This is a genomic window from Psychroflexus aestuariivivens (assembly GCF_004010055.1).
Taxonomy (GTDB): domain Bacteria; phylum Bacteroidota; class Bacteroidia; order Flavobacteriales; family Flavobacteriaceae; genus Psychroflexus; species Psychroflexus aestuariivivens.
Map to the genome: position 1 here is coordinate 1 of NZ_RQVT01000044.1, position 57671 is coordinate 57671.

General features: G+C 34.4%; 48 protein-coding genes (1 of these 48 running past the window's edge). 13 read left to right on the forward strand and 35 right to left on the reverse strand.

Annotated features, from left to right (window positions below; all coding sequences use genetic code 11):
• From EIG86_RS07495 to rplM, 9 genes are all read right to left on the reverse strand, one after another.
• Window positions 1–1188, reverse strand: a 1188-nt coding sequence (locus tag EIG86_RS07495; protein ID WP_157983122.1) for a hypothetical protein, incomplete at its 3' end; no start/stop codon positions are given.
• A gap of 155 nt (window positions 1189–1343) precedes the next feature.
• The gene (locus EIG86_RS07500) at window positions 1344–3755 is read right to left on the reverse strand and encodes an efflux RND transporter permease subunit (RefSeq protein WP_127845552.1); all 2412 of its coding nucleotides are present in this window, start codon (window positions 3753–3755) and stop codon (window positions 1344–1346) included.
• Between the two features lie 56 nt (window positions 3756–3811).
• Window positions 3812–6139, reverse strand: a complete 2328-nt coding sequence (locus tag EIG86_RS07505; RefSeq protein ID WP_127845553.1) for a hypothetical protein — start codon at window positions 6137–6139, stop codon at window positions 3812–3814.
• Between the two features lie 40 nt (window positions 6140–6179).
• A complete protein-coding gene (frr, locus tag EIG86_RS07510; RefSeq protein ID WP_127845554.1) occupies window positions 6180–6734 on the reverse strand; it encodes a ribosome recycling factor in 555 nt (184 codons plus the stop codon).
• A 19-nt stretch (window positions 6735–6753) separates the two neighbouring features.
• Window positions 6754–7461 (reverse strand): UMP kinase, encoded by a 708-nt coding sequence (pyrH, locus tag EIG86_RS07515; protein ID WP_127845555.1) that lies wholly within the window; start codon window positions 7459–7461, stop codon window positions 6754–6756.
• Window positions 7462–7599: 138 nt separating this feature from the next.
• Window positions 7600–8427, reverse strand: a complete 828-nt coding sequence (gene tsf / locus EIG86_RS07520; RefSeq protein ID WP_127845556.1) for a translation elongation factor Ts — start codon at window positions 8425–8427, stop codon at window positions 7600–7602.
• Window positions 8428–8507: 80 nt separating this feature from the next.
• The gene (rpsB, locus tag EIG86_RS07525) at window positions 8508–9344 is read right to left on the reverse strand and encodes a 30S ribosomal protein S2 (RefSeq protein WP_127845557.1); all 837 of its coding nucleotides are present in this window, start codon (window positions 9342–9344) and stop codon (window positions 8508–8510) included.
• Window positions 9345–9512: 168 nt separating this feature from the next.
• On the reverse strand, window positions 9513–9899 hold the full coding sequence (rpsI, locus tag EIG86_RS07530; protein ID WP_127845558.1) for a 30S ribosomal protein S9: 387 nt from the start codon (window positions 9897–9899) through the stop codon (window positions 9513–9515).
• On the reverse strand, window positions 9900–10355 hold the full coding sequence (rplM, locus tag EIG86_RS07535; protein WP_127845559.1) for a 50S ribosomal protein L13: 456 nt from the start codon (window positions 10353–10355) through the stop codon (window positions 9900–9902).
• A 172-nt stretch (window positions 10356–10527) separates the two neighbouring features.
• Here rplM and EIG86_RS07540 point away from each other — a divergent pair, with 172 nt between their 5' ends.
• Window positions 10528–11061 (forward strand): DUF5004 domain-containing protein, encoded by a 534-nt coding sequence (locus EIG86_RS07540; protein ID WP_127845560.1) that lies wholly within the window; start codon window positions 10528–10530, stop codon window positions 11059–11061.
• Between the two features lie 53 nt (window positions 11062–11114).
• Here EIG86_RS07540 and guaD read toward each other — a convergent pair whose 3' ends face one another.
• From guaD to EIG86_RS07565, 5 genes are all read right to left on the reverse strand, one after another.
• Window positions 11115–12479: a guanine deaminase gene (gene guaD / locus EIG86_RS07545; protein ID WP_205030468.1), complete on the reverse strand. Its 1365-nt coding sequence runs from the start codon at window positions 12477–12479 to the stop codon at window positions 11115–11117.
• A gap of 6 nt (window positions 12480–12485) precedes the next feature.
• On the reverse strand, window positions 12486–13115 hold the full coding sequence (locus EIG86_RS07550; RefSeq protein ID WP_127845561.1) for a hypothetical protein: 630 nt from the start codon (window positions 13113–13115) through the stop codon (window positions 12486–12488).
• Window positions 13116–13133: 18 nt separating this feature from the next.
• Entirely contained in the window at window positions 13134–15965 is a 2832-nt protein-coding gene (gene polA, locus EIG86_RS07555; protein ID WP_127845562.1) for a DNA polymerase I, read from the reverse strand.
• A 144-nt stretch (window positions 15966–16109) separates the two neighbouring features.
• The gene (locus tag EIG86_RS07560; RefSeq protein ID WP_127845563.1) at window positions 16110–17123 is read right to left on the reverse strand and encodes a pirin family protein; all 1014 of its coding nucleotides are present in this window, start codon (window positions 17121–17123) and stop codon (window positions 16110–16112) included.
• Window positions 17124–17129: 6 nt separating this feature from the next.
• Window positions 17130–17927: a DUF6252 family protein gene (locus EIG86_RS07565; protein WP_127845564.1), complete on the reverse strand. Its 798-nt coding sequence runs from the start codon at window positions 17925–17927 to the stop codon at window positions 17130–17132.
• A gap of 232 nt (window positions 17928–18159) precedes the next feature.
• Between EIG86_RS07565 and EIG86_RS07570 the strand changes: the two genes are divergently transcribed.
• Together EIG86_RS07570 and rimM are read left to right on the forward strand one after the other, a co-directional pair.
• Window positions 18160–18711 (forward strand): 30S ribosomal protein S16, encoded by a 552-nt coding sequence (locus tag EIG86_RS07570; protein WP_127845565.1) that lies wholly within the window; start codon window positions 18160–18162, stop codon window positions 18709–18711.
• Window positions 18712–18722: 11 nt separating this feature from the next.
• Window positions 18723–19262 carry a ribosome maturation factor RimM gene (rimM, locus tag EIG86_RS07575; RefSeq protein ID WP_127845566.1) on the forward strand — a complete coding sequence of 180 codons (540 nt, stop codon included), beginning with the start codon at window positions 18723–18725 and terminating at the stop codon, window positions 19260–19262.
• Between the two features lie 13 nt (window positions 19263–19275).
• Here the strand turns inward: rimM and rodA are convergent, their stop codons facing one another.
• From rodA to cysQ, 10 genes are all read right to left on the reverse strand, one after another.
• Window positions 19276–20526, reverse strand: coding sequence for a rod shape-determining protein RodA (gene rodA / locus EIG86_RS07580; protein ID WP_127845567.1), 1251 nt, complete (start codon window positions 20524–20526; stop codon window positions 19276–19278).
• Between the two features lie 3 nt (window positions 20527–20529).
• Window positions 20530–22398 (reverse strand): penicillin-binding protein 2, encoded by a 1869-nt coding sequence (gene mrdA, locus EIG86_RS07585; protein ID WP_127845568.1) that lies wholly within the window; start codon window positions 22396–22398, stop codon window positions 20530–20532.
• A gap of 500 nt (window positions 22399–22898) precedes the next feature.
• Window positions 22899–23723, reverse strand: a complete 825-nt coding sequence (mreC, locus tag EIG86_RS07595; RefSeq protein WP_127845570.1) for a rod shape-determining protein MreC — start codon at window positions 23721–23723, stop codon at window positions 22899–22901.
• Between the two features lie 9 nt (window positions 23724–23732).
• A complete protein-coding gene (locus EIG86_RS07600; protein WP_127845571.1) occupies window positions 23733–24761 on the reverse strand; it encodes a rod shape-determining protein in 1029 nt (342 codons plus the stop codon).
• A gap of 36 nt (window positions 24762–24797) precedes the next feature.
• The gene (gene purH / locus EIG86_RS07605; protein ID WP_127845572.1) at window positions 24798–26330 is read right to left on the reverse strand and encodes a bifunctional phosphoribosylaminoimidazolecarboxamide formyltransferase/IMP cyclohydrolase; all 1533 of its coding nucleotides are present in this window, start codon (window positions 26328–26330) and stop codon (window positions 24798–24800) included.
• A gap of 161 nt (window positions 26331–26491) precedes the next feature.
• A complete protein-coding gene (locus EIG86_RS07610; protein WP_127845573.1) occupies window positions 26492–26854 on the reverse strand; it encodes a hypothetical protein in 363 nt (120 codons plus the stop codon).
• Window positions 26855–26923: 69 nt separating this feature from the next.
• Window positions 26924–28180, reverse strand: a complete 1257-nt coding sequence (locus tag EIG86_RS07615; protein ID WP_127845574.1) for a sulfate adenylyltransferase subunit 1 — start codon at window positions 28178–28180, stop codon at window positions 26924–26926.
• 66 nt (window positions 28181–28246) lie between these two features.
• Window positions 28247–29152, reverse strand: coding sequence for a sulfate adenylyltransferase subunit CysD (gene cysD, locus EIG86_RS07620; RefSeq protein ID WP_127845575.1), 906 nt, complete (start codon window positions 29150–29152; stop codon window positions 28247–28249).
• Window positions 29153–29154: 2 nt separating this feature from the next.
• Window positions 29155–29751, reverse strand: a complete 597-nt coding sequence (gene cysC / locus EIG86_RS07625; RefSeq protein WP_127845576.1) for an adenylyl-sulfate kinase — start codon at window positions 29749–29751, stop codon at window positions 29155–29157.
• Between the two features lie 5 nt (window positions 29752–29756).
• A complete protein-coding gene (gene cysQ / locus EIG86_RS07630; protein ID WP_127845577.1) occupies window positions 29757–30554 on the reverse strand; it encodes a 3'(2'),5'-bisphosphate nucleotidase CysQ in 798 nt (265 codons plus the stop codon).
• 182 nt (window positions 30555–30736) lie between these two features.
• Here cysQ and EIG86_RS07635 point away from each other — a divergent pair, with 182 nt between their 5' ends.
• From EIG86_RS07635 to EIG86_RS07675, 9 genes are all read left to right on the forward strand, one after another.
• Complete coding sequence (locus EIG86_RS07635) at window positions 30737–31459, forward strand: DUF547 domain-containing protein (RefSeq protein ID WP_127845578.1); 723 nt, start codon at window positions 30737–30739, stop codon at window positions 31457–31459.
• A gap of 6 nt (window positions 31460–31465) precedes the next feature.
• Window positions 31466–32173 (forward strand): TIGR04283 family arsenosugar biosynthesis glycosyltransferase, encoded by a 708-nt coding sequence (locus EIG86_RS07640; protein ID WP_127845579.1) that lies wholly within the window; start codon window positions 31466–31468, stop codon window positions 32171–32173.
• Window positions 32174–32246: 73 nt separating this feature from the next.
• Window positions 32247–33545 carry an NAD(P)/FAD-dependent oxidoreductase gene (locus tag EIG86_RS07645; RefSeq protein WP_127845580.1) on the forward strand — a complete coding sequence of 433 codons (1299 nt, stop codon included), beginning with the start codon at window positions 32247–32249 and terminating at the stop codon, window positions 33543–33545.
• A gap of 6 nt (window positions 33546–33551) precedes the next feature.
• A complete protein-coding gene (locus EIG86_RS07650; RefSeq protein WP_127845581.1) occupies window positions 33552–35135 on the forward strand; it encodes a 4Fe-4S binding protein in 1584 nt (527 codons plus the stop codon).
• 237 nt (window positions 35136–35372) lie between these two features.
• On the forward strand, window positions 35373–37625 hold the full coding sequence (gene katG / locus EIG86_RS07655; protein ID WP_127845582.1) for a catalase/peroxidase HPI: 2253 nt from the start codon (window positions 35373–35375) through the stop codon (window positions 37623–37625).
• A gap of 183 nt (window positions 37626–37808) precedes the next feature.
• A complete protein-coding gene (locus tag EIG86_RS07660) occupies window positions 37809–38435 on the forward strand; it encodes a porin family protein (RefSeq protein ID WP_127845583.1) in 627 nt (208 codons plus the stop codon).
• Between the two features lie 329 nt (window positions 38436–38764).
• Entirely contained in the window at window positions 38765–39670 is a 906-nt protein-coding gene (locus tag EIG86_RS07665; RefSeq protein ID WP_127845584.1) for an SMP-30/gluconolactonase/LRE family protein, read from the forward strand.
• A 736-nt stretch (window positions 39671–40406) separates the two neighbouring features.
• Window positions 40407–40952 (forward strand): hypothetical protein, encoded by a 546-nt coding sequence (locus EIG86_RS07670; RefSeq protein WP_127845585.1) that lies wholly within the window; start codon window positions 40407–40409, stop codon window positions 40950–40952.
• A complete protein-coding gene (locus EIG86_RS07675) occupies window positions 40952–42316 on the forward strand; it encodes a DUF5723 family protein (protein ID WP_127845586.1) in 1365 nt (454 codons plus the stop codon). The genes EIG86_RS07670 and EIG86_RS07675 overlap by 1 nt, the downstream gene beginning before the upstream one ends.
• Here the strand turns inward: EIG86_RS07675 and queG are convergent, their stop codons facing one another.
• From queG to EIG86_RS07730, 11 genes are all read right to left on the reverse strand, one after another.
• Complete coding sequence (gene queG / locus EIG86_RS07680) at window positions 42317–43252, reverse strand: tRNA epoxyqueuosine(34) reductase QueG (protein ID WP_127845631.1); 936 nt, start codon at window positions 43250–43252, stop codon at window positions 42317–42319.
• Window positions 43253–43257: 5 nt separating this feature from the next.
• On the reverse strand, window positions 43258–44586 hold the full coding sequence (locus tag EIG86_RS07685) for a cytochrome P450 (protein WP_127845587.1): 1329 nt from the start codon (window positions 44584–44586) through the stop codon (window positions 43258–43260).
• A gap of 14 nt (window positions 44587–44600) precedes the next feature.
• Entirely contained in the window at window positions 44601–45623 is a 1023-nt protein-coding gene (gene ruvB / locus EIG86_RS07690) for a Holliday junction branch migration DNA helicase RuvB (RefSeq protein ID WP_127845588.1), read from the reverse strand.
• Between the two features lie 177 nt (window positions 45624–45800).
• A complete protein-coding gene (locus tag EIG86_RS07695) occupies window positions 45801–47624 on the reverse strand; it encodes a cytochrome c oxidase subunit I (RefSeq protein ID WP_127845589.1) in 1824 nt (607 codons plus the stop codon).
• A 21-nt stretch (window positions 47625–47645) separates the two neighbouring features.
• Window positions 47646–48695, reverse strand: a complete 1050-nt coding sequence (locus tag EIG86_RS07700) for a cytochrome c oxidase subunit II (protein WP_127845590.1) — start codon at window positions 48693–48695, stop codon at window positions 47646–47648.
• 22 nt (window positions 48696–48717) lie between these two features.
• A complete protein-coding gene (locus EIG86_RS07705; RefSeq protein WP_127845591.1) occupies window positions 48718–50025 on the reverse strand; it encodes a quinol:cytochrome C oxidoreductase in 1308 nt (435 codons plus the stop codon).
• A gap of 27 nt (window positions 50026–50052) precedes the next feature.
• Window positions 50053–50646: a c-type cytochrome gene (locus EIG86_RS07710; protein WP_127845592.1), complete on the reverse strand. Its 594-nt coding sequence runs from the start codon at window positions 50644–50646 to the stop codon at window positions 50053–50055.
• A 4-nt stretch (window positions 50647–50650) separates the two neighbouring features.
• Complete coding sequence (locus EIG86_RS07715) at window positions 50651–51178, reverse strand: DUF3341 domain-containing protein (protein ID WP_127845593.1); 528 nt, start codon at window positions 51176–51178, stop codon at window positions 50651–50653.
• 1 nt (window position 51179) lies between these two features.
• On the reverse strand, window positions 51180–52643 hold the full coding sequence (gene nrfD, locus EIG86_RS07720; protein WP_127845594.1) for an NrfD/PsrC family molybdoenzyme membrane anchor subunit: 1464 nt from the start codon (window positions 52641–52643) through the stop codon (window positions 51180–51182).
• A gap of 32 nt (window positions 52644–52675) precedes the next feature.
• Window positions 52676–55750: a TAT-variant-translocated molybdopterin oxidoreductase gene (locus EIG86_RS07725; RefSeq protein WP_127845595.1), complete on the reverse strand. Its 3075-nt coding sequence runs from the start codon at window positions 55748–55750 to the stop codon at window positions 52676–52678.
• A 27-nt stretch (window positions 55751–55777) separates the two neighbouring features.
• Window positions 55778–57127: a c-type cytochrome gene (locus EIG86_RS07730; RefSeq protein ID WP_127845632.1), complete on the reverse strand. Its 1350-nt coding sequence runs from the start codon at window positions 57125–57127 to the stop codon at window positions 55778–55780.
• A gap of 196 nt (window positions 57128–57323) precedes the next feature.
• On the opposite strand from EIG86_RS07730, the gene EIG86_RS07735 reads away from it, so the two are divergent.
• Window positions 57324–57671, forward strand: partial view of an SPOR domain-containing protein gene (locus EIG86_RS07735; protein ID WP_127845596.1) — the 5' portion only. It continues 30 nt past the right edge of the window; the window shows 348 of its 378 coding nt (coding positions 1–348); the start codon lies at window positions 57324–57326; its stop codon lies beyond the right edge, outside the window.

Sequence of the window (57671 nt, forward strand, 5' to 3'; positions counted from 1 at the left end):
TGTACAGGAAGCTGGAAAAGTAATTGGTGTGGTAGTCGCAGTTCCTAAACTAGAGTAAGAAAATTCTATGGTATGAGTACCGCCTACACTGAATTCTAAATTATTAAATGTTGCTACACCATTTCCATTGGTAGTTTGAACAAGCGTTCCTAACAAATCTCCAGGACCAGTTGACAAAGTCGCTGTGATTTCAATATTAGACTGCGGTACAGCAAAGCCATCAGAATCTTCTATTTGAACTTCTATTGGATTTGGCAAAGTCCCATCACAGTTTTGCTCACTTGGCTGAGAATTCACGGAAATTTGACTGGCAACACCAAGTGATGGCTCATTAAATGCGATGAATGCAGGATCTGAAGTTCCTCTTGGTTCGTAAACAAGTGCTACAGCGTCGCCTGCGTTGGCAGTTGTAATCCCAAAACTACTTAAATCTACCGCAAAAAAACGTAAATCTCTTGTTCCATTAATAAAATTAGAATTCCCAGAATTTTGTGTACTGTTAAAATTATAGAAATCAGGATTCCATGTACCAACTGCAGGGAAAAGTGTATTATTACTTAAATCAATTGTCACTGCGTTTCCTACAATAGTACCACTAGAATTTACAAATCTTAACCGATCCGTTCCTCCCGAGCTAGGATCAGCAATCTGACTCACTAAAATATCAGGGATACCATCATTAAGCTGCGAAGTTTTAATTCCACCACTACTTAAGTTAAATCTTGATGTTGTTCCTGACGGAATGTTTGCCAAACATGAACCTAAATCTAAACCTTGAGGACCTCTGGTTAGAAAACTAGCTGCTTCAGAACCTTGTGTAATGGCAGGAAATGGACTTGTAGCACTATTATCAACACCATTATCTATTCCATCAAATAATTGACCTAAACCGACAAAATAACTAGTCCCCCCTCCTGATATTGGCAATGAGGCAATTGGCAATGCTCTTACTGTCAGCGAGGTGTAAGTCACATTATTATTATCCAGCTTTGCGTTATCAACACCAGTAGAGTAATTTGTACCATTGAATCTAAAAGCGAGCAATGCATGTGTGTTATCAGGTTGAACTGGGTTCATATTCGTTGAAGACGAATTCCAATAACCACCGTAATCTGTCCAAATTTCTGTAACCTGTGCTTCGGAGGTCATAGAAACAATTAAAACTAAAAGTAAAATAATTTTTTTCATAATATAAATATCTTTCTTAATATTCTCAAAATCTTTTATTTAACTTAAAAAAAGTTAATGGACAAAGATAGAAAAAATGGAACAAAATTTTTGTTTATTTTATTGCAAATTGCTTATAAATTAAAGTGAAAATACTAAAGTCAAAATTCAGTAAACTAATTACTGTTTTTACTCATAATATCTTCACTATCATCATTATCAATGATTTGAATTTGAGGCTCTTTCATCGTTTTTTTATTGGCAATGCTACGTTCCAATGACAATAAAAGTGAAGGCAAAAGCAATAAGTTAGCTAGCATTGCAAACAATAGCGTCGCAGAAACTAAACCACCTAAAGCTACTGTGCCACCGAAGCTAGATATCATAAATACTGAAAAACCAAAAAACAACACAATTGAGGTATAAAACATACTCACTGTAGTTTCCCGAAGTGCTGGGTAGACTGATCGTCTAATTTTCCAGTGATTGGCTTTCAATTCTTGCCGATATTTCGCTAGAAAATGGATTGTATCATCCACGCTGATTCCAAATGCAATACTAAATACGAGTATTGTAGATGGTTTGATTGGAATTCCAATAAAGCCCATCATGCCAGCTGTCATCAACAGCGGCAACAAATTTGGTATCAATGAAATTAAAATCATTCGTACCGACCTGAACATCCAAGCCATAAAAATTGCAATCAATAAAATAGCCAATGATAATGATAACAGCAAATTATCTACTAAATAATGCGTGCCTTTTTGGTAGACCAAAGCTTTTCCTGTCATCGTGACATTAAAACGATCTTCAGGAAATAATTTTTCAATCTCAGGTAATAATCTATCTTCAATTTTCTTTATTTCATCTGTCCCAATATCTTTCATAAACATAGTCATTCTGGCAAATTGACCTGTTGAATCAACATAAGATGAAATTCCGTTTTGCATACTTTCCATGCTTTTCAAGTAAGGCATCATAAAAGTTTGCTCCTGCGAAGTCGGCATTTGGTAATACTTTGGGTTGTTATTATAAAAAGCTTGTTTGGAATATTTAGCCAGGTTCACCAAAGAAAGCGGCGCTGAAAGCTCATCAATTTCTTCAATTTCAGCCCTTAATTGGTCCATTTTTTTCAAAGTGGAAAGCTTTGTTACGTTATTTTTACGTTTGGTATCGATCATTATTTCCAAAGGCAAAACACCTTCAAACTTATCTTCAAAAAATTTGATATCTTCAAAAAAATCTGCCGATTGTGGCATGTCTTCCAACAAACTTCCAGAAATTTTAATATTGTAAATCCCTATGATGCTTAGTGCTAAAACTGCAACTGCAGAGAAGTAAATCGTAATTCTTTTATATTTCACCATTCTAACAATCCACTCCACAAAACCTTCTATCCATTGCTTACCTAAATGCCGTAAATGCTTGTCTTTCGGCAATGGCATGTAACTGTAAATAATAGGAATAATCAACAAACTCAAAATGAAAATCGCAATAATATTGATAGAAGCCAAAACTCCAAATTCTTTCAAAAGTTCACTTTGTGTAAAAATAAATGTTGCAAAACCAGAAGCTGTGGTTACGTTTGTCATCAAGGTTGCATTTCCGATTTTAGTAATCACACGTTGCAGTGATTTAGCCTGATTACCATGCTTCTTTATTTCATGCTGATATTTATTAATCAAGAAAATACAATTCGGAATACCAATAATAATAATCAATGGAGGAATTACAGCAGTCAAAACTGTGATTTCGAAGCCAAGTAAACCCATAAAACCGAAAGCCCACATCACGCCAACAATGACTGTTAACATTGAAATTAATGTGGCTCGAAACGACCTAAAAAAGAAGAAAAATATAAATGAAGTTACCAGTAATGCTGCTAAGACAAACCATTGAATTTCGTCAACGATATTTTGAGAATTCAATGTGCGGATATAAGGCATTCCTGAAACATGAATTTCCAAATCATTTTTAGATTTAAAATCTTCAATTAACGGAATAAATTTTTCCATGATAAAGATTTTTCGCCCCTCTGCATCAACTATACTATCTTGCATGTAAGCAACCGTCTGTACTGTTTTATTTTTTGAATTGAAAATTAAACCGTCATAAAAAGGATATTTTTCAAATAACTCTTTGCCGTATTTTTCAATTTCCTCCTCGGATAGTTTTTCATTTTGAGACAAAATGCTTTGCATTTCAAAACGCTTTGGATCTTCAAATTTTTCTAAAGATTTTAGATTATGAATACCAACCACAGATTTTATAGCTTGAAAGCTATTTAGTGTATCTGACAGAGATCGCCAAGCTTCAAACTTTTCAGAAGTAAATAATTCTGGATCGTCGGTGGCAATCATAATCATGTTGCCATCGCTACCGAATTTTTCTTCAAAAGCTTCATATTGCTTATTAATTTCAGCATCATCTGGCAATAAATTGGCTTCTGAATATGAAAATTTCATATGTTTCCACTGCATGGAAAGAAAAATGGTAATTAGCACCAAAGCCGTAATAATCAGAATTCTATTTCTAAGAATTCTGCCCGCGATGATGTTCCAAAACCCAAAACTAAAAAGTTTCTGCATAATCTGTATTTAAGGTTTGCAAATGTAAAAAACCGAAAGATATTTCAGTCTAAATATCAAAGCTTTAAATAGAAGGTGAATTTAAAAGATATATTATCTTCTAGATTAGGCAAATGATAAGCGCCATAACGATAAGCAAAACTCAACCCAAACCCGGCAAATATTTTGTTAAATTCGAAACCGAGTTCATTGTAACCTTCGGATAAGGTGTTGAAATTGATGTTTTGATGCCGACCTTGATTTTCGAAATCGCCAATAGCATGCCTAGAAATCATTACAAATTCTGGTTGAATTGTATTTGAAAATTTAAACGGCGGCAAACTATGTTTCATATGCAATGAAGCCAATTTTGTACTGAAAAATTCATTGAAATACATGGTTTCGAAACTCTTCACACCAGCCACAGAAAATCGGTCAAAAATCCCAAATTTATTCGGACTGTTGGGAAATGCGTGAAAAGAATGTGTAAGCGGTACTTGTCCAAATGCCAAATCACCTTGTAAATTGAATTCAGTTGAACTTCCGTTGAAATGCTTCCATTTATAATCAATTTTTGCACTTACTTTTGTAAAATCGAAATCACCTTCTAAAATATTAGCAAATGCTTGGGTCATTTGTGCACTAATGACCGGCGAATCTTTATCATCGATATAAGTTCTAGGCCCTATTTTTGAAAAGGTATAATTTGGCATCCATCGCAAACCAAAAGTCCCAGAAGTAATACGGTAACCTCGAAAACTGTCTTCACCTATCACAAAATTATAAGCTCGAGTTTGCGAAATTCGACTGGTGTTTACCCTGAATTCGGACATGACCTGGGGTGTGAAACTGTGCTGTAATCCAAGGCCGTATTTTTCGTATTTGTAGAAGAAAGTAATATTGACCAAACGTGGTTCAAAAATAGAATACACTCTTGCATCGGTTAGAAAATTATTCATGCCGACTTCTTGAATATCGTTGTCATAGTAGGCATTCAGCCAAGTATTGGTGTCTGAAGTTAATAAAACACCAGAATTAAATCCATATTTGAAATTTGTATCTTTTGTACCATAAGCGCCATAACCACCTAGACGAAAACGTTCTGAAAATTTGTGATTAGTTTGCAAGCCCAGACCAGCACGTAAACCTTCGTAATTATTGATTTTGATTAACCTTGTCAAGTCTACATCCAGCATTCCTATCGGGAAAAAGCCTTCTTCAAAAGCTGAAATTCTATTAACACGAGCCTTTACCTTTTTTTGTTCTAAAAAAACATTCAAAGAATCTTGATTTTGCTGAACATTACTAATGAAATTTGGCTCAAATTTCGTCCAATAGTTTAGAGGAACAGTTTCAGTTCTGCTTTCTAAAATTTTACTAAAACGAGAATCAATAGGTGAGATGTTTTCACCTGAGTCAAAATCAAAAAAGATTTGCTTATGGAAAAGTTCTGTTTTCGGCGATTTGTTGACATTTTTATTTTGAATTCTACCAAAATCAAGTCCGCCGCCAAAGAATGACAATTTTGTACCGCCTGTCCCAGGTTTGATATTCAGATTAAACTCCTCTGGAAGTCCAAAATCCAAATTGAATTCTGTTTGGAGCGTAAATTTAAAATCATGGTTGAATGTAACTTGAATTTGCCCTATTTTATCTGCAAGCTTATCGATAACAAAAACTCCATGAAAACTTCTTAACGCATTATTTAAGTCAGGCTGAAAACTTATAATTTTGATTTGTGAATCTTCGAAGAGCAGACTAAATTCGTAATAACTCCTGTTTAAAATATGAAATGGAGAAATAAAAGTTTGCTCGAAGACCTGAAAATAATCTTTGAACCAATTGAAAGAATGTAGATCTTTATTGACGGTTTTTGGCACAACGCCTTCCAAACCATCCACCCCAATTGCATTAATGTTTTGTTGTAAACCTTTTTCAGAAGTCAAAGTGAAATCTGCATGCTTTCTAAATACAAAATCACTATTCTGATTATTGTTTTTTGTATTTTCAATTCTTGTTTTGCTTAAACTTCTAAAGCTAAAATTCGAATTCTGAACTTGTTTAGATTTAAAATTAACAACTTCTGAATCCTCAACTTTTGAAATTTTATTTGAAGATATTCTATTCAGCAGAAATAATCCTTCAATAGAAATTGGTTTTTCTTTACTTGAAAAACCGCTTGCAAAGATTTGATTAATCCGTTCTCCAGCTTCAGCTTCAAATGCAAAATCACCATCATGATTTGTAAAAAAAACACGATGGTGATTAGTTAAAATTACAGCATTCGCTAAAACTGAATCTTTATTGTCTTCTGCAACAATTTTACCTGAAATAAGTTCTTGCGCATAACTGTTTGATACTGATAAAAAAAGAAGGAAAATGTTTAGAAAATACAGTATTCTCAAAGTATAAATTTATAGGTATCAATTGTAATTTGCATTGACATTATACGGTCATAATTTCTTTTTCCTTGGCTTCATAAATCTTGTCAATTTTAGCTATAAACTGATCTGTCAATTTTTGAATTTCTTCTTCTGTGTCTTTTTGAACATCTTCAGGTAAATCAGCACTTTTAACTTCGTTCATTGCTGTTCTACGATCGTTTCTGACACCAATTTTAGCTTCTTCCGCTTCAGATTTTGCTTGTTTACTCAATTGTTTTCTACGCTCTTCTGTCAATGGTGGAACATTAATGATTACATTTTCACCATTATTCATCGGGTTGAATCCAAGATTGGCGTTCATAATTGCTTTCTCAATTTCTTGAATCAATGATTTATCAAAAGGTTGTATTGACAAGGTTCTGGCGTCTGGCGTGTTGATATTACTGACTTGACTTAGTGGCGTCATACTGCCATAATATTCTACTTTTACAGAAGACAACATTGAAGGATTTGCTTTTCCCGCTCTGATGTTACCCAATTGTTTTTCCAGGTGCTTGATAGCTTCCTGCATAGATTCTTTGGCATTGTCTATTATAAATTCTATATCCTCGTTCATTTTAAATTGTTTTTAATATCTAAAGATTTACTTTGGTACCAATATTTTCTCCAGAAATCACTTTCATTAAATTTCCAGGTGTATTCATGTCAAAAACAATGATTGGCAATTCATTTTCTTGACTTAATGTAAAAGCTGTAGTATCCATTACTTTCAGTCCTTTCCTCAACACGTCGTCAAAAGAAATAAAATCGAATTTTGTCGCATCTCGATTTTGTTCTGGATCTGAAGTGTAAATACCATCAACTCTCGTGCCTTTCAAAATTACATCTGCTTCTATTTCAATAGCTCTTAAAACTGCTGCTGAATCAGTTGTAAAATAGGGATTTCCTGTGCCACCACCAAAAATAACCACACGTCCTTTTTCTAAATGACGCAAGGCTTTTCTTCTAATAAAAGGTTCTGCAACTTCGTTTATTTTTATCGCAGTTTGTAGCCGAGTTTGCATATCATTATCTTCGCATGCGCTTTGGAGTGCCAAACCATTAATGACTGTTGCCAACATTCCCATGTGGTCACCTTGTACACGATCCATTCCTTTGCTGGCACCAGAAATACCTCGAAAAATATTTCCGCCTCCAATAACAATTGCTACCTCAACACCTTTATCTACTATACTCTTTATTTCTTTTGCGTAAGCATCTAATCGTTTTGGATCAATACCATAACTGCGGTCTCCCATTAAAGCTTCTCCAGAAAGTTTGAGTAATATTCGTTTATATTGCATAGTTGATAAAAATAAAGTTTTGCAAATATAAGGATTATCTTTTTTGATTAAATGGGATATTTTTTTGAATTTTAAGCATAAAAAAATCCGTCTTACAATTCAGCAAAACGGATTTTTTATGGTTTTATTGTTCAGGATTTATCCTAAAGCTACTCTTTCAAATGCAGTAACCTCAACATCTTTTCCTAATTCATTCTTCACATGTTGTGCAACAGTTAGTTTACTGTCTTTTATGAAAGCCTGATTCACCAAAGTGTTGTCTTTGAAATAACGCTGAATTTTTCCTTTAGCAATTTTTTCAAGCATTTCTTCAGGTTTTCCTTCTTGTCTAAGTTGATCTTTAGCAATTTCAACTTCTTTGTCGATGACTTCTTGATCTACACCGTCTTCATCTAATGCTACAGGATTCATCGCAGCAGCTTGCATAGAAACTTCTTTTGCAACTTCTTCAGCTCCCTCAGCTGCTTTTGATAGCGCCGTGATAACAGCAATTTTGTTACCAGCATGAATATAAGATCCTATAAAAGGAGCTTTAAGTGTTTTGAAAGTACCGATTTCAATTTTCTCACCGATTACACCAGTTTGCTCAGTTAATTTTTCTTCAACTGTAACGCCGTTGTAATCCAATTTTAGAAGTGCTTCTTTGGTGTCAACACCAAGTGCAAGTTGTGCAAAATCATTTGCCATTTTTATAAATGAATCGTTTTTCGCAACAAAATCAGTTTCACAATTCAAAGATATGATTGCACCTTTTGTTGAATCATCATTGACTACAGCAATAGCAGCACCTTCAGAAGATTCTCTGTCGGCTCTTTTTGCAGCAACTTTTTGACCTTTTTTTCTAAGTATTTCAATGGCTTTGTCAAAATCGCCTTCGCTTTCAACTAGGGCTTTTTTGCAATCCATCATACCAGCACCAGTGCTTTTTCTAAGTTTGTTTACTTCAGCAGCCGTTATTTTTGCCATGATTTAATTTGTTTTATGTTAATATCAAAGTCGTTTAGGTCAATTGTAACCTAAACGACTTTATAAAATGATTTGAAAATTTATTCTGAATCTTTAGCTTCGTCTGTCGCAGGTTTCTTTGGTTCAGCTTTATCAGCTGGAACGCTTTCAACCACAGGAACATCAGCTTCTTTTTCAGATTTTTTTGGTTTTGCTTCTGCTTTATCAGCTTTTTTCGCTTTACCTTCTTTACGGCTATCCAAACCTTCAAGTATAGCGTCTGCCATATTTGACATGATTTTTTCGATAGATTTTGAAGCATCATCATTGGCTGGAATCGCATAATCCACATCTCTAGGATTGGAGTTGGTATCCACCATTGCAAAAACAGGAATGTTTAATTTGTGTGCTTCTTTTACCGCGATATGCTCACGCAAAGTATCGACAACGAAAATTGCAGCAGGCAATCTTGTCATATCAGAAATTGAACCTAAGTTTTTCTCTAATTTAGCACGCATACGTTCAACTTGCAATCTTTCTTTTTTAGATAAAGAGTTGAAAGTTCCGTCTTTTTTCATGCGATCTACAGCTGCCATTTTCTTTACAGATTTTCTGATGGTGACAAAGTTTGTCAACATTCCTCCAGGCCATCTTTCAGTAATATAAGGCATTTGCGCTCTTTGAGATTCTTGAGCTACAATTTCTTTAGCTTGCTTTTTGGTAGCAACGAAAAGAATTTTTCTTCCGCTAGCTGCTATTTTAGAAAGTGCTTCTGCAGCTTCTTCCATTTTAGCAACTGTCTTGTATAAGTTGATGATGTGAATGCCGTTGCGCTCCATATAAACATAAGGCGCCATATTTGGATTCCATCGTCTTGTGAGGTGACCGAAGTGTACACCTGCATCGAGTAGTTCTTTAACTTCTACTTGTTTTGCCATTTTTGTTTTAGTTTACGTTCTTCTGTTGGGATAGCAATAAATAAGTGGCTTTTGCGATTTCAAAAAGACCTTATTCATTTAGATGCTAAACTAACTCTGGACGAATCCAGATAACAACAAAAAATTGAACTTTTTAATAATTTCAAATTTTGAAAAAAATTCTGCCAATTAACGTTTTGAGAATTGGAATTTCTTTCTTGCTTTTTTCTGACCGAATTTCTTACGTTCAACCATTCTCGGATCTCTTGTAAGCAATCCTTCTGGTTTTAAAGTCGCTCTGTTTTCTGGGTCAAGCTCGCACATTGCTCTAGAAATAGCAAGTCTTATTGCTTCAGCTTGTCCTGAAATTCCACCACCATAAACATTTACACTAAGATCAAATTTACCTTCGTTGCCAGTCAAGTTTAAAGCTTGATTGACTTTGTAAAGTAAAGGACCAGTTGTGAAGTATTCGTTCACTTTCTTTTTGTTGACAGTTATGTCTCCTTTACCTTCAGAAAGATAAACTCTAGCTACAGCTGTTTTTCTACGGCCAATTTTGTGAATTGTATCCATTTACACTAGTTCGTTTATATTAATTTCTTTTGGTTTTTGAGCCTCTAAATTGTGCTCTGAGTCTGCAAAGACGCGTAGGTTTCTAAATAACGCAGAACCTAATTTGTTTTTAGGTAGCATTCCTTTTACAGATTTTTCTACAAGACGCGCTGGGCTCTTGTCAAAAACTTCTTGCGCCGTTAAACTTCTTTGTCCGCCCGGATATCCTGTATATCGGATATACTCTTTTGAGTCCCATTTTTTACCAGTCAAGTTGACTTTCTCAGCATTGATAACGATAACATTATCGCCACAATCGACATGCGGGGTAAAACTAGGCTTGTACTTACCTCTCAAAAGTTTAGCAACAATAGAAGCTACACGACCAAGCGATTGTCCGTCTGCATCAACCACAACCCATTGCTTATCTGCAGTTGCTTTGTTGGCTGATACCGTTTTGTAACTTAATGTGTCCACACTTAAATTTTTTACTAATTAAACATTCCTATTTTATAATCACACTCGTGAAAATAAGGGTGCAAATTTACGATTATAAATTTATATAGCAAGCCGCCGCTAAGAATATTTTTGTAAGCATGCTTATTTTCAATATTTTGTGTTACTTTGTAATGAATAAAAAACTAGATATATGAATTTTATGAAATCTTTTTTAAGTCTTTTAATGTGTTCTGTCCTGTTAATAAGTTGCAGTGATGACGATGATCAGGTACAAACTTTATCTGAAAATGATCTTGAAGGCAACTGGACACTTATTGAAATGAACGCAAGTTCTGGTGTTGATTTGAACAATGATGGAACTAGCAATACTGATATTACAAATGAAACAGATTGTTTCGACAATATGACGGTCAATTTTCAATCGGATAGCAATTTCATGCTAGATTATCCTGGATTAGATTTTGACGATGTCAATGGTGAAACAGTTTTAAATTGTGAAGACAAGAATACCTCTGGGAGTTATAGCTTAAATGGAGGCACACTTAGCATCACTACTGAAATTGAAAATAATGTTGAAACCGATGATTTTCAAGTGAATTTAAGCGGAAATCAACTTAGTTTTACCGTAACAAACGCACAAGCAGCTTCATATTTTGATTTTGATATTTCAGATAATGAAAATGCAGATTTACAATCTATTGAATTTGTTTTTGAAGAAAACTAATCATTTCAAAATACAAAATAAGTTCAAAAGCTGTCCAAATTTGGGCAGCTTTTTCAATTTAAAACTGGTTTTCCCTTAATGTAAGTTTGAAGCACACTTCGGTCATCTCCTAAGATTTGAAGTACAAAAAGTTTTTCTTCTAAAGTTTCACAACGCTGAAGTCTGAATTTCAACAAATCTGTACTTTCTAAATCTAAAACTACAAAATCCGCTTCTTTGCCGGTTTCAAAATTTCCGATAAAACGATCTAAATGAAGTGCTTTAGCTCCACCTAAAGTTGCCAAATAGAAAGACTTCAATGCAGATAATGGCAAAACACTTTCTGGTTCAGAAGCAAAAGCTTTTCTTAATTGCGTCACTTTATAAGCTTCATTCATGGTTTCCAAAATACTAAAACTCGTGCCTGCGCCAACATCTGTTCCAAATGCAACTCTTAAATTGTGTTGAGCCGCTTTCTGTAGATTGAATAATCCGCTGCCCAAAAATAAATTTGACGTAGGGCAAAATGCAATGCTACAATCGTGAGTTTCTAAAGTCTGCCATTCATTTTCAGACAAATGAATACTATGTGCAAATACTGTTTTTTCAGCAAACAATCCTGCTTTTTCATAAACATCCAAATAGGAATTTGCCTCTGGAAAAAGTGATTTGGTGAATTCAATTTCACTTTTATTTTCGGATAAATGCGTGTGCAAATACACATCTGGAAATTCTTCCAAAAGTCGTTTAGCTTGCGCCAATTGCTTTTCTGTGGAAGTTATAGCAAATCTTGGCGTCACAGCATATTGCAATCGTTCCTTGCCGTGCCATTGCTTAATCAGTTTTTTTGAATCCTCATAACTGCTTTCTGGTGTGTCCAACAAATATTCTGGCGCATTTCTGTCCATCATGACTTTACCGGCAATCATTCTTAAATTTAGTTTTTCAGCTTCTTCAAAAAAAGCATCGACAGATTCTTTGTGAACTGTTCCAAAAACCAAAGCTGTCGTGGTTCCATTTTTCAAAAGTTGATTCAGGAAAAATTGAGCAACCTCACGACTGTGCGATTTATCTTTGAATTTACCTTCCGTAGGAAACGTATAATTATCCAACCACTGCATCAATTCTTTGCCATGTGAAGCAATCATTTCTGTCTGAGGAAAATGAATATGCGCATCCACAAAACCCGGCATAATCAACTTTCCAGAATAATCTTTGAATTCAAAGTCTTGAATTTCATCTTTGAAATCATTAAAGTTTCCTGCTTTTTTTATGAAACCATCTTCAATAATCATCAAACCATCTTCGAAATATTCGTAGGCATCAGTAGATTTCTCTGGATCAGATTTGAAATGAAATACTGAACCCCGAATAGCTATATTTTGTGCGTTAGTAGACATTAAAACAAAAAGTATTAATAATTTTAAAAGTGATTTCATGGTTTTTTATCTTAAAAAACCTTGGTTTCGCAAGTCACGCTGAATCATTTGTATGTCCTCAGGAATATTGAAATGCGCCAACCAATTCACATCTAAACCATTATGAATGGCTGCGTGCATTAGGTTCTGGTTTTGACCGAAATATCTCGATAACTCTAGCATCAGCGGTTCAAACTCCATCATCAAGTCTTCGTGAAGTTTACTAACCAGTATCATAATTTTAAATGTTCGATTGACAACATAAATATCAAACTTATGTGTTTTTCCTGGTGAAAATCTTGTCAAATCAGGATTGAGCTGTTTTAGGACTTCTTTGAGCATTATTAAATTCAAATAAGGCTCGCCGAACTTGTCTTTAGTGACTTTTGTGTGTTCAGTAATTTCTCCACTCAAGTAACGCAAATCCATCATCAAGGTTCCTGGCGAATAGAATGTGCGTTTCATATAAGCAACTCTATCTTTAATTTTATTCTCTAATTGCTTACGTTTTTCATCTTGATTTTCATCATCAACCAATTCAAAAAACAAACGTTGCAACAAAATATTATCTTTTTTGATTAGCCTAAAAATCAACTTATCTTTTTCCTTTTCTGGCAAACCTGAAAGTGCTTCTTTGAATTCTTGAGTCAATTTCATTATAAACGATTTTAAATTTTAGTGTGCTTCTAGCCAATTTTGTCCAGTTCCGATTTCAACATCTAGCGGGACTTGAAGTTTAAAAGCATTTTCCATTTTATCTTTAACCAAAACTTGCAGTTTATCCAATTCATCTTTATGTGTATCGAAAATCAATTCATCATGGACTTGCAGCAACATTTTCGATTTATAATTCTCTCGAATCATTTCTTTGTGAATATTGATCATTGCTACTTTTATAATATCTGCTGCGCTGCCTTGTACTGGCGCATTCACAGCATTTCGTTCGGCAGCACTTCGCACAACATTATTCCTTGCGTTGATATCTTTTAGGTATCGGCGGCGACCCATTACGGTTTTCACATAACCGTTTTCTTTAGCAAATTCAACTTGATTATCTATGAATTCGCGCAGTTTTGGATAAGTTTTATAATAGGTTTCTATCAACTCTTTAGATTCACTTCTGGATAAATCTGTTTGATTACTCAATCCAAATGCAGAAACGCCATAAATAATTCCAAAGTTTACGGTTTTGGCATTGCTTCGTTGCGCTCGGGTGACTTCATCTATTTTCACACCAAACACTTTAGCAGCGGTTGATGCGTGAATATCTTCACCGTTTTTGAAAGCCTGAATCATAGTTTCCTCTTCGCTTAGTGCGGCTATAATTCTAAGTTCAATTTGCGAATAATCCGCTGCCATCAAAATATAGTCTTCATTTCTAGGAACAAATGCTTTTCTCACTTCTCGTCCGCGTTCAGTCCGAATCGGTATGTTTTGCAAATTCGGATTATTGGAGCTCAAACGTCCGGTTGCAGCTACCGTTTGCATAAACTCGGTGTGAACTCTGCCTGTTTTTGGGTGAATTTGTTTCGGCAAAGCATCGACGTAAGTGCTTTTCAATTTTGATAATTGTCGCCATTCCAAAACATCTTTTACGATTTGGTGTTCTTTGGCGAAATTCGACAGCACATCTTCAGCAGTTGAAAACTGACCAGATTTGGTCTTTTTCGGTTTTTTTGCGATTTCTAATTTTCCAAACAAAATATCGCCCAATTGTTTTGGTGACCCAATATTGAATTCTTCTTTGGCAGCTTCAAATACAGATTTTTCAAGATTTTGAATATCCGTATTCAGTTTTTCTGAAATATTTTCAAGTGCAGATTTGTCAAGTTTTATGCCTTCTATTTCCATAGCTGCCAAAACTTGAAGCAACGGAATTTCCATCTCTTCAAAAAGCGGTTGGTTGTGGGCGTCTTTCAATTCAGCTTCAAAATATTTTTTCAATTGAAAAGTAATATCAGCATCTTCCACAGCATACTGCGTCTGATCTTCGATATCAACAGAGCGCATCGATTTTTGGTTTTTGCCTTTTTTACCAATCAAATCTTCAATAGGTTGTGGAGAATAATTCAGATAAGTTTCTGCCAAAATATCCATATTATGACGCATATCTGGATTGATAATGTAGTGCGCCAGCATCGTATCGAAAAGCGGTCCTTTGACTTTAATATTATAATTTGCCAAAACCTTGATGTCGTATTTCAAATTTTGACCGATTTTCTGGATGTTTTCAGATTCAAAAAAGGGCTGAAACTTTTTGATCAGTTCTTGTGCTTCATTTTGGTTTTCTGGAAAAACGACGTAAAAACCTTTGTGTTTTTCCCATGAAAAAGCAATTCCAACTAACTCTGCATCCAAAGTTTTTAAACTTGTGGTTTCGGTATCAAAACAGACCGAATTCTGCGACATTAATTTTTTTATAAATAAATCGACAGCTAAGTTTCCTTTGATGTATTGGTAATTATGATCGGTGTTCTCTAAAGTTTTATAGCCATTGAAATCTGAAACTTCTACATTTTCTCCATCAGTATCATTCCCGAAAAGTGAAAATTGACCAGAACCGGCTGAGGTTTCAGCTTTTTTAGAATTTGAAGTAGTGGAATTATTCATATCCTCGCTACTTTGATTGTACATTTTCAAAAATTGTTCAGACAATCTTCTGAATTCTAATTCTTTGAAAATATCCAAAACTTTTTCAACTTTTGGCGGAGACACTTCATATTTAGATTCATCGAATTTAACATCACAATTTGTAAAAATTGAGGCTAACTTTTTAGATAAAATACCCAATTCAGCATTGGCTTCCACTTTTTCTTTCATTTTGCCTTTCAATTGGTCAGTATTTTCCAACAAAGCTTCCATGGAACCAAATTGTTTTAGGAATTTTTTAGCAGTTTTTTCACCAACACCAGGTAATCCCGGTATATTATCGGCAGAATCGCCCATCATTCCTAGGTAATCAATAACTTGTTCTGGACGTTCTACACCAAATTTTTTCTGAACTTCTGGAATTCCCCAAACTTCAATGGCGTTACCCATTCTTGCTGGACGCTGCATAAAAATATTTTCGGTCACCAGTTGTGCAAAATCTTTATCTGGCGTCACCATGTGAACTTCATAACCTTCAGCTTCGGCTTGTTTAGCTAAAGTCCCAATAATATCGTCGGCTTCCATACCAGAAATTTCAATGACAGGAATTTCCATGGCATCTAAAATATCTTGAATAATCGGAATAGATTCTTTGATAACTTTAGGGGTTTCGTCTCGATTAGCCTTGTAATCTTCAAACATTTCTTTGCGTTCTTTGCTACCGTCTTTATCGAAACATACAGCCAAATGATCTGGGTTTTCACGCTTAATCACATCGAAAAGCGAATTCATAAACCCCATAATTGCAGAAGTGTCTTGTCCTTTGGAATTTATTCTTGGGTTTTTAATCAAAGCGTAATAACCACGAAAAATCATCGCATACGCATCCACTAAAAACAATCTTTTTTTGGAAGCCATAAGTTGAATTTTACTTTGTTGTAAATTTAGTTGAATTTCTGTCTAAGCCAAAAAAGTTGGACAAAAAACTGACCAACTCTGATGTAGAAAATAATTATTTTTTGTTTTAATTTGGATTAAAACATTCAAGAGATAATCGACGATTTAAGGTTTTTCAACTTTACCGTCGGCATGTTTAGCAAATCTACCTTTATCTTCAGCATGTACTTGTTCAGCTTCAGGCCATGGCCAGCCTCCAAACTGTGTTTGTTGGAATTCAGAAATAATATCTTGAATTTCTGGTCTGGTATTGGCAACAAATGGTCCTTGTTGTACGACAGGTTCACCGATTGGTTTGCCATTTAGTAAAAGAAATTCGGCATTTTTGTTGCCGTTTTTAATTTTCAAAGATTCGCTGGCATCTAATTGTAAGGAATGCGCTGATGGAATTTCAAAACCATCTGCATTTATAGATTCGCCTTCATAAAAAAATAACATTCTGTGGGCTTCGTCAGTAGCTTTTGGAAGTTCAAATTCCGCATTAGCAGGCATAGAAATACGCCAAATGTTGACGTTATTATTTTCATCTGCCGCCCAAGAATCTGGAGTTGTTGTGATGGCTTTTGTATTGTTGAATTCTCCTGCTATGATTTTCACTTTAGTTTTCAAACCTTGAGCATCTTCAATAGAAACGATGGGGATTTCTTCAGACCAAAGCATTTTGTAATGTGGTTCAACTTTTTTGGATTTTCTAGGTAAGTTCAACCAAATTTGGAATAATAAAAGTGGATTTGGTTTATCTTGGTTCAGCAAAGGAAACATTTCTGAATGCAAAACACCTTTGCCGGCAGTCATCCATTGGACATCACCTTCGCCAAATCTTCCTTTAGCACCGAGTGAGTCGGAATGATCGGCAAATCCTTCCTCAACTAAAGTAACGGTTTCAAATCCAGCATGTGGATGATATGGAAATCCAGGAATATTTTTTCCGTGATACATTCTCCAGCCGTCTTTTTTCTGGAAATCATTTCCTAAAAATCGATCTTTCAACAATTCTTTTGCTGGTCCAAAGTTTGATTCGCCTTTAGGGAAATTATCTTGATGGAAAGCACAAAACATAAACGGATCAAGGGTTTCCCATTGAAATCCTAGCTCTCGAATTTTTATGATTCCCCCCATTGTTTTTTATAAAACAATAACGAAATCACCTGCAATCTCGTCGCCATTTTCTGTGGTAAAACTAAATGTACCAGATATGCTAGTTTCAGAAGTTTCTTCTATATTAAGTATTCCTGTTGTAGCATTAGAAGCTCCTGATTCAATATTCAAGTAACTTCCTGTAATATTTTCGTTTTCTTCAAATGCGCTTTCACCAGTTTCTAAAGAAGCTGGGAAAACTAAATTTATACTGCTGCCCTGCATCGCTCCTGCAACAATATTAATTATATCATCACTAGTAGTAGTTGTGGTCTGAAAAACATTAAAATTTTCACCATTTATAGTAGCATTAAATTCATCTTCTTCAGGATCTTCAGGCTCTTCGGGTGTTGAATTAGTAATTGGCACGCCAAAAAACACACCTCTAGAAAAGTTTATAACCTCTTCGCTTCCTTCTAATTCTGCATTGAAATAAAAATTACCTGAGACTTCTCCATTTTCTACTTTTTCTATTTCAATAATGCCTTCAGCACCTTCTCCGGAAGCAGTATAATTTACTCCATCACGGGTAAAACGAGCTTGATTCCCATTATCTTCGACATTATAAATACCTACGCTAGAAGCGGAAGTTCTTAGTCTGACACGGTCTAATGAACGAGCTGATATTTGCAATCCGTCGTTATTAGTTATACTGGCAGATACGTCACCCGTTCTGAAAACTTGACCATTGACTTCACCTTGAATAATTGGATTATTTGTTTCAATATCATCTCCACAAGATATTAGCCCTAAAGCCATAAGGCTTATAAACATAAACTTTTTCATAAATTATTACCTTTTGAGTGAACAAATTTAATACAAAAATTTTAACATGAGTTTGAATATGTAATATAATTCAATTTGAATGAATTTTAACGGAGAAGATTTATGGCATTAATGTGATATTGTATTGATTCTAAAATATTTGAATACAAAATAATTTTATCACAAAAATAAATATTACTTTTGCGCTTCATTATTAATAATCGGGGTCGAGAACCTCAAAATTTAATTTTTTATGCCAGTTAAAATAAGATTACAAAGACACGGTAAAAAAGGAAAACCTTTTTACTGGGTAGTAGCTGCGGATGTCCGTTCTAAAAGAGATGGTAAATACCTAGAGAAATTAGGGATTTATAATCCTGTAACGCAACCAGCCACCATTGAATTGGACGTAGATGCGTCTGTAAAATGGTTAAGAAATGGTGCGCAACCAACAGATACTGCAAAAAGGATTTTATCCTACAAAGGCGCTATGATGAAAAAACACCTTTTAGCAGGTGTTGACAAAGGAGCGTTAACAGAAGAAGAAGCAGAGAAGAAATTCCAAGCTTGGTTATCTGAAAAAGAAGATAAAATATCTACATCTGAAGAAAAAGCTGCTAAAGCTAAAGAAGCAGAAAAGCAAAAAGCTTTAGAAGCGGAAAGAGAAGTAAACGCTAAACGCGAAGCTGAAGCTAAAACTGCTCAGGAAGAAGAAGAGGCAAAAGCTAAAGAAGCCGCTGCTGCAGCTGAAGCAGAAGAAAATGCTGAAGAAGCAACTGAGGACGAAGAAAAGAAAGACGCCTAAATTTTTTAACGATGACCAAAGGTGAGTGTTTTTATCTAGGACACATCGTAAGTAAATTTAGCTTTAAAGGTGAGTTGCAAATCAAACTTGATACCGACGAACCTGAGCGTTATGAAAAATTGGAATCAATTTTTGTGGAATACCGCAATAAATTGATTCCTTTTTTTATTGAACAATCTAACTTACAGAAAAGCAATTTACTTCGTGTCAAGCTTGAAGATATTGATTCTGAAGCTGATGCTGATGATTTGCTGAAGCGTGATGTATTTCTGCCGCTGAAGGAACTTCCAGAACTGGATGAAAATCAATTTTATTATCACGAAATTTCTGGTTTTAAAGCCATAGATGAAGTTCATGGCGATATCGGTGAAATCAAATTTGTGAATGACCAAACACCACAAGCACTTTTTGTTATTGAAAACAATGGTGATGAAATATTGATTCCAGTTAATGATCGGTTTATAAAAAAAATAGATAAGCCTAACAAAACCATTACTTTTACTACACCAGAAGGTTTGATTGACATGTACAGAGGTGATTCAAACTCCTAATTTCCTTTTAAAGTTAATTCAGGCTTTTTCGTTTTGCGTCCAGTTTCAAAAAAATAAAAATCAAAATAATAAAACCCCATAATCCTGAACCTCCATAACTAAAGAAAGGCAATGGAATGCCAACGGTTGGAAATAACCCAATAACCATGGCAATATTGACAAAAAAATGAAGGAAAATTACTGAAAACACACAATAACCATAAACTCTATTGAATTGTGATTTCTGACGCTCAGCAAGATAAAACAATCGTAAAATCAGTGAAGCGAATAAAATTACAACGAAGCTAGTCCCCAAAAAGCCCCACTCCTCACCTACTGTACTAAAAATATAATCTGTGTGTTGCTCCGGCACAAATCGACCTTGAGTCTGTGTACCCTTAAGCCAACCTTTTCCCCATAATCCACCGCTACCAATAGCAACTTCACTTTGATAAAGATTGAAAGCAGAACCTTTAATATCATTAGATTCACCTATCAAAACATCGAATCTATCTTTTTGATGTGGTAACAAAACATCATTCAAAATAAAATTGACGGAATAAGAAAAACTTATACATAGGAAAGTTACGAGTAGGTAAATGAAAACTTTAGGTTTATTTTTTCTATTAATAAGGAAAATAAGTACAGCTATGCTGAAAATAATCGGTGCTATAATTGCAAATCCAAACTTCAAGGTTAAAATAAAAATAATCGCGACTAAAAAGCCAAATACAATATACCAATGTGGTAAACCTTCTCTATAAAGTGGGATTATAAAAGCCAAGTAAATCAATGCGCTACCGGCATCAGGCTGAAGCATAATAAGCAGAAAAGGGATTGCAATTATGCCTGCGGCTTTAATTTGACTTTTGAATTTTTTCAAATCAACGTTGATTTCGCTTAGATATTTAGCTAAAACCAAAGCTACCGCAGTTTTGACAAATTCAGCTGGCTGAATACTGAAAGAACCGAATGAATACCATGCTGTTTGTCCAGCAATAGTTTTACCAAACAAGAATAGTCCAGCGAGTGAAAGCACCGCAAAAATATAGATTACAGTTGAAAATTTTTCAAAAAACTTCGCTTCTATGGAAAGAATCAAAATGGTGATAAATATGCCTAGACCTATCCATATTAATTGTTTTCCGTAGATTTTAGAAAAATCAAAAACTTCTGCATCTGAGGCTGTAACGGTAGTAGAATAAATATTGCTCCATCCAAAAACAATGAGCAGAACCACAATGAGAATCGATAACCAATCGATTTGTAAAAGCGTTTTGGGCATAAGTTATTGATTAATTTCAAAGGGTTCGCCGCTGTATGGTTTGGCATATTCATCTTCCAGACTATGAGATAGAATCCAACTTTCAAGATCTTTTCTTTCTATATTTCCTTTCAGATATTTTTCAATCATCAAACTAGAAATTCTACCTGCATATCTAGAGCCCCAATAGCCATTTTCAACAAAAACTGCGATGGCTATTTTTGGATTATCTTTTGGAGCAAATGCAACGAAGATAGAATGGTCTGTAAGTTGCATGCGTTCACCGTCTATTTTAATATAATTTTCTGAAGTACCAGTTTTTCCACAAACCTCGATTCCTGGCACTTGCAAAAATCTAGCAGTTCCATAGTTAAATACATCATGCATACCTTGAATGATAGGATCAAAATGTTTCTTATCTATGGTTGTATGTTGTTTTGTGGTGTATTTATCCATTTCAATAGATTCCTCATTGATGGATTTTAAAATATGTGGTTTATAAAACCAACCTTTATTAGCAATGGCCGCAATAGCATTGGCTAGCTGAATTGGTGTGGTAAGAACTTCACCTTGTCCGATGGCGTTGGACAAAGTCGCAGATGCATACCAATTATAAGTCGGATATTGGTAAGCGCGATTGTAGTATTCAGCATCTGGCAACAATCCGGCGCGACCAACGGGTAAATCGTAACCTAAGTAATCTCCTAAACCAAAACTCGCCATGTGTTTGCGCCAAACATCGATTCCCTTTTGAGGAGTTTCGTATTTTTCGATGGTTCTTCTGTAAATTTGTGCAAAATAAGAATTGCAAGAATGTGCAATTCCTGTCACCATTTCCGTTGGACTTGGATGATGGTGACATCCCATTCGCGCTCCTCTAGCGTAGGTATAACCTCCATTGCAAGAAAAGCTTTCTTCCAAATCAACGACACCTTCCTGCAAAGCTACCAAACCTGTTAAAGCTTTAAAAGGCGAGCCTGGCGCATAAATTGCCTGCAGCGGACGATTATACAATGGCTTTGATATCGAATCATAATAAAGTTCTGTAAAATTTTTTGAGCGTTTTCTACCCACAAGCTTATCAGGATCGTAAGTTGGAGCTGTAACTAAAGAGAGAATTTCTCCAGTAGAAGGTTCTATAGCAACAATTCCTCCACGTTTATTTTTCATCAATAATTCACCGTACTTTTGAAGTTGTGCATCAATTGTTAACGTCAAATCATTTCCCTTTTGAGAAATTGTATCGAAGTCACCATCTTTAAACGGCTTGATATTTTTGTTGTGAATATTTCTTAGAAAATATTTCACACCACGAACGCCACGCAATTCCTTTTCATATTGCTCTTCGACGCCCTGTTTTCCTATTAAGTCTCCAGATTGATAATAAGGATTTTGTTTGATATCTCGGTTATTGACTTCTGCAATATAGCCTAAGATATTAGCACTATGCTTAACATTATAATCTCTCAATGAACGTTTTTGAATATAAAATCCTTGATATTTGTGCATGCGTTCTTGAAGATATGCATATTCTTTTTTGGTAAGTTGAGGCGTAATTACAGAAGCCAATCTTGGAGAATATCTCCAGGCTTTATCCAATTGTTTTTTCAGTTGATTTGGAGATAATTTTAGTAAACTCGCTAATTCTAAAGTATCAAAAGTTTTCACTTCCAGTGGAATCGCCATGACATCATAAGCTGGTTGATTTCCTACTAAAAGCTCACCGTTTCTATCATAAATATAACCGCGTTGAGGATAATCATAAACTTTTCTAACTGCAATATTGGTCGAGACTTCGTCATAAGAATCATCTATAATTTGCAGGTAAAACAACCTCGCCATAAAAATTATAGCTGAAAAACTGACTAATATGATAGGTAAAAATTTTCTCATCAATCTTCTTTACTTATTAAGTTTAAAATTATTATAATCAAAAAGATACTAAATATTGAAGAATATAAGGTTTTTTCTAAAAAATATAACAAATGAGAAAAACTAAATATTTCTAAAGCAAATAACACAAAGTGATGCACAATTATCATTAAAGAAATATAGGCTAATCGTTCTCGAAACGGCGTGTTATAAAATTTTAAAGTTTGGTAATCATAACTTAAGCCAAAAGAATATCTCAAAAAAAATGGCCTGAGATAAGTAATTACCAATGTCGCTGCAGCGTGAATCCCTCCACTATTTTGAAAAAAATCCATGCATAACCCTAAAACAAAAGCTAAAAAAAGTTTTTGTACAGAATTGATGTTAAATGGCAATAATAAAATCAATAGTGGATAAATGTAAGGCGTTACAAAACCAAAAAGATTGATTTGATTAAAGATTAAAACCTGCATCAATATCAAAACAATAAACCGAATAATATTTAAAAGAGACGTTTTCATTTATTCGCTATTATCGTTTATCAATTCCAAAACTTCAGGTTTTCTAGTATTTCTTATAACATATACTTTACCCAAGTTAGTCATGTCGTTAAACAATTTGACATCTATCTTATAATAGCCTACATTTTCATCTAGTTCGAAATTTTCAATTACACCAATATTTACATTATCTGGAAAAACTAAAGATCGACCACCAGTTGTAATTGTATCGCCAAGTTTGACAGGTGCAGAACGCGGTACATCTATCAAATTTGTGATATTAGGATCTTTACCATTCCAAGTTAGAGTTCCAAAATGATTGGTTTTTTTTAGTTTTGCATTAATTGAAGCATTGGTGTTCAAAATGGAAATTACTCTTGAATAATTCGCACCAACTTTATCTATAATCCCAACAATTCCTAGGCTAGAAATAACGCCACTATCTTCAAAAATACTATCTTTTGAGCCGCCTTCAATTAAAATATAATTATCAATAGCATCATAATTATTAGAAATAACTTTGGATTTTTTAACCTCATATAGCGAATCCATTTCAAATTGAAATTCGACTAAAGTCGTATCTATTTCTGGTTTAAAGTTAAAAATCTGATGTCGTAGTTTTTTATTTTCTTCAACAAGTATTTCATTTTGAGTTTTTAAATCAAAATAAGTTTGAATATCTGCTGAAAGTTCAAGAACACTTCCTGTGACTAAATTTGTAGAACTTACAAAACGACTGTTTTGATATGAATGTGATTTCAGCGTTAAAGCAAAAGCCACAGAAAATAATAGAATAAACACCAAACCCGTCTTATTCCTAATAAGAAAAACAATGATTTGCTGCATATATTAACTCTATTTTAGAAGTACTGGCTTGTAGCGCTCCAAATCTTTTAGCGTGATTCCCGTTCCTCTTACAATTGCTCTTAATGGATCTTCGGCGATGTAAACTGGCAAATCTGTTTTTTGAGATAACCTTTTATCTAAACCTCTCAGCATAGACCCTCCACCGGCTAAATAAATTCCAGTATTATAAATATCTGCTGCCAATTCTGGTGGTGTTTGAGACAAGGTTTCCATAACGGCATCCTCTATTCTCAAAATAGATTTATCTAAAGCTTTAGCAATTTCCCGGAAAGAAATTTCAACTTGCTTAGGCTTTCCAGTTAGCAAGTCGCGGCCTTGAACACTCATATCTTCAGGAGCAGTTTCTAAGTCTTCAGTAGCTGAGCCAATTTGGATTTTTATTTTTTCAGCAGTGCGTTCTCCAATAAAAAGGTTGTGTTGAGTACGCATAAAATAAATTATGTCATTGGTGAAAACGTCACCTGCAATTTTCACAGATTTATCGCAAACAATTCCACCTAGGGCAATAACTGCAATTTCAGTGGTTCCACCACCGATATCGACAATCATATTACCTTTAGGCTGCATAATATCAACGCCAATACCAATAGCTGCTGCCATCGGTTCGTGGATTAGATAAACCTCTTTACCATTGACTCTTTCTGCTGAATCTTTTACAGCGCGCATTTCTACTTCAGTAATTCCACTTGGGATGCAAATTACCATTCTTAAAGATGGTGTAAACAAACGTTTTTTGAGCGCTGGGATTTCCTTAATGAACATGCTTATCATTTGTTCACTAGCATCGAAATCTGCAATAACTCCATCTTTCAGCGGCCTGATGGTTTTGATATTTTCGTGCGTTTTCCCTTGCATCATTGCTGCTTCTTTTCCAACGGCAATTATTTTGCCGGTCAGCCGATTCCTGGCAACAATAGATGGACTATCCACAACAACTTTATCGTTATGAATAATCAATGTATTGGCAGTACCTAAATCGATTGCAACATCTTCAGTTAAAAAATCAAAAAATCCCATGGGTTTACTAATATTAGAGCAGCTAAAGTTACTAAATTAATGTTTAAAATGTCTTGTTCCCGTCATAAGCATAGAAATTTTATTTTCATTGCAGTAATCTATACTCAATTGGTCTTTGATAGAGCCACCAGGTTGAATAACGCTAGTGATTCCAGCATTGCCTGCAATCTCAACACAATCTGGAAACGGAAAAAATGCATCACTAGCCATAACAGCGTTTTTCAAGTCAAATTTGAAATTCAAAGCTTTTTCGATAGCATGATGTAAAGCATCTACTCGAGAAGTTTGCCCAGTTCCGCTGGCTAATAATTGTTTGTCTTTAGCTAAAACAATTGTGTTCGACTTGGTATGTTTACATATTTTAGAAGCAAATAGCAAATCTTCTATTTCGGTTGAATTCGGTTTTTGATTGGTCGCTGTTTTCAAATCGGATTCCTGATCTGTTTTGAAATCTCTATCTTGAACCAAAATGCCATTCAAACAAGTTCTGACCAGTTTGTCTTCAAATTTAAATTGTTTCTGAACCAGTAATATTCTATTTTTCTTTTGCTTCAAAATCTCTAAAGCCTCAGCATCGAAATCTGGAGCGATTACAACTTCACAAAACAACTTATGAATTTCTTCTGCTGTGGGTTGATCTATTGTTGAATTTGAAATTAAAATTCCACCAAAAGCTGAAATTGGATCACCGGCTAGAGCGTCTTTATAAGCTTCCGAAATAGTTTGCCTTTGTGCCAAACCACAAGCGTTATTATGTTTCAAAATAGCAAAAGTTGGTGCTTCATTCTGAAATTCAGACATCAGATTCACTGCCGCATCGACGTCTAGAAGATTGTTATAAGACAAAGATTTGCCATGAAGTTTGTCGAAAACAGCATCGAAATCACCAAAGAAATCACCTTTTTGATGTGGGTTTTCACCATACCTTAAGCTTTGTCCTTCACTAAAACTTTGTTTGAAACTTGGTAATTCTTCAGATAAATTAAAATAATTAAAAATAGCTGTGTCGTAATGTGATGAAATATGAAATGCTTTGGCTGCAAACTTTTTTCTCTCTTCTAAGGTGGAAGTTCCCTTATTTTCATTTAAAACATTCAGGACTTTATTATAGTCTTGTCTTGAAGACACACACCAAACATCTTTAAAATTTTTAGCAGCAGCTCTTATCAGAGAAATTCCTCCAATATCAATTTTTTCAATAATATCTTGCTCACTTGCTCCGGAAGCAACTGTGTCTTCAAAAGGATACAAATCTACAATCACCAGATCGAAAGTTGGAATTTCATATTCTGCCAACTCCTTTTGATCGTTTTCTTCGTCGCTACGTTGCAAAATTCCGCCAAAAACCTTAGGGTGTAAAGTTTTCACTCTTCCACCTAAAATAGAAGGATAGGACGTCAAATCTTCCACAGCAGTGACCGGAATATTTTGATCTTTGATAAATTGTTCGGTGCCTCCCGTAGAGAAAATCTGAACATTCAGTTCATGAAGTTTTTCTAATATTGGCGATAATCCTTCTTTATGAAATACAGAAATTAATGCAGATTTAATTTGTTTAGTCTGAGCCATTTTAATTGAGTTTGATTTTGCAAAAGTAGGATTTTGTTGGTAAGTTATTTTTAAAAAACGAAACTAAATTTTAATGAAATTGAATCTTTTTTAATAGAAAGGAGGAAAACAAAAAACCCCGACATAATTTGCCGAGGTTTGTAATATAAATGTAATAAATTTTACTTTTTATCCATCTTTTTGTATAAGACTAAAAAATCTTTGTAGCTATCTTCTCCTAGAGCGTGTTTAGAATTCTGGACAAATTCTTCATCTACTTGTGTTTTATATTCAGCATAAAGTTCAGAATCTTGTTCAAAACTATGGTTAAGCTTCATCATACCAAGTTCTTTAGTTGCAATAACTCTCTGTAAAGGAACAAGCTTATCACTATCTAATCCCATTTCTTGGACGATTTGATATGCCATTTCCTTACTTTCTTTATGAATTTGTTCTCTAGATATTTCTTGTTCTTGCGCATTTAGGTTACCAATTCCTGCAAAAAGCAAAAATGAAAACGACAAAAGTGTAATTATTTTTTTCATGGTATTAATTTTAAATTTTGATAAAAATACTAGAAATTTTGTTTCTAACAATAATTTAACGGAAATTATTTAAACAATCATTCCAGCTGCTACAGTTTCCTTTGTTGAATCATCTACTAAAATAATACTTCCAGTATTTCTATTGTCACGGTAAGCGTCAAGCATCAAACGGTGTGAAGTTTTAATTTTCACTCGTGCAATATCGTTCATTTTCAAATCTTGGTCTTCTGAATCTCTTTTGAAAGTGTTGACATTCATTTTGTAAACCACTTCTTTAATTAAAGCTTTTTGCTCATTTGAAGTATGCATTATTGTATACTTTGTACGTGGTTTAACAGGTGAATTATTCAACCAACACAGCATAACGTCAAACTCTTGTGACATTTCAGGCTGATTATTTTTTTTCACAATCATGTCGCCACGACTAATATCAATATCGTCTTCCAATGTAATCGCAACTGACATTGGTGCAAAAGCTTCTTCAATTTCTTGGTCACCAGCATTTATAGATTTTATCTTAGAAGTGAAACCTGTTGGTAAAACCGTAACCTCATCCCCTACACGATAAATCCCGCTAGATATTCTACCTGCATATCCGCGATAATCTTCAAAACCTTTTCTTTGCGGTCTAATGACTGTTTGCACAGGAAAACGCGCATCGATTTTATTGATATCACTACTGATATGTAAAGTTTCTAATTCATGCAACAATGGTGAACCTTGAAACCAACCCATTTTTTCAGAACGGTTTACAACATTGTCACCTTCCAAAGCACTAATTGGAATGTAACGGACATCTTTGATCAATAATTTAGAAGAAAATTCTTCAAATTGATTAACGATATCATTAAAGACTTTCTCATCATAATCCATTAAGTCCATTTTGTTCACACACACTATAATATGTGGTATATTTAAAAGAGACGAAATAAATGTGTGACGCTTAGTTTGCTCTATAACACCATGGCGAGCATCGATAAGAATTACAGCTGCATTTGCTGTTGAAGCTCCAGTAACCATGTTTCTGGTGTATTGAATGTGACCAGGTGTGTCTGCAATAATAAACTTTCGTTTTGGTGTGGTGAAATAGCGGTAAGCTACATCGATTGTAATTCCTTGTTCTCTTTCGTCTTTGAGTCCGTCAGTAAACATTGCCAAATCTACACCTTCAATTCCCTTTTGCTTACTTGAATTCTCAACTGCAGCAATTTGATCTTCAAAAATTGATTTGGAATCGTATAATAATCTGCCGATTAGTGTACTCTTACCATCATCCACACTTCCGGCGGTGGTGAATCTTAGTAATTGATTTTTATCTATTTTCATAATTATTTTGTCTTGGATTTAACTTTACATCTATAAGATGCATGAATTGATGTTTGTAATAAGATTCTAGAAGTAACCTTCTTTTTTTCGATCTTCCATAGCAGTTTCAGAACGTTTGTCGTCGGTACGATTTCCGCGTTCTGTCTCACGCATAGTTGATACCTCTTCTACAATTTTTTCCATAGTATCGGCATCAGACTCTATTCCACCAGTAATTGTAATATCACCAAGCGTTCTAAATCTGATTTTTTTGGTAACAATCTCTTCGCCTTCTTCCAGTTTCAAATATTCTGAATTTGGAATCCAAGAGCCATTTCTACGTACAACTTCTCTATCATGTGCAAGGTAAAGGGAAGGAATTTCGATTTTTTCTTTGGTTAAATAATTCCAAACGTCCATTTCAGTCCAGTTACTAATTGGGAACGCTCTAAAATGTTCGCCCTCAAAATATTTACCGTTTAATAAATTCCATAACTCCGGACGTTGATTCTTTGGATCCCATTGTCCAAACTCGTCTCTGTGTGAGAAAAACCTTTCTTTTGCTCTAGCTTTTTCTTCGTCACGACGACCGCCACCAATTGCGCAGTCTACCTTATTCGTTTCAATAGCATCTAGCAAAGTCGTAATTTGCAGAGCATTTCTAGTTGCATTTTTTCCTTTTTCTTCAGCAACTCTACCTTGATCTATTGATTCTTGAACTGAACCAACTATAAGTCTGACACCAAATTTTTCAACCAAATCATCTCTGAATTGAATGGTTTCAGGAAAATTATGACCTGTATCCACATGCATTAGTGCAAATGGAATTTTGGCAGGATGAAACGCTTTTTTAGCCAAATGTGTGACTAAAATTGAATCTTTTCCACCAGAAAATAGAATCACTGGATTTTGGAACTGCGCCCAAACTTCACGCAAAATGAAGATGGCTTCAGATTCTAATTCTTCAAGGTAATTTAAGTAATATGTGCTCATAATTATTGATTTCTGTAATTTTCTTCTATATATTTCAAAACTTGCTCAACAGCTTCTTCTATGCTGGTATGCTCGGTTTCTATTTTGATTTGTGGATTTTCAGGTGCTTCGTAAGGTGCTGTAATTCCTGTAAAATTTTCAATCTCTCCAGCTCGAGCTTTTTTATAAAGTCCTTTCACATCACGGCGTTCACATTCTTCTAAACTGGTGTCCACAAAAATTTCAACAAAATCTTGGTCTCCAATAATATCTTTTACCTGTTGTCGGTCGCTTTTCAAAGGCGAAACAAAAGCTGCAATAGTAATCATGCCGGCATCTACAAAAAGTTTTGCTACTTCTGCAATTCGGCGTAAATTCTCTTGCCTATCAATTTTAGTAAAACCAAGTCCTTTATTAATTCCGCTTCTGATATTGTCGCCGTCCAGACTATAGGTTTGCATCTGTTTTTCAAATAAGGCTTGCTCAACTTTATTGGCTATTGTGGATTTACCAGAACCTGACAGACCAGTAAACCAAAGCACAAATGAAGGATTTCCATTTCGCTTATTTCTGTGCTCACGGCTTACATCGTAATTGTGTATAACTATATTTTCACTCATATTTTTTAAGCTTTTACATGAAAATATCCGTTCAATAAATTTTCACGGTTATACAACATTTCTTTACCAGTATCCAAACTAATTACAGACAAACCGACGGCTTTGCAAATCGCTTGTCCTGCAGCAGTGTCCCACTCCATTGTTGGCGCATATCTTGGATAAACATCGGCGTTGCCTTCAGCTACCAAGCAAAATTTCAAAGAACTTCCTTTCGAAACAATTTCTACAGGTTTGTTGAATTTTGCTTTCAAACTTTCAATATAATCCAAGGTGTCTTGATTCATATGTGAACGACTTCCAACAACTCTTATTTGAGCATTATCTGTGGTTGGTTTTAATATTTCTGCATTCTCAAACAAAGCTTCAACATTGATTTCTCCATTTTCAGGAACCTGGACTTTATAAGAACTCTGGCTTTCTACATCACCAACATAAAGCGTGCGTTTTGCTGGCACGTAAATAACACCAAAAACTGTTTTTTGCTCATCAATCAAAGCAATATTAACGGTGAATTCACCATTTTTCTTGACAAATTCTTTGGTGCCATCTAAAGGATCTACAATCCAACATTTTGTCCAATTTTTGCGCTCTGAATAATCAATCGCTTTGTTTTCTTCACTAATAATTGGAATATCAGTTTGGTTTAGATATTTCATGATTACCGCGTTTGCATTTTGGTCTGCAATGGTCAGCGGTGAGTCATCAGCTTTGTATTCAACTTCAAAATCTTCTTTATAGATTTTCATAATAGCATCTCCAGCTTCTATTGAAGACTTGATTGCCAGAAGTTTATCGTGGTTCATAAATTCTGCTTTGTTAGATTTTGAGCAAAAGTATATAATTTCTATTAATTTAGTAGACTAATAGGCTTTTAAATATTTTATCCTTGTGTTAAATTTTTAATTTCTGACAAACTCGTGTAAATTTTAGTCAGACATTACGACTTTTGAACTATCACAAGAACAATTTCATAAATACAAATACTATGAATTATTTTTATATTTTTCTTATTGGATTGGTTGTTTCAACTTCAGCAGTTCACTCACAATCTGCTCCAGATCATGAGTCATTCTCGAAATTACTTCAAAATTACGTTGATGAATCTGGAAATGTAAATTATCAAAAATTCAAAGCCAACGAACAAAAATTGGATAAGTACCTGAATATTCTAAAAAATAATCCACCACAGAATTCTTGGTCAGAAAACGAGAAGAAAGCTTACCTGATCAATGCTTACAACGCTTTTACCATCAAACTCATTTTGATGAATTATCCAGTTGAAAGCATAAAAGACATCGGTGGTTTTTTCAGTAGTCCTTTTTCACATGAATTTGCTAATATAGGCGGCGAAGTATATTCTTTGGATGACATAGAAAAAGGTATGCTTTTGAAAATGAACGATCCTCGGGTACACTTTGCGATTAATTGTGCTTCGGAATCTTGTCCTAAATTATGGAATGAAGCTTATGTTGCATCCAAATTAGACCAACAACTTGACAAAGCAGCACAGTCATTTATCAATTCAGATAAAAATAAGCTCTCCAAATCTAAAGTTGAACTTTCTAAAATTTTCAAATGGTATGCTTCAGACTTTGAATCTGAAGGTCGTACTGTCATTGATTTTATCAACACCTATTCAAATTTAAAAATCAATGAAGATGCTTCCATCAGTTATTTAGATTATTCTTGGGAGTTAAACGAACAATAATTCAAAATGATAAGTATTGTCATCCCCGTTTTTAATGAAGCAGAATGTGTAGAAAAACATTTGAAACGAATTCAGAATAGAATAAGTTCGCCTTCTTTGGTGAAAGAAATTATTGTTGTTGACGGCGGAAGTAATGACAATACAATTGAAAAAGTCAAATCCTTTGAAGACGTCCTCATCATTTCTAGTCCTAAGGGAAGAGCTAAACAGATGAATTTTGGTGCAAAACAAGCGAAAAGTGAAATTTTGTATTTTCTGCACATAGACTCTTTACCACCTGAAAATTTTGACAAATATATTATAGAATCAGTAAAAAAAGGAAGTGACGCTGGTTGTTTCAAAATGAAATTTAGAAGCAGACATCCGTGGTTGCAATTCATCGGTTGGTTAACGCGTTTTAAGCCTAGGTTTTGCAGAGGAGGAGATCAAAGTTTATTTGTTACCAAAAGTCTTTTCAATAAAATTGGAGGTTACAATGAGGAATTTTTGATATACGAAGATCACGAAATTTTGAAACACATTTATAAATATGCCGATTTCGAGGTTATTCCTTATTGGATTTCAACTTCAGCGAGACGATTTAGAGAAAAAGGAATTTTGAAGTTACAATTTTTATTTCTGATGGTTTATTTCAAAAAATGGACTGGCGCTACTCCAGAAGAGTTATTTAAATTTTATCAAAAACATATAGATGAAAGTTCTAAGAAGGCTTAATCTTGTTTTTCAAAAAACTTTAGTAATTTCAACTTCTTTCATACGACTAGTATATTAATTAAAAAAACAGAGTTTGAAACAAGAACACATTGTCATAATAGGAAACGGTATAGCAGGCGTAACTCTTGCTAGACATATTCGAAAATTATCTGACAAAAGAATCACCCTAATTTCTTCTGAAACAGACTATTTTTTTTCTAGAACGGCGCTTATGTATGTTTATATGGGTCACATGAAATGGAATCACATTAAACCTTATGAAGATCACTTTTGGAAAAAAAACAGATTAGAACTCAAGAATGACCACGTTGAACATGTGGATGCTAAAAATAAAAAGCTAGAGTTAAAATCTGGCGAAAACTTTTCTTACGATAAATTAGTCATAGCATGCGGTTCGAAACCTAACAAATTCGGATGGAAAGGTCAAGATGCTAAAGGAGTTTTAGGGCTTTACAGCAAGCAAGATTTAGATGAACTAGAAAAATATGCGCCTAATAATAAGGTATGCAAAAGAGCAGTAATTGTTGGTGGTGGTCTAATAGGAGTTGAACTTGCAGAAATGCTATCAACTAGAAAAATTCCAGTGACCATTTTAGTACGTGAAAAGCATTTTTGGAATACTGTATTACCAGATGAAGAAGCTAAACTTATTGACAGACATATCCGAGAACACCACATAGATTTAAGACTGGAAAAAAATCTGGAAGAAATCCTAACCGATGAGAATGGAAAAGCTAAAGCGGTGAAGGTGAAAGAAACTGGCGAAATAATAGATTGCGACTTAGTAGGACTCACTCCTGGAGTTTCACCAAATATTGACTTTCTGAAATCAAGCACTATTGAACTCAATAAAGGCGTTTTAGTTAATGAATACCTTCAAACCAACGAAACCGATGTTTATGCGATTGGCGACTGTGTTGAGCTTAGAGAAGCTATAGGAGAACGTCCCAAAATACAGGCTGTTTGGTATACTGGACGAATGATGGGAGAAACTTTATCGCAAACTCTCTGCGGAAATCCTATGAAATTTAAACCTGGACATTGGTTCAATTCAGCAAAATTCTTTGATATTGAATATCAGACTTATGGTTGGGTGTTTCCTGAACCCAAGGATGGACATACCGATTTTTACTGGGAACATGAAGATGGCAAAAAATGCATTCATATTCATTTTGAAAAAGAATCAAGAAAATTTAAAGGCATCAATACTTTTGGTATTCGACTTCGACATGAAGTTTTTGATTATTGGCTAACGAAAGAAGCAACTGTAGATGAGGTTATAATAAATTTGAAAAAAGCAAACTTTGATCCAGAATTTTTCAAGCAATATGAAAAGCAAATTCAACAAAAATTTAAAGTATCTAAAAATTAATTCATTATGAGTGTAGATGTAAACATGTCTGTAACTGGGGATTCAGCAGAAAACTTATCTCTACAGCAAAAATTATCAACTGCTTTAGGTTTGATAGGTCTTTTTATAATGACTTTATCGGCATTCAACATTGGTTTTCAACCAAAAGTACTTTGGATGACTTTATCTCTTGTACTAATTTCTGTAGGGATTATTTGGTATGCCAAAGACCTCTATGCAGGTAAGCCAGAGGGTATTAAAAATGATAGAATCTATTTCAAATCGTTAACAAATAGGGGGTTTTGGGCTTATGTTCTAGGCTTAGTATTTACAGGATTTTATATTGTACTTTATTTTTATCCAAGTTTGCTAGGTCTCAATAAAGATGGAGAAAACACAGGTGTTATTGCTTTATTCGATCCTTTAAGTAAAGCTTTAAGCGGAAATCCTGCAAGCCAATGGTTTGTTTACGGTACTTTATACACACTTGCCATTCTTGGGTTTGGAATTAAATTTCTTTGGAAATATAGACATAGTCGCTATCATATTTTACGAACTTTTTCCGTGATGTTTTTTCAATTGAGTTTTGCATTTATTATTCCAGAAGTAATGGCTAGACTAAATAGTGATAATTTTTCATTACCATATTATAACCTAGTCAATATATGGCCACTCAATTATTATAATTTTGAACAATATAGAGTAGATGAATTTATTAGTGCTGGTGCTGTGGGTATTGCATTGTTAATTTTTGGCGTAGCTTCTATCCTAGTAATTACTCCGATACTTACTTACAAATATGGAAAACGTTGGTATTGTTCATGGGTTTGTGGCTGCGGTGGTTTAGCTGAAACTGCTGGAGATCCTTTTCGACATTTAAGCGACAAATCTCAGAATGCTTGGAAATTGGAGCGTTGGCTTGTTCACTCTGTGGTTGTTTTTGTGGTAATCATGACGACAGCGGTAGTACATTCATATTTAAAAACAGATCAATATTGGTTATCCGGTAGTACGTTTCTAATTAGCGTAGGAGTTTTATTGTCCCTCATTTTTGCCTGGGTAATGATTTTCAAAAGAGAACAAATACAAAAAGATGCTAAATATGCAGCTATTGGTTTTTTTGTTTTGATAATAGCTTTGATTGTGCTTCATTTTTCTGGAATGATTGATAATATCTTTCTTTTGGAAGCAGAAACTTTGAGATCCAGTTATGGATTTGCCATCGGAGCCATTTTTTCTGGTGTTGTTGGAGTTGGCTTCTATCCTATATTCGGAAATAGAGTCTGGTGTAGATTTGGCTGTCCTATGGCGGCTATATTGGGATTTCAGCAAAGACTATTTTCAAAATTCAGAATTACAACTAATGGCGGACAGTGTATTTCTTGTGGAAACTGTTCCACCTATTGTGAAATGGGAATTGATGTTCGTGCTTACGCTCAAAAAGGAGAGAATATAATTCGCTCTTCTTGCGTTGGTTGTGGGGTTTGTTCCTCAGTTTGTCCTAGAGGTGTTTTAAAACTTGAAAATGATTCTAGAGATGGAAGAATAAACTCTAAAGAAATCTTACTTGGTAATGATGTGGATTTAATGGACTTAGTGAATCAGAAATAAGTAGTCCTATGATAAGTCATATTTTATAGCTTCTTCAAAAAATTGAAGAAGCTTTTTCATTTTTATTAAAATTATGCGTCCTAATTTTAATAATACATATTTTTATTTAAATTTATTGATTAAAAAATTTATAGCTTATCAGTTTTACTTATAAAAACATCAGATATATAGATAAAAACTATATAGAATAAGTTTATAAATTCATTTTCTTTAAACTAAATTAAATTTATAGACAAAATGGAAAAAAATAATAATTCAGAAAAACCAAATCATAAAGTTTGGGAAATCAATGAATCTTCAGCAAAATGTCCTTTTTTAAATGGAGAAGTTAAAGGAGTTGCAGGAAGTGGTCATGACAATAGAGATTGGTGGCCAAATTCCTTAAATATCAATATTCTAAGACAAAATTCTGCCATGGCTAATCCCATGGACGAAGACTTTAATTATGCTAAAGAATTTAAATCTTTAAATCTAAAAGCTGTAAAACAGGACATCAATGAACTTATGACGACCAGTCAAGATTGGTGGCCTGCAGATTATGGTCATTACGGACCATTTTTCATCCGTATGGCTTGGCATGCAGCTGGTACTTACAGAATACAAGATGGCCGTGGTGGTGCAGGATCAGGTTCTCAAAGGTTTGCTCCATTAAATAGCTGGCCAGATAATGCCAATTTAGATAAAGCTAGATTGTTACTTTGGCCAATTAAGAAAAAATATGGTAAAAAATTATCTTGGGCAGACTTGATTGTACTTGCTGGAAACTGCGCCCACGAATCAATGGGATTAAAAATGCAAGGTTTTGGCGGTGGTCGAGAAGATATTTGGCAGCCAGAAGAAGATGTATATTGGGGTTCTGAAAAAGAATGGTTAGATAATAAAGAACGTTATGAAGAAGGTGAATTAGAAAATCCTCTTGCAGCTTCTCACATGGGATTGATATATGTCAACCCAGAAGGACCAAATGGAAAGCCTGATCCGATTGGAGCTGCAAACGATATCAGAGTAACTTTTGGTCGTATGGCTATGAATGATTACGAAACAGTGGCACTTATAGCCGGAGGACATACTTTTGGTAAAACTCATGGAGCGGCCAGCGATCTTGATTATGTAGAAGCAGAACCAGCGGGTGCACCAATGGAAATGCAAAGTATGGGTTGGAAAAACAATTATAAATCTGGTAAAGGTGAGGATACAATCACTAGTGGTTTAGAAGGTGCTTGGACGGACACACCTACGCAATGGAGCAACTCATATTTTAAAAATCTTTTTGAATATGACTGGGAACTTACCAAAAGTCCAGCTGGAGCTTATCAGTGGAAACCAAAAAATAATGGTGGTGAAGGAACTATTCCTGACGCTCACAATCCAAAGAAAAAACACGCTCCTTTTATGTTGACCACAGATCTTGCTTTAAAAGAAGATTCAGACTATGAGAAAATATCAAGACATTTTTATGAAAACCCAGATGAATTTGCTGAAGCTTATTCCAAAGCATGGTTTAAGCTAGTTCACCGTGATATGGGACCAAAAGAGCGATACTTAGGAGCAGAAGTTCCAAAAGAGCAACATAATTGGCAAGATCCTGTACCAGAGGTAAATCACGAATTGATTGATGACAAAGATGTTTCCTCCTTAAAATCTAAAATATTAGACTCAGAATTATCAGTTTCTGAATTGGTTTCTGTTGCTTGGGCTTCTGCTTCAACCTTTAGAAATTCCGATAAGCGTGGCGGAGCCAATGGCGCTCATATTAGACTTGAACCACAGAAAAATTGGGAAGTCAATAATCCAAATCAATTGTCGAAAGTTCTTGAAGTTCTAGAGAAAATTCAAAATGAATTTAATTCATCACAAGAGGAAAACAAAAAAGTATCTCTTGCAGATTTAATAATATTAGGTGGCAATGCTGCTGTAGAAGATGCTGCAAAAAAAGCTGGTTATCAAATCCAGATTCCTTTTTACCCAGGCAGAACGGATGCTTTGCAAGAAAATACAGAAATGGATTCTTTTGAAGCCTTGAACCCAAGAGCAGATGGTTTTAGAAATTACTCTAAAGGCTTTTCAAAAGTGACTGATGAAGAATTACTCATTGATCGAGCAAATTTACTTACACTTACTGCTCCAGAAATGACTGCACTTATTGGCGGAATGAGAGCTTTAAACACCAATTACGACAACTCAAATCATGGTATATTTACTGATAAACCAGGCGTGCTAACCAACAATTTTTTTACAAATCTTTTGGATCTCGGGACAACTTGGAAAGCGGTCAATGAAAAAGAGACCGTATTTGAAGGTGCCGATCGTAAAACAGGAGAGAAAAAATGGACAGCAACCAGAGCAGATCTCATTTTTGGATCCAATTCTGAACTAAGAGCACTCGCAGAAGTTTATGGATGTTCAGATTCTGAAGAGAAATTTGTAAAAGACTTTGCAAAAGCATGGAACAAAGTCATGAACTTGGATCGTTTTGATTTAGATCAATAATTTTATTTTAAAAAACCATTCATTTTTAATGAATTCAGAACTTAGAGGTCAGAATTCTCAAAATAAAAAGAGATTCTGACCTTTATTTTTTTTTCCTCTGAAAATTTGAAGTTTCATATTATTGAAGTTGAATTAGATGATGGAATTCATTATTAAAAGTTATCAACAATTTAAATTTGAAAAATGAAAAAATACCTATTAACAATTATCGCATTTTTTTTGATTAGTAATTTAGAAATCAAAGCACAAACTGAGTATGGAATTAAAACTGGCTTAAATATATCTAAATACACTGGAGATTTATTTGCTGAATATAACTATCGAGTTGGATTTTACGGTGGAGGCTTTGTGAATATTAGAATGAATGAAAAGTTTAAAATACAATCAGAGTTGTTATTTGCACAACAAGGAACTGATATTCTTATTGAAGATGTTGAAATAAGAGAATCTCCAGACCAAATTCCGATAATAGGAGACTTTAAATCTAAAGTAATAGAATCAACTATTTCAATTCCAATATTAGCACAATATTATTTAGCGGACAAGATTTATGTAGAGGCAGGACCCCAATTTGGTTTTATAATAGATCGAGAAGAAGAGGTAACTGAATCGCCTGTTGATGACCCAAGTTTTAATAATATATCTGACTTTGATTATGATAAATTTGATTTGGGGCTTTCGTTAGGTGCGGGATATGAATTGAGTGAAAGGTTGACACTTAACTTAAGATATTATTTTGGATTAATTGGAAGAGATTTTCAAGATGTCAAATTATCAGTTTTTAACTTAGGGATTGAATACAGACTCTAAAAAACTGTTTACAACGCTGTTTATGCGCAATAGCAGGTTTATGACTGAAACCAAAGTTTGAGATAATTTGCTAATTATAAGACTGAATTAAAAGATTTAGAATTTTTGCACGATACTGAGCCTACACGAAACCGCTATCAACAAAGTTGAATGATAAATTGAACTCACACCAATTCTGAAAAAACCGTCTGGATGCTAATCGTATTTTAACGTTTTTGAGCTTAAATAATTTATTTTTGGCTTTCAATATTGAATTTATTTTAAAATCACCTTTAGAAGTAAATTTCTATAGAAGAATTTTGTAGCTTTAATGCTATTAAAAAAATAAAATGAAAAACATCTACTTTTTCCTAATTGCTTTCTCGTTATTAGCCTGTCAAGAAAAAAAATCAAAAACTGAAATAAATACTGATTCAGTTGAAAGTGGCAAAATAAAGAACCAAGAATTTGAAAAGTCAACTATCGATTTCAAGTTCACAGAAGGTCCTGCGGTTGATGCTAACGGAAATGTCTATTTCACTGATATTCCAGAACAGAAAATTTGGATTTGGACGACAGACAATCAAATAAAAATATTTAGAGAGAATTCTGGCGGTGCCAACGGTTTATACTTCGACAAAGACCAGAACTTGTGGGCTTGCGAAGGCCGTGAAGGTCAAGTTAGCAAAACAAGTCCAGATGGTGATTATAAAGTTATTGCTTCAAGTTTCATGGGCAAAAGTTTTAATCAACCCAATGACATTTGGACAGATGGAAAAGGCGGTGCATATTTTACTGATCCAGAATACAACGAAACCCTCAAACTTCCACAAGGTGGAATGCATGTTTATTATATTAAACCCAATCAGGAAGTAATTCGCGTTTGTAGCGATTTGGTAAGACCAAACGGGTTAATTGGAACTCCCGACGGCAAAAAACTTTACGTAACCGACCATGGAGACAACAAAACCTACTCTTATACAATTGAAAAAGATGGTACTTTAACCAACAAATCTCTGTTTTTGGATGTAGGTGGTGATGGTATGACTATTGATCAAAACGGAAGTATCTATTTGACGACCACCGATAAAAAAGCAGTAGATGTATTTAGTTCAGAAGGAAAAATGTTTTATTCTATCGCTCTCCCAGAAAAACCTTCAAATGTGTGTTTTGGCGGTAAAAAACGAGACGAATTATTTATAACCGCAAGGACTTCAATTTATAAGGTAAAAGTGGATGCTGTAGGTGTAAATTAATTCAAATATGAAATCGCTAAAGTGAAGAATTATCGGCTTGAAAAATACCTTATTTTGCTTAACTATTTTGCGGTTGCGACCCTTCATTTGTATACTTTTTTTAAAAAAAATTCACCTAATCTTTCTGCCTGACTAGTTTCAATTTCATTTTGACGAATTAAAGGCATAGTAAGTCCTTTAAATTTGTTGAATACAATCTACCCCAGCTTTGATGAGATTCTCTTCAAATATCAATTCGTAAAATTTTCATGGCTATAATTAGTCATAGGTTTTATTTGAAATAATCAAGAATCCCAATTCCTTGATTTTAAAATTACTTTGACCATATAACATTCCTTCGACACTAGAAAAATATCCATTTTTTCAAATAAAATTCTTTTTTGATGAACCCTAAAGCAATTTCTTCCGTATATAACAATATAGATGAAGTTTAGTTTAACTGAAAAGTTGACTTTCAGGCTGAATTCTATAATAATTTTATCAAAAATTAAGTGTTTTAGTTTGGATAAATGAATTTAATTAAACTTTTAAAAAACAAAAGTAAAGCCCTATAACAAAGGGCTTATAAAGGTTTTTTAAAAAAAATAGGAGTTGTAATATTTAAAATAAATTTCATAAAGTATTGATTCCTAAAATTTAAGTGTTTAAAATATTAATATTTATTATTTTTGCTCTTAGTTTATTTATATTGCTCTATATTTATAATTATTGCTATTAATTAAAAAAACATATCAAAATGATGACAAAAAAAATACTTTTAGGCTTGTTCGTTTTCTCGACATTAATATCTTGTGTAGACGATCGTGATGTAGATTTTAGTGGTATTGAAGCCAATCCTACTTATGAAGCTAACTTTGTAGATTTCAATTTTTCGGCGGAGGATATCAACAATGGAAATTCAGAATCAGGAAATGTATATTCTGATGCTACAGAAATTGATTTTTTCGAACAAGACATTAATTTAGACCATTTAGAAAGTTTATCTTTTCAAATGAATGTTGAAAGTACTATCAACTCAGAACTGAAAATCGATCTTCAATTTGTAAATCAAGAAGAGGAAATTGCTTTCAGAAGAATTGAATCTACCCGAACAATACGACCAGGTTACGGTTTCAGTCCAAATTATGAAATTGTTGAATTCAACCTAACAGAAACTGAGATAATGGATGTAATCCAAAGCGATCATGTTATTATAAGTGTTTCTCAGGAGTCTGAAGCAACAAACAATGGTACATTTGAATTAAAATCTTTAGCAAGATTTAGTTATTTATATACACAGTAATGAATAAAACGCTAATACTAATTATTCTTTTTTTCCCTACATTTATATTAGCACAAGACCGAGGCCTTCTTTATAACCAAACGCATAATCCACAGGCATTGATGCAGAATCCTGGTATGCGTTATGAGCAAACTGATTTTCATATTGGTATGCCAGGCTTGTCTAGTGTTTACGCTTCTTTTGGAAATACCGGATTTACGTTCAATGATTTGATTAATGACAATGACATTAATGATAATATTGATGGTATTCTTGAGCGATTGTCCCCAAATGGTTTTTTCACATTTACACAAAGTCTAGACTTAATTAATGTTGGATGGCTTTATAAATCCTATTATTTCACTACAGGAATTTATCAGGAGTTAGATGCTAACTTTTACTATCCAAGAGATATGTTGGATTTGGTATTCAAAGGAAATGCAGGTCAAAATAGAGTTTATAGGTTTGATGATTTGAATTTCACAGGAAACCTACAAACTGTGCTTCACTTTGGAATCAATAAAAAAATCAACGGTAAATTATTTTTAGGAAGCCGTGTCAAATTATATACTTCAAATCTAAATATTAAATCTACCGATAATTCTGGAACATTTTCTTCAATCTATAATCCAACAGGAAACGATGCTTTATTATTTCAAAATATTCGACGCTTGGACTTAACATTCCAAAGTACTGGATTAGATAATTTTGATGAAATGTCTGTTGGTGATGCTGTTTTGGGATCTAATCTGGGAATAGGTTTTGATTTTGGAATGTCATACCACTTCACCAGACAAGCTGAAATTACGGCAAGTGTATTAGATTTTGGACTCATTAGATTTAATAAAGACACACGTATTGACCGTGTGGTGGGAAGTTATTATTATACTGGCGCTCAATTCAATTTCCCACAGTTTGATGCTAACGAAGATATCAATGATTATTTTCAAGCTGTTGAGGATGAGGTAAGAGAATCAATTAGGACTGAAGAAAGTGATCGCGCTTATACTTATTTTCAGCCAATTAAATTTAACCTTGCGTTTTCTTTGAGTTTTGGAGGCGACAAGAATGATTGCAATTGTGCTTATGATTTCAACCCTATTGAAGGCAATCAAAAACTCGGCGTTCAGTTCTTTTCATTATTACGTCCAAAACATTTCCAAAACACTTTATCTGCTTTTTATGAGCGCAGCTTTGGTAATATTCTTCACACTAAAATAATGCTAGGTTTTGATCAATTTAATAATACAAATTATGGTCTTGGCTTTGGCTTAGACTTAAAGGGAGTCAATTTATTTTTGAATTTTGATCGTATCAATGATATTGAAAACCTATATTATGCAAATGCATTTTCAGTGCAAACTGGATTAAGTTTTAAATTTTAGTCAGTTTTCAGACTTTCCTTTTATGTAATTGATATTTCGTTTTAATCCTTCATATTTAGTCCTTTTCACCGCAGATTTTCGGAAAATTTCATTAAAAACATCTTTAGTAATTTCTTCCCAATCTTTTTTATCTTTAGTGAGCAGTTCTGGATGCGGATTGAACAAAGGTTCGTTGTGAGGTTTGCTAAAGCGATTCCAAGGGCAAACATCTTGGCAAATATCGCAGCCAAACATCCAATCTTCAAATTGGTTTTCGTAACCTTTTGGCAGATCATCTTTCAACTCTATGGTGAAATAAGAAATACATTTGCTACCATCGACTTTGTAAGGTTCATAAATAGCGTCTGTAGGACAAGCATCAATACATTTTGTACAACTTCCACAATGATCGGTAACAGGAGTGTCATAGTCCAGCTCCAAATCTATGATGAGTTCTGCTATGAAATAAAACGAACCTGTTTGTTTAGTTAACAAATTGGAGTGTTTGCCAACCCAACCCAAACCACTTTTGGCTGCCCAGGCTTTTTCCAAAACTGGTGCAGAATCTACAAAAGCACGACCATGAACTTCTCCAATTTCATCATTCAAAGTTTGCATAAAGTCTTTCAACTTTGCCTTTATTACATGATGATAATCTCGTCCATAAGCGTATTTACTCACTTTATAGGAATCCTGACGTTGTATTTCTTCTGGGAAATAATTGTAAAGTAGAGAAATGACACTTTTAGAACCTTCCACCAGTTTTGTTGGATCGAGTCGTTTTTCAAAATGGTTTTCCATATAACGCATTTCACCATGAGCGTTTTGCTTCAACCACTGCTCTAGCCTCGGCGCTTCTTCTTCAAGAAATTCAGCTTTAGAAATACCGCATGAGAGAAAACCCAATCGATCAGCTTCAGATTTTATTAAGTCGGTGTATTGTCTTTTGTTTGAAATCAAATTTATCGTTTTTCGAATCTCAAAATAGCATTTTTCGGCTTTAAACTTATTAAAGGCAGGATTTCAATATCATCTTTCACTTTTATAATTTTAAAATCCTTTAGCAATCGATTTAAAACTAAAATAATTTCATACATCGCAAAGTTATTACCGATGCATTTTCTTGGGCCAGCACCAAATGGAAAATAAAATGAGCTTACTTTTTCATCATTCTGAAATCTTTCAGGTTGAAATTGTTTAGCATTTTCCCAATATTTATCACTGCGATGAATTTCAAAAATTGAAAATAAAAGATTTGTATTAGGTGAAACCTGAAAACCCTTAAACTCATCTTCAGCAATATTTTCTCTGTCTATAAAATAAACTGGTGGAAATAGTCGCATAGATTCTTGAATAACACACTCTGAATACGAACTGTGTTTTAAAATGTCGAAAGAAGCCAGATTTGCTTTTTTATTTTGTAAAATTTCATCATAAAGCTTATCCTGAACTTTAGGATGTTGTGCAATAAGTTGAGTAGAAAAACTCAACGCATTTGCAGTGGTTTCGTGACCAGCGATAAATAGAATCAATATCTCGTCAATCAGTTGTTCTTCGGTCATTTTAGATCCATCATCGTACGTTAAATTCATCAACATATCCAGTAAATCTTTGCTTTCGGTAGTTGTTTCTCTTCTTCGATTGATAATTCGAAGTAAAATTTTGCGGGCTTCTTCGCTCAAAGCAAGATTTCGTTTGAGTTCACCTGAAAGATTGAACCACCATTTTTTATAAGGTTGGCGAAGTTCTTTAACTAGCATTTTCTGAGTTTCCTCAGTAATCAACTGCAAACGATTGATTTCTTCTGAACCAATAGCATCACTAAACAGACTTTTGACAACAACTTTGAAAGCCAAATCATTGAAAATAGGAAAAACGTCAATCTCTTTGTCAAGCTGAATCCTATTCAATTCTTCATCAATGGCTGAAACCATATAATCCAGAAGCGTATAAAGGTTTTTGCGATGAAATGCTGGTTGAATCAATTTTCTTTGAAATTTCCAGTCTTCACCTTCTGAAGTTAACAAACCCTGACCAACATATTTAGCTAAATCTTTGGTTTGAATTTCAGATTTTCTGTAGTTCTTTTGATTTGTTCTCAACGCATGTAAAGCAAAGTCTGCATCACGAGAAAAAACAACAGAATTACCAAAACCTAAGTTAAGTCGAAAAGTATTTCCTAATTTTTCAAAATTTTTGTGATGAAAAGGAAGTGGATTTTTGAGAATACTCCCTGCATTTTTAAAAAACTGGTAGGAAGGTACTTGGGGAAATTCAGCGTTTACAGCCATAAAATAAAATTGTATTAGAAAAAACCACCATGCTTAGGTGTTTTAATTTTTCCTAGATGTTGATAAGCAGCTTCAGTGACTTCGCGACCACGAGGAGTACGATGAATAAAGCCTTTTTGAATTAAAAATGGCTCATAAACTTCTTCAATAGTTTCTGCATTTTCACTCACAGCTGTAGCCAATGTATTCAAACCCACTGGACCACCTTTGAATTTATCAATAATCGTCAGTAAGATTTTATTATCCATGTCGTCTAAACCAAATTTGTCAACATTCAATGCTTTCAAACTGTACTTGGAAATTTCGATGTCAATTTTTCCATTTCCTTTTATTTGCGCAAAATCTCTGACTCTTCGAAGTAATGCATTAGCAATTCTTGGGGTTCCGCGGCTTCTACCGGCAATTTCAATAGCAGCTTCCATAGTAATAGGGACATCCAAAATTGCAGCACTTCGTAATAAAATATCGCTAAGCAATTCTGTAGTATAGTATTCTAATCTGTTAGAGATGCCAAATCTGGCTCGCATTGGCGCAGTTAATAATCCTGAACGTGTTGTCGCACCGACAAGTGTAAATGGATTAAGATTAATTTCTACGCTTCGTGCATTTGGCCCAGACTCAATCATGATATCGATTTTGAAATCTTCCATAGCTGAATATAGATATTCTTCTACAACAGAGCTTAATCGGTGAATTTCATCAATAAATAAAACATCTCTAGGTTCTAGATTTGTTAGTAGTCCAGCTAAATCACCAGGTTTATCAATAACAGGACCAGAAGTTATCTTAATTCCTGTATTTAGTTCATTAGCTAAAATGTGTGCAAGCGTAGTTTTGCCAAGTCCAGGCGGACCGTGAAACAATGTATGGTCTAAAGCTTCACCTCTAAGATTAGCCGCTTTCACAAAAACTTGAAGATTTTCCAGTACGTGAGATTGGCCTGCAAAATCATCAAAAGAAAGTGGTCTTAAAGCGCGTTCAACTTCTTGCTCCTGGTCAGAAAAATGATTTCCTGTGGCATCTAAATTCTCATTCATTTCACAAAGATAGCAAATAGATATCTAAACTTAAGATGTTGAAGTTAACTAAACTAAGCTTTTTAAATAAAAGAGAAGAGTAATTAAGGCTGGATGAAAAAAAGAATTAGAATGTTCTTAAAAACTAAAAGCCTTTTATCTTTTGATAAAAGGCTTTTAGAAAAAATTAAAGTATTTTTAGTGATTCAACTCTTCTTCATTCTCTCGCAAAGGTACATTCTGTGGAATATAGTCTTGGCCTGGAATGACATAATCAGTATCTTCATTATTTCGTTTACTATAATCATAAGGCCAACGATAAACTTTTGGTATTTCGCCAGGCCAATTTCCGTGGATATGTTCAACAGGTGTTGTCCATTCTAAAGTGTTAGAACGCCAAGGATTTCGAGTTGCTTTCTTTCCATAGAAAATTGAGCTTACAAAGTTGTAGACAAAGAATAATTGTCCAGCAGCTGTTATGAATGCAAATACAGAAATTAAAACATTAGTATCCGCCAAATCATCGAAATATGGGAACTCGGTAAATTTATAATAACGTCTTGGTAAACCTGCCATTCCTATAAAATGCATTGGAAAGAAAATTCCATAAGCTCCAACAGCGGTAATCCAAAAATGAACATAACCTAAATTTTTGTTCATCATCCTACCAAACATTTTCGGGAACCAATGATAAACACCAGCAAATAAACCATATAAGGCTGAAATACCCATCACTAAGTGAAAGTGAGCAATTACGAAATAGGTATCGTGGACGTTGATATCCAAAGTACTATCTCCGAGTATTATTCCGGTTAATCCTCCAGTGATAAAAGTTGATACAAGTCCGATGGAAAAGAGCATTCCAGGGTTCATTTGAAGATTTCCTTTCCACAATGTTGTAATGTAGTTAAATGCTTTTACACCAGAAGGAATTGCAATCAATAAAGTAGTAAATGTAAATACAGAACCTAAAAACGGATTCATTCCAGAAACAAACATGTGGTGACCCCAAACAACAGTAGATAAAAATGCAATTGCAAGAATAGAAGCAATCATCGCTCTATAACCGAAGATTGGTTTTCTTGAATTTGTTGCAATAACCTGTGAAGTAATTCCAAGTGCAGGAAGCAAAACAATGTAAACTTCAGGGTGTCCTAAGAACCAGAATAAATGTTCATATAATACAGGAGAACCACCTTGATAAGACAAAACTTCACCTTGGATATAAATATCACTTAAGAAGAAGGATGTACCAAAACTTCTATCCATTAAAAGTAATAAACCCGCAGATAATAAAACAGGAAATGAAACTACACCAATAATGGCAGTAACAAAGAAAGCCCAAATAGTTAATGGCAATCTTGTCATAGACATTCCCTCTGTTCTAAGATTCAATACTGTAACGATATAATTTAAAGAGCCTAAAAGAGACGAGGCAATGAAAATAGTAATAGCAACTAGCCATAATGTCATTCCTAAACCAGAACCACCTATAGCTTGTGGCAATGCACTTAATGGCGGATAAACTGTCCAACCAGCAGATGCTGGTCCAGATTCAACAAAGAAAGAGGAAACAATAATAACACTTGAGATAAAAAACAACCAATAAGACACCATATTAAGGAATCCAGAAGCCATATCTCGAGCTCCAATTTGAAGTGGAATAAGCAGGTTACTAAAAGTACCACTTAAACCAGCTGTCAAAACATAGAACACCATTATTGTTCCGTGGATAGTAGAAAGTGCTAAATAAATACTAGGATCCATAACACCATCCTTACCGAATCTTCCAAGTAAAAACTCATAAATCCAGAAACTTTCATTTGGCCAAGCCAATTGAAGCCTCATCAATAAGGACATAGAAATCCCAATAAATCCCATGATTAAACCTGTGATCAGATATTGCTTAGCAATCATCTTATGATCGGTGCTAAAAATATACTTTTCTATGAAAGTCTGCTCATGATGATGTCCATCGTCGTGGGAGTGATCATTTGCAAGAGTTTGTGCAGCTACTGACATATATTCTTTATTTTATTAAAATTAATTTTGGGCTGTTAATTCTTTAAAAGTCTGCTGTTCTGAAATCCATTTCTGATATTCCTCTTCAGTTTCAACAACTATTTTCATTTGCATATTGTAATGACTTGTTCCGCAAATCTTGTTACACAACAAATAATATTCAAATTCATAAGTTTTGTCGTCACCACTAACATTATCATCGTTTTTACGAATTTCGTTGATTCTTTTGACTTTATCAATCATGTATTCACTATTTCGGATTTCTTTAGAAGTTGTTGTAGGTGTAAATCCAAACTGGGTAACCATCCCTGGAACAACATTCATTTGAGATCTGAAAAATGGAAAATACGCTGAGTGCAATACGTCTTGAGATCTAAATTTGAAAAGCACTGGACGATCTTTAGGTAAGTGTAATTCATTGACAATAATATCATCCTGAGAATAAGGGTCATTTTCATTTAAACCTAGTTGGTTTACACCTTCAATAAGACGAACATTAGCCTCTCCTAAAGTTCCATCCTCTCCAGAATAACGTGCACGCCAGTCAAATTGATAAGCATAAATTTCGATAACTAAAGTGTCGTCTGTTTCTTCAACATTCATTATTTCTGACCAACCAAATAAACCATAAATAATTAATCCTGATAGAACTATAACAGGAATTATAGTCCAAATAAATTCTAGTTTATCATTATCTGCATAAAACAGGGCTTTTCTACCTTCTTTACCTCTATATTTATAAGAAAACCAATGAAGTAGGAACTGTGTAATAACCTGAACAAACATGATAATCGCTAATGATATAAAAAATAATTGATCGTACTCAGAACCATGTTCTGAAGATGCTTCTGGCAAATAGAATTTACTCAAGTTCCAAAACGAGTAAATCATTAATCCATAAAGGAATACAATAAAAGCCAAGAATATTTTTCCTTGATTTTGGTTGTCTTTATTGTCCGCAATTTGTGTATCATTACTATCTATTGGTTTAGATAGCTTGAATATTTTGGATAATTGCCAAAATGTGATTCCAAGTAACGCTACAACGATTATAATAAGAAGTGCTGTCATTTTCAATCTTACTTTTTATAGTTTAATAATGAAAGTTTTCACTTTCTTTTAAATATGGGTTATTTTTCACAGTAAGCGGTGCTTTGCCTAAAGCGCTAAATATTGTAAATATAAATATTCCACCAATTAACAAAACAGAACTTATTTCAGGAATTCCGATAAACCATGATTCACCAACAGTTCCAGGCATTATTAATACAAAGAAGTTCACATAATGACCTACTAAAATTATTATTCCTGATAGTACGATAATCCAATTAATTCGTTTGAATTCTGAATTAATTAGAATTAACATTGGCAGTGCCCAGTTCAAAATTACTGTTCCTATGAATAATACAGGATAGTCTTCTAGTCTTGTTATAAAATAAGTAACTTCTTCTGGAATGTTAGAATACCATATCAAAAGAAACTGAGAGAACCAAAGGTAAGCCCAGAATATACTCATCCCCATCATAAATTTTCCTAAATCATGAATGTGACTGTTATTAACTTTTTCAAGATAGCCTCTACTTTTCAAATAAATAGTTACAAGTGCTATAACGGTAATTCCTGAAACGAATATGCTGGCAAAAACAAACCATCCAAACAAAGTACTGAACCAATGCGTATCGATACTCATAATCCAATCCCAAGACATTATAGATTCGGTAACGATAAAGAATACCAAAAATCCAGCTGAGAGTTTAAAATTCTTTTTATGCAATTTCATACTGAAATTGTCGTCTTGTTTTCTTGAATTCTTAATGATAACCTTTGAAAACACGATCCAACCAATAATAAAGATCGCTGCTCTTATCAAAAAGAAAGGAATATTTAAGAAAGCTGTTTTATTCTGAATAATTTCATCGTGAGCTACAACTTCGGGATCCATCCAAATGAAAAGGTGATTCAAGTGTAAACTAGATAAAACTAGCAATACATAAACCAAAATTCCGCCAGGAACTAAGTAGGAAGCAATGCCTTCCATTACTCTAAATAAAAGAGGGGACCATCCAGCTTGGGCAGCATACTGTAAAGCATAAAATACAAAAGCACCAAGAGCAATTAGAAAGAAGAACAAAACTGGCACATAAATAGCTGACCAAGGTTTATTCTTCAACTGATGGTAGACATGTTCAGCGTGTTCGTCTGCGTGCGCATCATCTGATTCGGAAGAATGACTAGTAGCCATGGCTTCTCCACCACCGTGTGCGCTGTGTTCTTCATGGAGCATTTCCTTAACATCTTCTACAGATGCTGGTGTATCCATGAAACCGTAAATTAAACCTATTGCTCCTATGATAACAAGGATAATAGAAAATATTTTTATTTTACTTGACATTGTGTACATAATATCTCAGCTTGGTATTTCTATTAACTATTTAGTTGATTCTTCAGTTTCAAATTCTCTTCCTTCTTTGCCTTCTAAGTCAGCTTTAAGCTTCATCACGTAATGGTCGACCATCCAAAGTTCTTCTGTGTTCATTTGTGAGGCATAAGAGCCCATTGTATTTATACCGTACCACATGACGTGGAAAACGCTACCTTCAGTTATAGCTCTACCTTGATCGTCGTAACCTGGCACACCAAGGATTTTTTCTCTTTCTACCAAGTAACCTTTACCATTACCTTTATCACCATGACAGGTGGCACAATAAATCTCGTATAATTCTTTACCCTTTTTTAGGTTTTCCTCAGTATAAGGTAATTCATTCTTGAGTTCTTCTTTAGCTTTGTCATAGCCCTCTGAATCGTCAGAGTATTCGTAAGGAGTGAATCCTCTAGAAATTGTACCTTCTACTGGCAACTTAGCCTCTGCCTCATTTGTAAAAATTTCGTATTCACCATAAGTATCATAAGGTACTGAAACATACATGTTTGGAAAGTACTGATAATTTCGCTCATTTTTATCTGAACAAGATATAAAAGTTAGACCTAGAGCGATTGTAAATATGATTGACAAACTTCTCATAAAATTATTTATTATCAATTAATTTAATTTCTGATGCACCAGATTCATGGAGTGTTTCTGCAATTAGCTGAACATTAGCTTCATTTACAGGAACTTCCATCAAGAATTTATCATCAGTGGTTCTCACATCAGGGTTTTCAGCTTCTTTGAAAGGCCATAATTTACTTCTCATATAAAAAGTAATAACCATCAAGTGAGCTGCAAAAAATACCGTCATCTCAAACATAATAGGCACAAAAGCTGGCATATTTTCAATATAACTGAAACTTGGTTTTCCACCAATGTTTTGTGGCCAGTCTTCAATCATTATAAAATTCATCATCAATGTGGCGACTGTTAAGCCAACCAATCCATATAGAAAAGATGTAATAGCCAATCTTGTATGTGGCATTCCCATCGCTTTATCTAAACCGTGTACTGGAAAAGGACAATATACCTCACCTATTCCATACTTTTTCTTGCGCATAGCTTTCACAGCTTGCATCAAGATGTCATCATCTGTAAAAATTGCATGTAAAACTTTGGATGCCATTTTAGTGTTCTTTAGAGTTAAACTGTGCTTTAAAATCTGGTAAAGGCTCTTGTTTTGGTGTTTCGTACAACTGAGCATCGTCACCTTTTTCAGCTCTAATTTTCTTATATTTTTCTCCTGAAGATTTCAATATAGATTTTACTTCAGCTTGTGCAATCACAGGGAAAGTTCTTGAGTAAAGTAAAAACAATACAAAGAAAAAACCAATGGTACCTATAAATATACCTATATCAACAAATGTTGGCGAGAACATTGTCCAAGCAGATGGCATATAATCTCTGTGAAGTGAAGTTACAATAATAACAAATCTTTCAAACCACATTCCAATATTCACAACGATAGAAATAAAGAAAGAAAACATAATACTTCGTCTTAACTTTGGAAACCACATGAATTGCGGAGAAAAAACGTTACAAGTCATCATCGCCCAATACGCCCAAGCGTAAGGTCCAGTAGCTCTATTTAGAAATGCGTACTGTTCGTATTCTACACCAGAATACCAAGCCATAAATAATTCAGTAATATAAGCTACACCAACAATAGAACCCGTAATCATAATTACTATGTTCATTAATTCAATATGCTGAATAGTAATATAATTTTCTAAGTTTGATACTTTTCTCATTATGATAAGCAAAGTATTTACCATGGCAAATCCTGAGAAAACCGCACCAGCAACGAAGTAAGGTGGAAAGATTGTCGTATGCCAACCAGGAATAACAGAAGTTGCAAAGTCAAAAGATACAATAGTGTGAACTGAAAGCACTAAAGGTGTTGCTAAACCAGCCAAAACCAAAGAAACCTCCTCAAATCTTTGCCAATCTTTTACTCGACCTGACCATCCGAAAGACAATATACCATAAATTTTCTTTTGAAAAGGCTTTACCGCACGGTCACGAATCATTGCAAAATCCGGTAAAAGTCCAGTCCACCAGAATACTAATGATACCGAAAGATAAGTTGAAATCGCAAAAACATCCCATAATAAAGGGGAGTTAAAATTCACCCATAAAGAACCAAATTGGTTCGGTATTGGTAATACCCAATATGCTAGCCAAGGACGTCCCATGTGAATAATCGGGAAAAGTCCAGCTTGCACTACAGAGAAGATTGTCATAGCTTCAGCAGAACGGTTAATCGCCATTCTCCATTTTTGTCTGAAAAGTAAGAGAACTGCAGAAATTAAAGTTCCGGCGTGACCAATACCAACCCACCAAACAAAGTTAGTAATATCCCAAGCCCAACCAACTGTTTTGTTGAGACCCCAAGTACCAATTCCTTCTGAAATGGTGTAAATTATACAGCCTAATCCCCAAAGAAAAGCGATTAATGCAATAGAAAATACTACCCACCATGATTTATTTGCCTTACCTTCTACAGGCTTTACCACATCCAACGTAACGTCGTGGTAACCTTTATCACCTGTTACTAAGGGTTTTCTTATAGGCGCTTCGTAATGAGACATAATTTAATATAAATTTATTCCTAGTTAATTTATTATGCTTCTGTTGTGTTTCTAACTTTTGTTTGATACATCACATTTGGTTTTGTACCCAAATATTCCAATAGGTGATACATTCTTTCGTCTTGTGATTTAGCAAAGACTTCGCTTTCTTTATCATTTACATCACCAAACACCATTGCTCCTTTATCACATGCAGCTGAACATGCCGTATGGAATTCTCCATCCTCAATAACTCTTCCCTCACGCTTAGCATCCAAAATTGTTTTTTGTGTTTTTTGAATACACATAGAACATTTCTCCATCACACCACGAGATCTAACTGTAACATCTGGGTTTAAAACCATTCTACCCAAATCATTATTCATGTGATAATCGAATTCATCATTCTGATTATACAAGAACCAGTTAAATCTTCTCACTTTATAAGGACAGTTGTTTGCACAATATCTGGTTCCAACACATCTGTTGTAAGTCATGTGATTTTGACCTTGACGACCATGAGCTGTAGCCGCAACAGGACAAACCGTTTCACAAGGCGCATGATTACAATGCTGACACATTACTGGCTGAAAAATTACCTGAACATCTTCTTCACTTGCAACTTCCAATTCACCATAAGTATTAATAGCGTTGGTCAGTCCTGAAATATCACCTTTCTTATCGTAATCCTCTTGAATTGAATTTTCTGAAGAATAGTAACGGTCAATTCTTAGCCAATGCATGTCACGACTTTTTCTAACTTCAGATTTACCAACAACTGGAACATTATTTTCACTATGACAAGCAATGACACAAGCACCACATCCTGTACAAGCATTCAAATCTATAGAAAGATTAAAATGATGACCAATAGATCGGTCAAATTCATCCCATAAATCGACATCTGGGCTTGTAACTTTTGTTTCAACATGATTAAGTGAAACTTCAGGTATTTTATTCCATTCTTTTCGATCTTTTGTATTAAAAATCTCCAAACTAGTTTCTTTTACAATATCTCTACGCCCCATCATGGTATGATGAAGTTGTACACAAGCAAACTCATGTACACCACTAGTTTTTTCAATACTGACGTTTTGGACTAAATCAAAATTCTTATATGCAGGGTAAGCATTTACACCTACTTGCATTTCTTCCTGAATTGATTCAGTTTTACCATAACCAAGTGCAAAACCAATTGATCCAGGCGCTTGACCAGGCTGAATAATTACTGGTATATTATTTATTGTTGAATCACCAACTTTCAGATTCACGTAATCTCCATTCAGTGCACCATTAGCTACATTAGAATTTTCCAAACCTAATGAATCTGCATCTCTTTTGGATATAGTAATATAGTTATCCCAAGATGTTCTTGTTACAGGATCTGGCATTTCTTGCAACCATGGATTATTTGCTTGACGACCGTCACCCAAAGAGGTTTTGGTATACAAAGTTAGTTCCATACCATCACTTTCTCCAGACAACAAATTTCTTGCAGATGAAGCTAAATTCTGACTATCTTCTAAAACTTCAACAGACTCAAGTTCACTGTCGTAAGAAAAGAATCCATCGTGCAAAGAAGTATTCCAAGACATTCCTTCAAAATTATTTTTGAAAGTATCTTTTATAAAATCATAATATTTTTGATCACTATCATTCAATCTTAACAAGCAGTCTTCAAACTGTTTTGTGTTGAAAAGCGGTTGTATTGTAGGCTGAATTAAACTGAAATCATTTTTTGTAAACCTAACATCACCCCAAGCTTCTAAGTAATGAGGAGTTGCTGCAATGTATTTACAATGTTTAGCAGTTTCGTCTTTTTTCATACTGAAACTCACAGTTGCGTCAACATTTTTAAGAGCAGACACAAACTCTTCAGAATTTGGCAAAGTAAAAGCAGGATTTACACCAGCAATCATCAAAACACCAACATTTCCAGATTTCATATCAGAAATCAAATTGTTTATTTCTGAGTTTTTACCTTGTCTTATCAAGCGTGGATTTTCAACATCCATCACTTCACTATTTAATTTTTCATTTATAGCTAAAGCCATTGCTTGAGCAGCTTCAGATTGAATACCAGTCACAAAAATAGATTTTGATCCAGATTTTTTCAACTGTGCTACAGCCGCGCTAACTTCAGCCTTCATCTTATCGCTTAGATTTGTTGAAGCAACATTTCCAACGATTTGATTATAAACCTCTACTAAAACCTGTTTTTGAACAGAAGGTTTAGTCGCCAAACGTCTGTCAGCATTAGCGCCAGAAAGAGTCATATTAGCTTCAAACTGAATGTGTCGTGACATTTTACCATCTTTAGGCACACGGCTTTTAGCATAAGAACTATCAAAACCGCCACCTTGCCAGTCACCAAGAAAATCAGCTCCTACAGAAACAATTGTTGAAGCTTTTGAAAAGTTATAATTTGGTAATGCTCGCACACCATATTTTGTTTCAAAAGCATTTAGAGCAGCCTCTTCTGAAACTGAATCATAAATTACATGCTCTACATTGGCATGTTTTTCTTTAAACTCTTTTACCAATCGATCAGTTGAAGGCGAAGCAAAAGTTTGAGTCAACAAATAAGTTTTCTTAGCAGAATTAACTTTCAAATCACTTTTAAGTGAAGTAAAAAATTCAGTCCAAGTCGCATCTCTTCCTTCAATTTGAGGATTCTGAAGACGTTTTATATCATATAAATCCAAAACTGAAGCGTGAACTCGGGCTTTACCACCTGACATCACACCAGAATCAGCATTATTATCAATTTTTATTGGTCGACCTTCTCTGGTTTTGACCAAAACACTAGCAAAATCAAAACCATCCGCTATTGTAGTTGCATAAAAATCAGCAACACCAGGAACAATTCGCTCAGGCTGAACTACATAAGGAATCGATTTAACAACCGGTCCTTCACAAGCTGCTAAAGAAGCTGCAGCAGTACTAAAACCGACGTATTTAAGAAAATCACGTCGAGATGTTTTTGAACTTTCAAGCGTCTCTTTGTCGCCTAAAAATTCATCTGCAGGAATATGTTCTGCAAATTCATTTTGCTCAAGCGCTTCAACTAAAGAACTGTCGTCTTTAAGTTGCTCAGCACTTTTCCAATATTTCTTTTCTGATGACATATTGAATCTTAATTTTCTTAATTATTATTAATAGTGACACTTTCCACACTCCAGGCCTCCCATTTCGGCGGCTGTCAATTGGTCAACATCATACTTTTTGGAAAGTTCAGCGTGAATTTTTTCGTAATAAGCATTACCTTCAACCTTCACATTAGTTTCTCGGTGACAATTAATACACCAGCCCATTGTTAATGGCGCATCTTGGTACATTATTTCCATTTCTTCTACCGGACCATGACATTGCTGACATTCGATACCCGCAACCGAAACGTGTTGAGAGTGGTTAAAATAAGCAAGATCAGGAAGGTTATGTATTCTAATCCATTTCACCGGCTTTTCTTCACCAGTATATGATTGAGTTGAAGGATCCCAACCAGTTGCATCATATAATTTCTGGATTTCCTTATCGTAGAATTCTTTCGAATAATCTTCAGTTGCTGTTTCTTCAGAAACCTCAGCAATTTGTTTATGACAATTCATACAAACGTTTAGTGAAGGAATTCCAGAATGCTTGGAAACTCTAGCTGATGAGTGACAATATTTACACTCAATCTGATTTTCACCAGCATGAATTCTGTGTGAATAATGAATTGGCTGAACAGGTTCGTAACCCTGATCCACACCAACTTGCATTAAGAATCCATATCCACCCCAAGCCACAGCGAGCAATACAACAACAACGCTCACCAAAACTAAAAATTGATTTTCAGCGAAAGCAACCCAAATTGGTTTTCCTTTAGGCTCATCTTCTTTTACCGGAACACCGTTAACCTCTGCAAATCTTCTCAGAGTCTTGTTGACTAAGTACAAAATCACTGACAGCATCAACAAAACAAAAGCTAAAATCCCTAAAACAATATCAGTAGAGACTCCTCCTCCACCCGCGGCCGCTTGCGCGCCAGTAGCTGCGACATCCTTTTTTGGCTCTGGTTTCGGCTGCTCTACGTAAGCAAGAATATTATCAATATCTTGGTTGCTTAACTGCGGGAAAGCATTCATTGACACTTTATTCCACTCCTCGTAAAGTTGAACTGCCTGAGGGTCACCGGCTTTTATAAGTTCCTGACTGTTTTTAATCCACTTATAAAGCCACTCCATTTCACGACGATCTGTAACTCCATGAAGTTTTGGACCAACGGCATCTTTATAACGCTTATGGCAAGCAGCACAAAGTGAATTAAAAAGCTCCTTCCCTTTCGCAGAATCAGCTCCAGGAATTACTTCTTCCTGCGAAGATGTCTCAGAGGGTTCTTCAGTTTTTTCCGACTCAGAAGTAGTTTCTGTATTGTCCTGACTGAAAGATGTTAAGCTAAAAACAAAAAGAAGTAGTAGCAATAAATACTTCAAATTCAATGGGCGTTCCATCACCTTTTTCATATTAATAGTGTTAACTTTTAACCTGATACAGTCCAAAAACATGAGACTTTTGTATCAAAAAATTGACTACAAAAGTAACACTAAATGAACGTTTATGGAATACCAACACATGTTAAATGTCAATTTATAATCTTTCTAAATTAAATAAAATTGTCATTTTGCCGATAAAATGTAATTTTGTTGAAAACCTAATAAGATGAAATTTAATTTGTTAAAAGCTGTAACATTCATTTGCTTTCTATTTTTTATAAATGTTTTGAGTGCACAAGAATTATCGAAAAACGAAATCGATAAAATTGAAGCGTTGATTGAAAAAAAACATAAAATGCACGCTAACAACGAACTAAAAAGCACTTATCGTTTACAGATTTTCTCTGGCTCACTAAGCAATGCTAAAAAAACTCGTGAAGAATACAACAAATTGAATCTCCAAATTGAATCTGTCATTGTATATGAAGAACCAAATTATAAAGTTTGGGTAGGCAATTTCAGAAGCCGAATTCAAGCTGATCGCACTTTTACTAAAATCAAAGAAGACTACCCA

What these genes read in the sequence shown, in the direction of transcription:
- EIG86_RS07610 (WP_127845573.1), bottom strand. Translation starts at nt 26,854, where the DNA reads ATGAAAAAAATAATTACACTTTTGTCGTTTTCATTTTTGCTTTTTGCA.
- EIG86_RS07725 (WP_127845595.1), bottom strand. Translation starts at nt 55,750, where the DNA reads ATGTCATCAGAAAAGAAATATTGGAAAAGTGCTGAGCAACTTAAAGAC.
- EIG86_RS07565 (WP_127845564.1), bottom strand. Translation starts at nt 17,927, where the DNA reads ATGAAAAAGTTTATGTTTATAAGCCTTATGGCTTTAGGGCTAATATCT.
- EIG86_RS07665 (WP_127845584.1), top strand. Translation starts at nt 38,765, where the DNA reads ATGAAAAACATCTACTTTTTCCTAATTGCTTTCTCGTTATTAGCCTGT.
- EIG86_RS07540 (WP_127845560.1), top strand. Translation starts at nt 10,528, where the DNA reads ATGAATTTTATGAAATCTTTTTTAAGTCTTTTAATGTGTTCTGTCCTG.
- rimM (WP_127845566.1), top strand. Translation starts at nt 18,723, where the DNA reads ATGACCAAAGGTGAGTGTTTTTATCTAGGACACATCGTAAGTAAATTT.
- frr (WP_127845554.1), bottom strand. Translation starts at nt 6,734, where the DNA reads ATGAACGAGGATATAGAATTTATAATAGACAATGCCAAAGAATCTATG.
- rpsB (WP_127845557.1), bottom strand. Translation starts at nt 9,344, where the DNA reads ATGGCAAAACAAGTAGAAGTTAAAGAACTACTCGATGCAGGTGTACAC.
- EIG86_RS07730 (WP_127845632.1), bottom strand. Translation starts at nt 57,127, where the DNA reads ATGAAAAAGGTGATGGAACGCCCATTGAATTTGAAGTATTTATTGCTA.
- EIG86_RS07550 (WP_127845561.1), bottom strand. Translation starts at nt 13,115, where the DNA reads ATGAAATTGACTCAAGAATTCAAAGAAGCACTTTCAGGTTTGCCAGAA.
- polA (WP_127845562.1), bottom strand. Translation starts at nt 15,965, where the DNA reads ATGGCTTCCAAAAAAAGATTGTTTTTAGTGGATGCGTATGCGATGATT.
- EIG86_RS07640 (WP_127845579.1), top strand. Translation starts at nt 31,466, where the DNA reads ATGATAAGTATTGTCATCCCCGTTTTTAATGAAGCAGAATGTGTAGAA.
- EIG86_RS07635 (WP_127845578.1), top strand. Translation starts at nt 30,737, where the DNA reads ATGAATTATTTTTATATTTTTCTTATTGGATTGGTTGTTTCAACTTCA.
- mreC (WP_127845570.1), bottom strand. Translation starts at nt 23,723, where the DNA reads ATGCAGCAAATCATTGTTTTTCTTATTAGGAATAAGACGGGTTTGGTG.
- EIG86_RS07705 (WP_127845591.1), bottom strand. Translation starts at nt 50,025, where the DNA reads ATGTACACAATGTCAAGTAAAATAAAAATATTTTCTATTATCCTTGTT.
- EIG86_RS07700 (WP_127845590.1), bottom strand. Translation starts at nt 48,695, where the DNA reads ATGACAGCACTTCTTATTATAATCGTTGTAGCGTTACTTGGAATCACA.
- EIG86_RS07685 (WP_127845587.1), bottom strand. Translation starts at nt 44,586, where the DNA reads ATGGCTGTAAACGCTGAATTTCCCCAAGTACCTTCCTACCAGTTTTTT.
- katG (WP_127845582.1), top strand. Translation starts at nt 35,373, where the DNA reads ATGGAAAAAAATAATAATTCAGAAAAACCAAATCATAAAGTTTGGGAA.
- ruvB (WP_127845588.1), bottom strand. Translation starts at nt 45,623, where the DNA reads ATGAATGAGAATTTAGATGCCACAGGAAATCATTTTTCTGACCAGGAG.
- EIG86_RS07500 (WP_127845552.1), bottom strand. Translation starts at nt 3,755, where the DNA reads ATGCAGAAACTTTTTAGTTTTGGGTTTTGGAACATCATCGCGGGCAGA.
- EIG86_RS07660 (WP_127845583.1), top strand. Translation starts at nt 37,809, where the DNA reads ATGAAAAAATACCTATTAACAATTATCGCATTTTTTTTGATTAGTAAT.
- EIG86_RS07600 (WP_127845571.1), bottom strand. Translation starts at nt 24,761, where the DNA reads ATGGGATTTTTTGATTTTTTAACTGAAGATGTTGCAATCGATTTAGGT.
- cysQ (WP_127845577.1), bottom strand. Translation starts at nt 30,554, where the DNA reads ATGAACCACGATAAACTTCTGGCAATCAAGTCTTCAATAGAAGCTGGA.
- tsf (WP_127845556.1), bottom strand. Translation starts at nt 8,427, where the DNA reads ATGGCAAAAATAACGGCTGCTGAAGTAAACAAACTTAGAAAAAGCACT.
- nrfD (WP_127845594.1), bottom strand. Translation starts at nt 52,643, where the DNA reads ATGTCTCATTACGAAGCGCCTATAAGAAAACCCTTAGTAACAGGTGAT.
- EIG86_RS07560 (WP_127845563.1), bottom strand. Translation starts at nt 17,123, where the DNA reads ATGGGGGGAATCATAAAAATTCGAGAGCTAGGATTTCAATGGGAAACC.
- EIG86_RS07670 (WP_127845585.1), top strand. Translation starts at nt 40,407, where the DNA reads ATGATGACAAAAAAAATACTTTTAGGCTTGTTCGTTTTCTCGACATTA.
- pyrH (WP_127845555.1), bottom strand. Translation starts at nt 7,461, where the DNA reads ATGCAATATAAACGAATATTACTCAAACTTTCTGGAGAAGCTTTAATG.
- EIG86_RS07675 (WP_127845586.1), top strand. Translation starts at nt 40,952, where the DNA reads ATGAATAAAACGCTAATACTAATTATTCTTTTTTTCCCTACATTTATA.
- EIG86_RS07570 (WP_127845565.1), top strand. Translation starts at nt 18,160, where the DNA reads ATGCCAGTTAAAATAAGATTACAAAGACACGGTAAAAAAGGAAAACCT.
- rpsI (WP_127845558.1), bottom strand. Translation starts at nt 9,899, where the DNA reads ATGGATACAATTCACAAAATTGGCCGTAGAAAAACAGCTGTAGCTAGA.
- cysD (WP_127845575.1), bottom strand. Translation starts at nt 29,152, where the DNA reads ATGAGCACATATTACTTAAATTACCTTGAAGAATTAGAATCTGAAGCC.
- EIG86_RS07650 (WP_127845581.1), top strand. Translation starts at nt 33,552, where the DNA reads ATGAGTGTAGATGTAAACATGTCTGTAACTGGGGATTCAGCAGAAAAC.
- rodA (WP_127845567.1), bottom strand. Translation starts at nt 20,526, where the DNA reads ATGCCCAAAACGCTTTTACAAATCGATTGGTTATCGATTCTCATTGTG.
- EIG86_RS07710 (WP_127845592.1), bottom strand. Translation starts at nt 50,646, where the DNA reads ATGAGAAGTTTGTCAATCATATTTACAATCGCTCTAGGTCTAACTTTT.
- mrdA (WP_127845568.1), bottom strand. Translation starts at nt 22,398, where the DNA reads ATGAGAAAATTTTTACCTATCATATTAGTCAGTTTTTCAGCTATAATT.
- EIG86_RS07615 (WP_127845574.1), bottom strand. Translation starts at nt 28,180, where the DNA reads ATGAAAATAGATAAAAATCAATTACTAAGATTCACCACCGCCGGAAGT.
- purH (WP_127845572.1), bottom strand. Translation starts at nt 26,330, where the DNA reads ATGGCTCAGACTAAACAAATTAAATCTGCATTAATTTCTGTATTTCAT.
- EIG86_RS07715 (WP_127845593.1), bottom strand. Translation starts at nt 51,178, where the DNA reads ATGGCATCCAAAGTTTTACATGCAATTTTTACAGATGATGACATCTTG.
- guaD (WP_205030468.1), bottom strand. Translation starts at nt 12,479, where the DNA reads ATGAAATCACTTTTAAAATTATTAATACTTTTTGTTTTAATGTCTACT.
- EIG86_RS07695 (WP_127845589.1), bottom strand. Translation starts at nt 47,624, where the DNA reads ATGTCAGTAGCTGCACAAACTCTTGCAAATGATCACTCCCACGACGAT.
- cysC (WP_127845576.1), bottom strand. Translation starts at nt 29,751, where the DNA reads ATGAGTGAAAATATAGTTATACACAATTACGATGTAAGCCGTGAGCAC.